Source organism: Bradyrhizobium genomosp. III, from assembly GCF_000261705.1.
Classification (GTDB): domain Bacteria; phylum Pseudomonadota; class Alphaproteobacteria; order Rhizobiales; family Xanthobacteraceae; genus Bradyrhizobium; species Bradyrhizobium ottawaense.
On the sequence record NZ_AJQF01000448.1, the window covers coordinates 1 to 51,062 of the forward strand.

55 protein-coding genes and 5 pseudogenes are annotated in these 51,062 nt (G+C 58.1%); 30 read left to right on the forward strand and 30 right to left on the reverse strand.

The window, feature by feature from the left end; genetic code table 11:
- Positions 1 to 600, forward strand: a 600-nt coding sequence (locus tag IC66_RS43930; protein ID WP_038960164.1) for a LysR substrate-binding domain-containing protein, incomplete at its 5' end; no start/stop codon positions are given.
- Positions 601 to 868: 268 nt separating this feature from the next.
- On the opposite strand, the gene IC66_RS0135420 is transcribed toward IC66_RS43930, so the two are convergent.
- The 3 genes from IC66_RS0135420 to IC66_RS0135425 all read right to left on the reverse strand — a co-directional run bounded on the left by IC66_RS0135420 (position 869) and on the right by IC66_RS0135425 (position 2,080).
- Entirely contained in the window at positions 869 to 1,402 is a 534-nt protein-coding gene (locus tag IC66_RS0135420) for a DUF2285 domain-containing protein (protein ID WP_038950805.1), read from the reverse strand.
- Between the two features lie 46 nt (positions 1,403 to 1,448).
- On the reverse strand, positions 1,449 to 1,643 hold the full coding sequence (locus tag IC66_RS48575) for a transcriptional regulator domain-containing protein (RefSeq protein WP_071916574.1): 195 nt from the start codon (positions 1,641 to 1,643) through the stop codon (positions 1,449 to 1,451).
- A 164-nt stretch (positions 1,644 to 1,807) separates the two neighbouring features.
- Complete coding sequence (locus tag IC66_RS0135425; protein WP_038950806.1) at positions 1,808 to 2,080, reverse strand: DNA -binding domain-containing protein; 273 nt, start codon at positions 2,078 to 2,080, stop codon at positions 1,808 to 1,810.
- 617 nt (positions 2,081 to 2,697) lie between these two features.
- Between IC66_RS0135425 and IC66_RS0135430 the strand changes: the two genes are divergently transcribed.
- Positions 2,698 to 2,979: a helix-turn-helix domain-containing protein gene (locus tag IC66_RS0135430; protein ID WP_028143513.1), complete on the forward strand. Its 282-nt coding sequence runs from the start codon at positions 2,698 to 2,700 to the stop codon at positions 2,977 to 2,979.
- Between the two features lie 245 nt (positions 2,980 to 3,224).
- On the opposite strand, the gene IC66_RS0135435 is transcribed toward IC66_RS0135430, so the two are convergent.
- The 3 genes from IC66_RS0135435 to IC66_RS0135445 form a co-directional block, all read right to left on the reverse strand.
- A complete protein-coding gene (locus IC66_RS0135435) occupies positions 3,225 to 3,548 on the reverse strand; it encodes a hypothetical protein (RefSeq protein ID WP_157158146.1) in 324 nt (107 codons plus the stop codon).
- 361 nt (positions 3,549 to 3,909) lie between these two features.
- Complete coding sequence (locus IC66_RS0135440) at positions 3,910 to 4,797, reverse strand: TauD/TfdA dioxygenase family protein (RefSeq protein ID WP_244429217.1); 888 nt, start codon at positions 4,795 to 4,797, stop codon at positions 3,910 to 3,912.
- Between the two features lie 2,112 nt (positions 4,798 to 6,909).
- Positions 6,910 to 7,140 (reverse strand): hypothetical protein, encoded by a 231-nt coding sequence (locus IC66_RS0135445; protein WP_157158147.1) that lies wholly within the window; start codon positions 7,138 to 7,140, stop codon positions 6,910 to 6,912.
- Positions 7,141 to 7,299: 159 nt separating this feature from the next.
- On the opposite strand from IC66_RS0135445, the gene IC66_RS0135450 reads away from it, so the two are divergent.
- The 4 genes from IC66_RS0135450 (at position 7,300) to IC66_RS47295 (ending at position 12,253) form a co-directional block, all read left to right on the forward strand.
- A complete protein-coding gene (locus IC66_RS0135450; RefSeq protein ID WP_038950810.1) occupies positions 7,300 to 7,626 on the forward strand; it encodes a hypothetical protein in 327 nt (108 codons plus the stop codon).
- A gap of 211 nt (positions 7,627 to 7,837) precedes the next feature.
- Positions 7,838 to 11,155, forward strand: coding sequence for an HD domain-containing protein (locus IC66_RS0135455; protein ID WP_038936649.1), 3,318 nt, complete (start codon positions 7,838 to 7,840; stop codon positions 11,153 to 11,155).
- A gap of 237 nt (positions 11,156 to 11,392) precedes the next feature.
- On the forward strand, positions 11,393 to 11,686 hold the full coding sequence (locus IC66_RS47290) for a hypothetical protein (RefSeq protein WP_162131354.1): 294 nt from the start codon (positions 11,393 to 11,395) through the stop codon (positions 11,684 to 11,686).
- A gap of 165 nt (positions 11,687 to 11,851) precedes the next feature.
- Positions 11,852 to 12,253 carry a hypothetical protein gene (locus IC66_RS47295; RefSeq protein ID WP_038950812.1) on the forward strand — a complete coding sequence of 134 codons (402 nt, stop codon included), beginning with the start codon at positions 11,852 to 11,854 and terminating at the stop codon, positions 12,251 to 12,253.
- Here IC66_RS47295 and IC66_RS0135470 read toward each other — a convergent pair.
- The 5 genes and pseudogenes from IC66_RS0135470 to IC66_RS0135485 form a co-directional block, all read right to left on the reverse strand.
- Positions 12,250 to 12,450: a hypothetical protein gene (locus IC66_RS0135470; RefSeq protein ID WP_038950813.1), complete on the reverse strand. Its 201-nt coding sequence runs from the start codon at positions 12,448 to 12,450 to the stop codon at positions 12,250 to 12,252. The genes IC66_RS47295 and IC66_RS0135470 overlap by 4 nt on opposite strands.
- A pseudogene (locus tag IC66_RS0135475) lies at positions 12,443 to 13,088 on the reverse strand (type IV toxin-antitoxin system AbiEi family antitoxin domain-containing protein). The gene IC66_RS0135470 and the pseudogene IC66_RS0135475 overlap by 8 nt, the downstream one beginning before the upstream one ends.
- A 152-nt stretch (positions 13,089 to 13,240) precedes the next feature.
- A pseudogene (locus IC66_RS48580) lies at positions 13,241 to 13,496 on the reverse strand (nucleotidyl transferase AbiEii/AbiGii toxin family protein); the annotation flags it as partial.
- On the reverse strand, positions 13,489 to 14,079 hold the full coding sequence (locus IC66_RS43945; RefSeq protein ID WP_083859373.1) for a DUF6088 family protein: 591 nt from the start codon (positions 14,077 to 14,079) through the stop codon (positions 13,489 to 13,491). The pseudogene IC66_RS48580 and the gene IC66_RS43945, both read right to left, overlap by 8 nt.
- Before the next feature lie 229 nt (positions 14,080 to 14,308).
- Positions 14,309 to 14,761 carry a hypothetical protein gene (locus tag IC66_RS0135485; protein ID WP_038950815.1) on the reverse strand — a complete coding sequence of 151 codons (453 nt, stop codon included), beginning with the start codon at positions 14,759 to 14,761 and terminating at the stop codon, positions 14,309 to 14,311.
- An 11-nt stretch (positions 14,762 to 14,772) separates the two neighbouring features.
- Between IC66_RS0135485 and IC66_RS0135490 the strand changes: the two genes are divergently transcribed.
- Entirely contained in the window at positions 14,773 to 15,357 is a 585-nt protein-coding gene (locus tag IC66_RS0135490) for a hypothetical protein (protein WP_028143527.1), read from the forward strand.
- 46 nt (positions 15,358 to 15,403) lie between these two features.
- On the opposite strand, the gene IC66_RS0135495 is transcribed toward IC66_RS0135490, so the two are convergent.
- Positions 15,404 to 16,429, reverse strand: coding sequence for a CBASS cGAMP-activated phospholipase (locus IC66_RS0135495; RefSeq protein ID WP_049806721.1), 1,026 nt, complete (start codon positions 16,427 to 16,429; stop codon positions 15,404 to 15,406).
- A gap of 44 nt (positions 16,430 to 16,473) precedes the next feature.
- On the opposite strand from IC66_RS0135495, the gene IC66_RS0135500 reads away from it, so the two are divergent.
- The gene (locus tag IC66_RS0135500; protein ID WP_049806722.1) at positions 16,474 to 17,709 is read left to right on the forward strand and encodes a CBASS cGAMP synthase; all 1,236 of its coding nucleotides are present in this window, start codon (positions 16,474 to 16,476) and stop codon (positions 17,707 to 17,709) included.
- Entirely contained in the window at positions 17,702 to 19,390 is a 1,689-nt protein-coding gene (locus IC66_RS0135505; RefSeq protein WP_038950818.1) for a ThiF family adenylyltransferase, read from the forward strand. Before IC66_RS0135500 ends, IC66_RS0135505 begins: the two co-directional genes overlap by 8 nt.
- Here the strand turns inward: IC66_RS0135505 and IC66_RS48585 are convergent.
- The gene (locus IC66_RS48585; protein WP_244429218.1) at positions 19,384 to 19,602 is read right to left on the reverse strand and encodes a hypothetical protein; all 219 of its coding nucleotides are present in this window, start codon (positions 19,600 to 19,602) and stop codon (positions 19,384 to 19,386) included. The two genes, IC66_RS0135505 and IC66_RS48585, sit on opposite strands and share 7 nt — an antisense overlap.
- On the opposite strand from IC66_RS48585, the gene IC66_RS49290 reads away from it, so the two are divergent.
- Complete coding sequence (locus IC66_RS49290) at positions 19,522 to 19,851, forward strand: Mov34/MPN/PAD-1 family protein (protein ID WP_390887530.1); 330 nt, start codon at positions 19,522 to 19,524, stop codon at positions 19,849 to 19,851. The genes IC66_RS48585 and IC66_RS49290 overlap by 81 nt on opposite strands.
- Positions 19,852 to 19,881: 30 nt before the next feature.
- Here IC66_RS49290 and IC66_RS0135515 read toward each other — a convergent pair whose 3' ends face one another.
- The 5 genes from IC66_RS0135515 to IC66_RS0135540 form a co-directional block, all read right to left on the reverse strand.
- Entirely contained in the window at positions 19,882 to 20,493 is a 612-nt protein-coding gene (locus IC66_RS0135515) for an RES family NAD+ phosphorylase (protein WP_038950821.1), read from the reverse strand.
- Complete coding sequence (locus IC66_RS0135520) at positions 20,494 to 21,234, reverse strand: XRE family transcriptional regulator (RefSeq protein WP_244429219.1); 741 nt, start codon at positions 21,232 to 21,234, stop codon at positions 20,494 to 20,496.
- A 107-nt stretch (positions 21,235 to 21,341) separates the two neighbouring features.
- Positions 21,342 to 21,758, reverse strand: a complete 417-nt coding sequence (locus IC66_RS0135525) for a hypothetical protein (RefSeq protein ID WP_038950823.1) — start codon at positions 21,756 to 21,758, stop codon at positions 21,342 to 21,344.
- 317 nt (positions 21,759 to 22,075) lie between these two features.
- Positions 22,076 to 22,285 (reverse strand): hypothetical protein, encoded by a 210-nt coding sequence (locus tag IC66_RS0135535; protein ID WP_038950824.1) that lies wholly within the window; start codon positions 22,283 to 22,285, stop codon positions 22,076 to 22,078.
- A gap of 40 nt (positions 22,286 to 22,325) precedes the next feature.
- Positions 22,326 to 23,429, reverse strand: coding sequence for a hypothetical protein (locus IC66_RS0135540; protein ID WP_038950825.1), 1,104 nt, complete (start codon positions 23,427 to 23,429; stop codon positions 22,326 to 22,328).
- 625 nt (positions 23,430 to 24,054) lie between these two features.
- Between IC66_RS0135540 and IC66_RS0135545 the strand changes: the two genes are divergently transcribed.
- From IC66_RS0135545 to IC66_RS46670, 6 genes are all read left to right on the forward strand, one after another.
- Positions 24,055 to 24,426 (forward strand): hypothetical protein, encoded by a 372-nt coding sequence (locus IC66_RS0135545; RefSeq protein ID WP_157158149.1) that lies wholly within the window; start codon positions 24,055 to 24,057, stop codon positions 24,424 to 24,426.
- 2 nt (positions 24,427 to 24,428) lie between these two features.
- Positions 24,429 to 24,833, forward strand: coding sequence for a hypothetical protein (locus tag IC66_RS0135550; protein ID WP_038950827.1), 405 nt, complete (start codon positions 24,429 to 24,431; stop codon positions 24,831 to 24,833).
- Between the two features lie 74 nt (positions 24,834 to 24,907).
- A complete protein-coding gene (locus IC66_RS0135555) occupies positions 24,908 to 25,240 on the forward strand; it encodes a helix-turn-helix domain-containing transcriptional regulator (RefSeq protein ID WP_038950828.1) in 333 nt (110 codons plus the stop codon).
- A gap of 97 nt (positions 25,241 to 25,337) precedes the next feature.
- Positions 25,338 to 28,433: an N-6 DNA methylase gene (locus IC66_RS0135560; RefSeq protein WP_038950829.1), complete on the forward strand. Its 3,096-nt coding sequence runs from the start codon at positions 25,338 to 25,340 to the stop codon at positions 28,431 to 28,433.
- The gene (locus IC66_RS0135565; RefSeq protein ID WP_157158150.1) at positions 28,420 to 29,058 is read left to right on the forward strand and encodes a hypothetical protein; all 639 of its coding nucleotides are present in this window, start codon (positions 28,420 to 28,422) and stop codon (positions 29,056 to 29,058) included. The genes IC66_RS0135560 and IC66_RS0135565 overlap by 14 nt, the downstream gene beginning before the upstream one ends.
- Positions 29,059 to 29,148: 90 nt before the next feature.
- Complete coding sequence (locus IC66_RS46670; protein ID WP_157158151.1) at positions 29,149 to 29,511, forward strand: ParB/RepB/Spo0J family partition protein; 363 nt, start codon at positions 29,149 to 29,151, stop codon at positions 29,509 to 29,511.
- Here IC66_RS46670 and IC66_RS0135575 read toward each other — a convergent pair.
- The 4 genes and pseudogenes from IC66_RS0135575 to IC66_RS0135590 form a co-directional block, all read right to left on the reverse strand.
- Positions 29,420 to 30,448: an ATP-binding protein gene (locus IC66_RS0135575; protein ID WP_038950831.1), complete on the reverse strand. Its 1,029-nt coding sequence runs from the start codon at positions 30,446 to 30,448 to the stop codon at positions 29,420 to 29,422. The two genes, IC66_RS46670 and IC66_RS0135575, sit on opposite strands and share 92 nt — an antisense overlap.
- A complete protein-coding gene (locus IC66_RS0135580) occupies positions 30,445 to 30,948 on the reverse strand; it encodes a hypothetical protein (RefSeq protein ID WP_157158152.1) in 504 nt (167 codons plus the stop codon). Before IC66_RS0135580 ends, IC66_RS0135575 begins: the two co-directional genes overlap by 4 nt.
- A 38-nt stretch (positions 30,949 to 30,986) precedes the next feature.
- Entirely contained in the window at positions 30,987 to 31,187 is a 201-nt protein-coding gene (locus IC66_RS0135585) for a hypothetical protein (RefSeq protein WP_038950833.1), read from the reverse strand.
- Positions 31,188 to 31,197: 10 nt separating this feature from the next.
- Positions 31,198 to 32,273, reverse strand: a pseudogene (locus tag IC66_RS0135590) (type IV secretory system conjugative DNA transfer family protein).
- A gap of 386 nt (positions 32,274 to 32,659) precedes the next feature.
- On the opposite strand from IC66_RS0135590, the gene IC66_RS0135595 reads away from it, so the two are divergent.
- The 3 genes from IC66_RS0135595 to IC66_RS0135605 all read left to right on the forward strand — a co-directional run bounded on the left by IC66_RS0135595 (position 32,660) and on the right by IC66_RS0135605 (position 34,502).
- Positions 32,660 to 33,109, forward strand: a complete 450-nt coding sequence (locus IC66_RS0135595) for a MobC family plasmid mobilization relaxosome protein (RefSeq protein WP_390887531.1) — start codon at positions 32,660 to 32,662, stop codon at positions 33,107 to 33,109.
- A gap of 21 nt (positions 33,110 to 33,130) precedes the next feature.
- The gene (locus IC66_RS0135600) at positions 33,131 to 33,751 is read left to right on the forward strand and encodes a relaxase/mobilization nuclease domain-containing protein (RefSeq protein WP_038950836.1); all 621 of its coding nucleotides are present in this window, start codon (positions 33,131 to 33,133) and stop codon (positions 33,749 to 33,751) included.
- A gap of 133 nt (positions 33,752 to 33,884) precedes the next feature.
- Entirely contained in the window at positions 33,885 to 34,502 is a 618-nt protein-coding gene (locus tag IC66_RS0135605) for a hypothetical protein (protein ID WP_157158155.1), read from the forward strand.
- 8 nt (positions 34,503 to 34,510) lie between these two features.
- Here IC66_RS0135605 and IC66_RS0135610 read toward each other — a convergent pair whose 3' ends face one another.
- From IC66_RS0135610 to IC66_RS0135640, 7 genes and pseudogenes are all read right to left on the reverse strand, one after another.
- Positions 34,511 to 34,879, reverse strand: a complete 369-nt coding sequence (locus IC66_RS0135610; protein ID WP_038950838.1) for a tyrosine-type recombinase/integrase — start codon at positions 34,877 to 34,879, stop codon at positions 34,511 to 34,513.
- 35 nt (positions 34,880 to 34,914) lie between these two features.
- A complete protein-coding gene (locus tag IC66_RS0135615; RefSeq protein ID WP_038950839.1) occupies positions 34,915 to 35,625 on the reverse strand; it encodes an Arm DNA-binding domain-containing protein in 711 nt (236 codons plus the stop codon).
- Between the two features lie 308 nt (positions 35,626 to 35,933).
- Positions 35,934 to 36,349, reverse strand: a pseudogene (locus tag IC66_RS0135620) (pyruvate kinase alpha/beta domain-containing protein).
- 72 nt (positions 36,350 to 36,421) lie between these two features.
- Entirely contained in the window at positions 36,422 to 36,898 is a 477-nt protein-coding gene (locus IC66_RS0135625) for an Lrp/AsnC family transcriptional regulator (protein ID WP_038950841.1), read from the reverse strand.
- A 329-nt stretch (positions 36,899 to 37,227) separates the two neighbouring features.
- Entirely contained in the window at positions 37,228 to 39,006 is a 1,779-nt protein-coding gene (locus IC66_RS0135630) for an FAD-dependent oxidoreductase (RefSeq protein ID WP_038950842.1), read from the reverse strand.
- A gap of 28 nt (positions 39,007 to 39,034) precedes the next feature.
- On the reverse strand, positions 39,035 to 39,859 hold the full coding sequence (locus IC66_RS0135635; RefSeq protein WP_038950843.1) for a phosphoenolpyruvate hydrolase family protein: 825 nt from the start codon (positions 39,857 to 39,859) through the stop codon (positions 39,035 to 39,037).
- Positions 39,852 to 41,105, reverse strand: coding sequence for a Tm-1-like ATP-binding domain-containing protein (locus IC66_RS0135640; RefSeq protein ID WP_038950844.1), 1,254 nt, complete (start codon positions 41,103 to 41,105; stop codon positions 39,852 to 39,854). The genes IC66_RS0135635 and IC66_RS0135640 overlap by 8 nt, the downstream gene beginning before the upstream one ends.
- 139 nt (positions 41,106 to 41,244) lie before the next feature.
- Here IC66_RS0135640 and IC66_RS48595 point away from each other — a divergent pair, with 139 nt between their 5' ends.
- From IC66_RS48595 to IC66_RS0135685, 11 genes and pseudogenes are all read left to right on the forward strand, one after another.
- Positions 41,245 to 41,514 (forward strand): hypothetical protein, encoded by a 270-nt coding sequence (locus IC66_RS48595; RefSeq protein ID WP_244429223.1) that lies wholly within the window; start codon positions 41,245 to 41,247, stop codon positions 41,512 to 41,514.
- Positions 41,511 to 41,810, forward strand: coding sequence for a hypothetical protein (locus IC66_RS48600; RefSeq protein WP_223153739.1), 300 nt, complete (start codon positions 41,511 to 41,513; stop codon positions 41,808 to 41,810). Before IC66_RS48595 ends, IC66_RS48600 begins: the two co-directional genes overlap by 4 nt.
- A 914-nt stretch (positions 41,811 to 42,724) precedes the next feature.
- Positions 42,725 to 43,211, forward strand: a pseudogene (locus IC66_RS0135650) (sugar phosphate isomerase/epimerase); the annotation flags it as partial.
- 34 nt (positions 43,212 to 43,245) lie between these two features.
- Positions 43,246 to 43,476: an FAD-dependent oxidoreductase gene (locus IC66_RS49015; protein WP_245289550.1), complete on the forward strand. Its 231-nt coding sequence runs from the start codon at positions 43,246 to 43,248 to the stop codon at positions 43,474 to 43,476.
- Positions 43,433 to 44,083 (forward strand): NAD(P)/FAD-dependent oxidoreductase, encoded by a 651-nt coding sequence (locus IC66_RS48605; protein ID WP_071916585.1) that lies wholly within the window; start codon positions 43,433 to 43,435, stop codon positions 44,081 to 44,083. Before IC66_RS49015 ends, IC66_RS48605 begins: the two co-directional genes overlap by 44 nt.
- Positions 44,084 to 44,100: 17 nt before the next feature.
- Complete coding sequence (locus tag IC66_RS48610; protein ID WP_232208683.1) at positions 44,101 to 44,337, forward strand: hypothetical protein; 237 nt, start codon at positions 44,101 to 44,103, stop codon at positions 44,335 to 44,337.
- A gap of 1,089 nt (positions 44,338 to 45,426) precedes the next feature.
- A complete protein-coding gene (locus IC66_RS0135660; protein WP_038950845.1) occupies positions 45,427 to 45,801 on the forward strand; it encodes a Nif11-like leader peptide family natural product precursor in 375 nt (124 codons plus the stop codon).
- A gap of 248 nt (positions 45,802 to 46,049) precedes the next feature.
- Positions 46,050 to 47,396, forward strand: coding sequence for a radical SAM family RiPP maturation amino acid epimerase (locus IC66_RS0135665; protein WP_157158157.1), 1,347 nt, complete (start codon positions 46,050 to 46,052; stop codon positions 47,394 to 47,396).
- Positions 47,397 to 47,711: 315 nt separating this feature from the next.
- The gene (locus IC66_RS0135675) at positions 47,712 to 48,110 is read left to right on the forward strand and encodes a hypothetical protein (protein ID WP_157158158.1); all 399 of its coding nucleotides are present in this window, start codon (positions 47,712 to 47,714) and stop codon (positions 48,108 to 48,110) included.
- A 389-nt stretch (positions 48,111 to 48,499) separates the two neighbouring features.
- Positions 48,500 to 48,898, forward strand: coding sequence for a hypothetical protein (locus IC66_RS0135680; RefSeq protein ID WP_028160485.1), 399 nt, complete (start codon positions 48,500 to 48,502; stop codon positions 48,896 to 48,898).
- Positions 48,899 to 48,923: 25 nt separating this feature from the next.
- Complete coding sequence (locus tag IC66_RS0135685; RefSeq protein ID WP_038950847.1) at positions 48,924 to 50,339, forward strand: hypothetical protein; 1,416 nt, start codon at positions 48,924 to 48,926, stop codon at positions 50,337 to 50,339.
- Positions 50,340 to 50,658: 319 nt separating this feature from the next.
- Here IC66_RS0135685 and IC66_RS49140 read toward each other — a convergent pair.
- Positions 50,659 to 51,062, reverse strand: a 404-nt coding sequence (locus IC66_RS49140; RefSeq protein ID WP_210161487.1) for a hypothetical protein, incomplete at its 5' end; no start/stop codon positions are given.

The following is a 51,062-nucleotide window of genomic DNA, read 5'->3' on the forward strand; positions in this document are numbered from 1 at the left end:
ACATCGCTATCGACTTTTGCTTCCTCGCTTCTGATTCCAAATCTGCAAGCGTTCTCTGCTGAAGCTGGCGGCGTTATCGTGGACGTCATCAGCTCGCTATCGCTGCCTTCATCTTCGGATGACTTCGACATATTGATTACACGTGACCTTTCCGTCATCGAACCCGCCGACAGTTGGGAGATCTACAATGAGGAGCTGGTATGCGTCGGGCCGCCAAACCTGGTCGCGGGCAGAGAGCTCTCGATCGTTCGCTCAATCCCGATACTGAACATCACATCACGACCCGACATCTTGCCAACATGGCTGAGGGCCATGAACCTGTCCTCAAACGACATACGAGCGGGCGCGCGGTACGATCATAATTATCTTGCTCTGCCGGCAGTCATGACAGGAAAATGCCTTCTTGTCGCACCGGAAATCATCGTCAGTGATCTAGTGCGAGGGGGCGCCTTGCAAATCATCCCCGGCTCACGCGCTCCAAGTGGCATGCAATATCGCGCCTTTGCGGTGGATCGCAGCGAGCACCCCGAAATCGCTCGTTCTTTTTGCCGGTGGGTCGCTCGTCTTTGCAAGAGGGCGACGCTAGCGCAGGCTACCTGAAATGCCTCTCGAGGTCTCTTCAATGACTCTGCGGGAGATCGATGTACCGGCCCCATTCACGTCCAGGGCACTCAACTTCAGAGACAATCCGAACAAGACCGCCGGTGTCTTCGTCCGACGAAGATTACGTTTCTTTTGCAGCAGTCCGAAAACAAAGGACGGCGCGAGAGATCGGAACGCAAAGACCTCATCTTATCGCCGATCGAGCGACGCCAGCAAATGAATTGGTTGCACGGAATCGAGGCCATGCCATTTAACGCCCGAGAGCTCATGAACTGTCATCCTTGCCTTTGTCGAGCAATGCGCGGCAGCGAAGGCGCATGAGACGCCGCCCCAGCTTAACAAGCCGAATGGTTCGGCTGCGCAAGTCGTCTGTTTTCCAGCCCCGCTCGCCAATACGATGGCTTCCAAACAGACCTTGCGCGATTTGGCGATAGCTATTTCCTTGCTGCCATCCATCCAGTGCGCGCAGCGCGAGGATAAGCCGACGCCGCTTCAAAGCTGGCAAAGCAAGAGGAGGCGTTCCGAGCGGCCGATGCTCAAGGGCGAGCCAAAATCGACGTGCGGCCTGCAAGCGAAGCTCGAAATTCGCGTCGAGCGGCAGGTCGAGCACGACAGCAGACCCGCTCGCCGGAAGGCTCTTCAGCCAAAGGCGATGCTTCGCGCCTCCGAGCGGCACGATGGCATGCCAGCCATCCGGCGCGCGACCAACCTCGCTGCCAAGCAGATTGGTGAAATCGAGCTGGTAGCTTTTGGGCGCCACGCAATTGGCCGCCCGCATAGGCAGTACGGTCGACAGCACTTCGGGTGCCCAGAAGACTGCTTGCTTGTCGAATGTCTTTTGCGGATCAGCTGGAAAACGAAAGCCCCCACTTCCGTCGCAAGTGGCTCGTTGTTGCGCTGGATCGTTGGCGGCGAGACAACCGCCTATAATCCTCTTGGTAATCGGGATCCCGGCGCAGCCACTCCCAGGCCACGTCGGCAGCTTCTGCCTTCTTGAGGTCGCTGTATGCTTCCTCAGATCTCCAGTCAGTACCCGGCATCGCACCATTTCCCCGCAGGCTTTCACACGAGGCGAAATGCAGCTGAAGATTGTGGCCGTTTCCGGTTATGTGCTTACGCGTGCGAGCCTCGCACGCACTTAATCGATGGAATAATCGTCTTTTGCGATTGCGAGGAATTCCCTCGATGCTGGGATCGGCCGTGTTTACTGCTTTGGCCAACCGCCACGCAGCAGATCACGATAGCCATGGCCTGCTAGCCACTTGGCCCGCGTCAGATGACTTTCGAACGTGCGTCGCGTACGATCGGGTTCAACGGTCGGCTCAAGCCCAAGCACAATGCGCGCGATTTCGCGCCAATCTGCCTTGTCAGCGTCGGCATCGAGAAGTCGCATGTAGGTGACAGCGTGCTCCTTGTCATATGACGTGAGCTCGTGCGCGCTGGGCGCCAATTCTGCGATCTTCGGGTCGGCCGGCACTGACTGAAACTCCTACCGAACTGAAAAATCTATCGAATTCCGTGCAACGATAACCAATTTGGGGGCGTAGTGGTACCGCCCGAATCGTCGCAGCGCCAAACTCATTTCGCACCAAGACCGCGATCGCATATCGGCTCACAATGACCTGGTGGCTCCATCCTGCGCATTTCCTCTTTCATCGCAGTACATACCGGAACTGATCGGAGATTTGCCTTGTAACTAGGCTGTTCTTGCTCTTTCATGCCGGGAGGGTGCCCGTGGTGACCGGCCCGCGCGCACTGGTGAAATGCCCTGGCCAGACCCAGCGCCTGGAGAAAATTCGTTTCCCTTTTCGAGCTCCAGTTCGACGATTGTCCTATCTGGTCGCGGTGCCCGGAAAACGCCGCAATACCTCTGAGCCGCCATTACTGCTCTCCGGCGAGAAGCGGGCTATCGCACCGCGAGAACGCTTGTGATGATCGACGACATTGACAAGGGTTACGGCGTCTGCGTCTCACCGTTGACCTGCCTCCTTGAAGCAATTGGGCGAGGGCAGCCAACTGCTTAGGCGTGAGCTTATCGTAATACTCTGGCTATAACCAGTGGTTTCATAATCGTCGGAATGGCTGCCTTTGCGCATGAACGCTCGTGCGCTTGTGGCCTGGAATGTGCGCCGGATCCGCGTAGAGCGCGGCATTCCGCAAGAGCAATTGGCCTATGATGCCGGGATCGACCGCTCGTATATGGGGCGCATTGAGCAGAAGAAAGAGAACCCGACCATTGATCTCCTGGATCGTATCGCCGCGACCTTGCGTATTCACTTGTCCGAATTGTTCGCTGAGCCGGCGAAGGGCGCGGTGCCACCCAAGCCGATGTCCAGAGGACGCAAGCCGGCACGCCCGTGTCGGAACAGGACGTAATTATGGAGAGAGCTATGTTTGTAGCTAACCACGGGAGCGAAACGAGCCGGAGCGGCGCCCGTGCTCCCTTCGAATCTGTGGCGGCCGAATCCGATCTCCTGCTCCATCGGATGTTGCGCCAGCACGATTCGGCTTAAAGAGCGGCCCGTAAAAAGCCGCGCATCTTCGGTGATCCTCACAGGCCAGAAGAACGAAGAGGCCGCCTGCCTCATCGCAGATGCCGGCGCGCCTACTATTCGTGCCGCCTACAGCCCCGATCTCAAGCCGATCGGGATGAATTCGCCAAGCCAAAGAACTGTTGCGGCGAGCCCCCGAACCGTCGACGCCTCCGGGATCTCGTGGGACGCACACTGAACATGTTCAGTCCTGAAGAATGCGCCAACTAGTCCGTCATTGCGGATAGAAACCGCTTTGATCGCGACCGGCTCCAGCGAACCGCCCAGCATGCCTAAGGTATGCGACAAGCGCGCCCACGCCTTTCTGTCCGAACAAACACGCGACCCCGCCTCCTCATAAGCGAGCGTGAGCGCCATCCCCAATTGCGAAGGACACTCTTGAAAGGCCTTCATCGATGATCAGGACCCTGGTGTGCCCGGGCCCACATTCATGAGTTATTTCCGCAGTGCGCGAGGCCGCTTTTAAGTTGAATAGCGCCTCGACCATCGCCGAGCTCGATCCGCTCCAGCTTTTCAATGCCGGGCCCCGATAGCCAAGAGCCGGCTCGCATTCTACCCGGCTCTCACCCGAGAATGACACCGCCTGCTCGCGCTTCTCAGCAATTCTTATGGACAAGAAAAGACGCAGGTTGCCGGCGCCGGTTAGCCGGTCCTGGAGGGATAAGCTCGAAGGCCCGGCTCCACTCGACATCGCAGAGCCACAACTTAGCCTTGAACCGCCAGCGTCTTACCAAAACCCACCGTGCCGACACTGCTAGGCAGCCTCAGCGGCCCGTGATTTCAGCCTCCTCATGTGCGGTACGCCGGCGTCAATCGCAAGCTGGTCCATGGCCAAATGTGGACTGCCAATTTTGTTCACGGGGTACGCCTCGGTCGCGCGATTGTCCCAGATTGCGACGTCGCCTGATTTCCAGTTCCAGCACAGGGTGTTCTGCGGCGCGGTGAGATAGGATTGCAGCAGTCCGAACAGTCTTTGGCTCGGATAGCGCTGCAGGCCGACAAAGTTCTGCACAGAACGACCGAGCGAGAGCATGCGTTCGCCGGTCTCGGGATGAACACGAACGATCGGATGTGTCGCTTCGTAGATCGTTCCGGTGGATACGTCGTCCAATGCCCTCTTGTCGGCTTCGGTGGCCCCCTCCGCCGCAGTGTGATCGAATGCGGCGCAGCGCACAGCCCAAAGGTTATCGGCGAGCATCCGCAGGGGATCGGGAAGATCAAGATAAGCGGCCGCCGTGTTCGACCAAGCGATGTCCCCGCTAAAACGCGGGACCGCTGCCTCCCGCAGCACTGAAATTGTTGGGCGGCGGGCACTGACGACGTCGTCATCGGTCATCTGGTCGACTTGACTGCAGGCGCGATCAGGGAGCGTCTTCCGGTTTGTTAGGTCTCCCCTTGCGTCCAGCATTGTGGGATTCGGTATCAGCGAGCCGAGCCGGAGCACCAAACGCTGTTGCTGGGCATCATCGAGATGTCTCTGATCACGGAAGAGGATGACCTTACGCTCTAGCAGCAGCCGGTTAATGGCTATGATGACCTCGTCAGACAAATCGTCCGACAGCGTAATGTTCTTGATTTCGACACCAAGCCGGTCCGCATGTTCGACGATGTCTGCACGCGGGATGACGTTATCAATGATCATTGTGCCACTCATGACGGTGCCTCTCTCTGTGAATGTCTAAACAAAGCTCCGCGATTTGTGGTGACGCGTGGCAACGAACGCGACAAGGCCGTCTTGATGACACGCATCCGAATTGTCTGACCGGTGACCACACCGCAAAATTCGCCGACTGATTCATACAGACCACCATCATCTTAGGATCTGACTCCCTCTGCGGTGCGGGCACAGCCAGTGCGGTTCGAATCAACTCGCGTATAACGCGAACAGATCGATCTGCAGCCTGATCAACAGTACAAATTATAGAGCCCGTCTATGTCCAGTCCATGAAACGAAACCAGCTTTCTTTTCGATCTCGAGTAACGTTCGCCTCGTCTGCGAACTCGTTCTTGGAAAATCCTCGAACAACGATTGCATCGTCACCGCATGCGACTGGCATGGCCTCATCCGCACGACAAGAATCGAACTCGTTAGCGGCCTGCGCTCGCGAAGTGGATGTGACAGGACGCCTCGCTTCGGTAAGCTGACTCTATCTTAAGCTGTACATTATATCTACAGCTACCTGCACGATCTGCAATCACTTCCTCGCGACTTGGAGTTGTCCAATGCGGATCGTCTTTCGTCGGCTGATTTATTGTGTTGTTCTTCTTGCCGAGCAGGAAAGCCGCGCAAAGTTCGAAGGCTGCAACTCCCATTGCAGCTAAACAACGGACTCAATCCCTCGATTTGCGAAATCTGCGCTCGTCGCCGAATGCAGGTCTTCAGGGCTGTGACCTACGTTCTTGGCTCTGTCCGGAGGCGTAAATTTTCCTTACGGAGCCCGGCTTGTTTTAGCGCAGTTGACCGCACAAAATAGAGACAGAGCGCGGCCCCCGCAGGAATCAGGAATACCGTGCGCCCCCGAGACAATGCAGCGACTTCGCGCTCTCACATTGCTAGCCGCAAATTCTGGCAGGCTATTTTCGCCTCCTATTGGCAGCACGAGGCTGAAGGCAGCGTCCGATCTAAGATCATGGGCCAGGATCCATCTTCCTGAGATCGCCCTGTTCCTTGCCTAATAACCTTAAGGCGTGTGAACATGATCACACACGCACCAAAAGTGCGGGATTTCAGAGAAGACGATGAAAGAATGCACCTTCTGCGCAACAACGCGCCCACGCGACCGAGCCATCATGCAAGATGCGCATCGCCGCAACAAAGATCCTTTTCAAAAACCTGAGATAGCGGGCGGCCCGCAACAAATTGACGAGAGATCCCCTATCGGGTACCGCGTTGAAAATTGAGAACGTAACCTACCTCCATCCGCAACCTTGCGCACTTTTTCTTCACTCATTCGCTTAGAGCGCAATAAAGCCGTGCCCGCAGCTCGCTTTGCGACTCACGCGAGCTCGCCGAACTGCAACCTGCTTATCCAGCCACTGGCGACATGTGATCTCGGCTCCTCTCGTTCGTGGCGGCGACATCAGCACACCAGCAGTGCCAGATGTCGGATATGTCTCGGCAACTGCGCGACTGAACGTTCGAGACTGTTCTTGACGTGCCGGTCGTAGGCTGCCGAGTCGTCGATCCAGCTCTCCTGCGAAACGAGATTGCGGCCGGACGAAGTCGGCTGGCCTCAGCGCACGATAGAGTCGATTCGCCCGATGCCGGGGACCACATCGCCCCGTGCTGCGATTCGGAATCCCACCGGGCCCTTCGAGCACAGCCGTTCCGCCGCGAACTTCGAGGACTGCCCCACCCAGACTAGTCGTCGGCCCTGTTTCGGGGACCGACAGGAGCAGCCCCGCAGGCTGGACCGAGCCCGTCACAGAGATGTCCGCCTCGACAGCCTAGGAAGCGTTCGAAGCTTCAGCCGAATGCGCCCCACTCGACGCTTTGGCTGGAGGCTTCGGAGCGAGGCTCGCGCTGACTGTGAAGGGTTGACCTAAAGCAGGCGGGATTTGCGAGCCTGATGCTGATGCTATCTTTCGCGCCTTACCCCTAACTTTGTGTCCGGCATGCGGCGCGAATCCGTGTCTACCTGAGCAATTGGGCTCAGGGACTGAACGGTTAGATCTGTGAGTCCAAGAATTGGCAGCAGGCAGGCGATCGGATCAACGTCCTTGAACACCGGCCTTTTTCGCTCTTAGGCACCGGCTAATTGCGCCATGTCTGCTTCGTAAGCCTATCGAACCACATCTCTGCGACATAGCGAGCGTTCGGTACGGCCCGAAATTGCGTATACTGATGGTAGTTGTCTTGGAGCCAAGTCCAGAACGTGCCGAAGCTGTAGTGATGCAGGCCATCGGGCGGCCACGGCTCCTTTGCCTGCTCCACCCACTTATCAACCAAGTGCGAAATGGCCGCTTCCGCTTCACCCTTCTTCACGGTTACCTTCCTAAGGTCTGGTTGGTTTCTCACTCCACGCCCGCGCCCTGTCCACTTCCTTCAGCGTCGGCATGCTTTCCGGTCGATCGCGATGTGACAACTCCTCACCCCGGCCCACCGGCCCTGAAAGGCGATCCCACACCATCAGGCGCCGAGCAGTTGCTCAAATTCGTGGACACATCACAAACCATCATGCAGGATCTTCTCGCCCGTCCAATCGAGAGAATACCGTTAAGCTCGCACAGTCCGTTGATGAGCGCCAGTGCGCCTCGGATAGCCGACGAGCTTCGGGCGCGACGCGCCGAGCTTTCCATGATGAAGTCAGCGGAGGCTACCTCGCTGGTGACCGAAATCGAGGACGCCCTCGCCTCCCCATTGCCCAGCAAGGGACAAGAACTCGTCGAGCGCGCAGACCTGCTCATCGAGGAAGAATTCAAGGCGATGGCGGCCGAGGAGCGCAGGCGTGCGGTGCTCCTGTCCAGGTGAGATTGGATGATGTGCTGTGCGGCGGTCTTCCTAACCCTATGGAGTTGCGCCAATCTTCGAAAGACGGCTGCGTCGTTCCAGTTGATTGAATCAATCAACACACGTAAGCTCTCAAGCTGCAAATAGTCATCGCCAATAGTTTTCAATGCTCATAGCCGAGGTGGCGCCTTCAATCGGCGATCCCTGCCCAATTTCCCGTCGAGACCTTTTCATGACTTCACCAGAAGCCCTAGACGTACTGATTCTAATCGCCCTGACGGAAGAAGCAGAGACGTTTCACGATTTGCCGTTTCATAACCTGAAAGAGGCGCCTCGACTGGGCATTTTTCCGTATCACTCCTTTGAATACGAAGACGCGAACGGCACCTCCCGGCGTGGCGCGTTGGTGAGCGTGGGCGAAATCGGCCTGCGAATCCGGGATGCGGCGCTTCGCTTTTCGGAGAAATTCTCACCCAAGCTGGTGTTGAACGTCGGCATTTCGGGCCGAATAAAGGACGCTCGGGTTGGTGACGTCGTCGTCCCCACTCACATCAATGTCATTGATTACCGAGCGGCTGCGCAGGACGACGAAAAGAATGGGTATGAAATACTTCCCGGCGGCAAACCGGCTCCCGTGAGCATCAGTGCCGGATACGTCGTAAATTCTGTCCCATTCAAGAAGAAGAACAAGCTTCCCAGCATTGACAATTTCGCCAAACGAATGGGTTACACCCTCACCCCAAATGAGCGACGGAAGCTGAAAGAATGGGAGGGCGTCAAGGACCTCGCCAAGACGCCGACCGTGGTGAGCGGGCCTTTTGCAGTCAGCAATCTGCTGATCAAATCAGCGCGCTTCAAAGAACACGTATTGAAGAACGCGGATCGCAACTATGTTGCCGCCGATATGGAAAGCGGGCTTATTGCGGATGGGCTACTTACATTGACACCGGCGCCGCCATTTTATGCAGTCAGAGCTATCAGTGACCCGGCCACAACACAGAAGCCGGAATACGATGCGATCGGCAACGGACTTATCCGCCGCTGGGCGATGTCGAATGCACTGGATACGGTCAAATTACTCATCGCTGAGCCTAGTCTCTTTGGAGACGAGCGAAAGCTGAGCGGAGTTAGTGGCGTCCCGGAAGACTACAGTCCAGAGTATCCAGGACAACGAATACTAGGCGCCCCCTCCACTTCAGATTTCGACGATCGTTTTTCGAATATGCGCATTACCGTCTCGAAAAGAGATCATGGTGAGACCGTTCTTCCAATTCGGTTTTCGAAGCTCTTGAGCGAAATATTGGAAAAGCCCAGAGCCGGGTCGTTCCTGGTCCAGGGGCGCGGCGGCGGCGGAAAGACGGCACTCCTGCGAGCCCTCCAGCTTTCAGTTAATGATGCGCACGAAGCACCCAAAACAGTGTTCCTCGACGCCCGCAAAATAATCAAGGAAGCCGGATCGGCCGATGCCGTTTCGGTTCTTCGAAGACGTGTCGATCGGGATGCTCCCGGCCTGATCGACACGAAGGACAACGTTATCGTTTTTCTGGATGGGTTGATCGGAACGGACAGCGAGCGCCCGATCATCGAGGCGCTTTCCCAGCTGCTCGCGCGCAACGAGCCAACGCTGGTGCTCGCGTTCGGAATTGATCATTATGAACTCCAAGCGGACTCAAATGATTACCCTCCGACGCCTTACCTTCACAACAGAAAGCACGACCGTACGGTCGACTTGAAAGCGATCTCAGTAAACGATGACGCTTTAGCAACGGCGGTTATTGGCGGTATCGTCCGAACGAGCGGAACGAGCACGAGCGAGTCACCCGAGGCGATCATTGCTGCGCTTCGAACGCTCGGGTTTCTTTATCTCAATCATTTCGTGGTATCCATATATCTACACAATGCCGGGAAGATGGCGTTCGAAGGCAAGAACAGCTCGGCCTTTGTGATCCAATCGATGCAAAACCTCTACGGCGACCTCTACGGCCGCTTCACGAGCCGGCAGTTCAATCTGCTTTGCGTAGCAGCTCTGCGGTCTTACTGCCGGATCCTGGTGAAAAGTGCCGGATCTCCAGAGCTTGCGACCGCGCATGACCGATACGAGAGCGACTTCGCGCTTTTTCCACGCATTGTCCAAACCGCACTGATCGCCAAGGCTGTCGTCTATATCCTCGGTGAATTCAACAATCCCAAGAGTAGCAGCGCGATCTTCAAGTCTACGGGTATTAACGAGGAGCTTTTTCTATCATTGGTGTTTGGCAACGACGTCAACAGCGCTGTCAAGGATCTCATGGCCGACCAGCGCGTCGAGGACGCAGTGCTCTCCGCAGCGCACAAGATCTCGGACACCCTTGAGCCCGCTTCACTTTCCTATGCTTTGTATCTTTTCGGACGTGCGCGCTCCGAACGGGGCAGGCTTCGGGCCGAAAAAGCTTTCGACACAGCCGCTCAAGTGTTGCTGGATCCAGGCACAATATCGCCGAGCGAACAGACCAAATTCTGGCGGCTCGCAAGACGCTCGCTCTATATCAGCCGCTCGCTAAATGGCGACAAGAAAGCAACCGACTCTTACATCGCCGCCGTCATCAGCGATCCCTATGAAGATCGCTTGAACCGGAGCTTTCATCTCGAATACTACCGTGATCACAATGCCACAGGCGTCACAGTGGCGCTCGACCATGAAGACAGAGGAGGTAATTGGCGTCGTACTCGCCAGTTGCTTGGACGACGGATAGAGGCCGCGATAAGCAGCGGAACGACGGGCGAATACGATCGAATCTGCATTCTGACGTATTTTTCGCTGGTTCGGTATCGTCATGAACTCGCGAAATTATCAACAGAACAACGCGAACAAGAGGCGGGTCTCATAAAGAGGCTCATGGCCAGCAACGTGACGTTGGGCCCAGAGCTTTCAGCCTTTCTAATCATGGTTGAACACGCACTTTCGCGCGAACTCTACTCAAGCCTTGATGCGGTGGTTGAGCTATTTGCCACGAAAGCAATACCGCGGATCGGGTGGGTTGATCGCCAGATGACGGCCGAAAAGCAGGTCGTGGAAAGTGTCGCTTCGCATGCCTATGGTGCGATGCTTCTCGTCGACCTTCTGAGCGAACGACTGACGCCGAAACTCGATCCAAAAGAAACAACCCAGATCATCCGAATCCTTCTGTATCACGATATCGCAGAGGCCTACATCGGCGACTACCGCCCTACCGACGGCGAGACGAAGTCAAAGGAGATACCAACGATGCATCGCATCGCCGCGCTAGCTACCTATCAGCATTTACCTGGCCTAGCCGCCTCGTTCAGTCACTTTCAAAGGTTTGAGACAGGGGCCGATCGGTGCGCGAGCTTGGCTCGCGATTTTGACAAGTTGGACGCCGTTTTCCAGGCGCTAGTCTATGCCAACCATTTTCCAACGCTCGATAATCGACGACAGTTCGTCACTGGCAATAAGGAGCGGATCTCAGATCCAGTCCTTCGCGAGATCGCGGATGAGATCTGGCGCCGCATTGAAAAAATGCCATTGAAGTCCACAACCGCCGCCTCCTGATGAACCTTGCATGATCCAACGACATCGCTGTGCCCTTCGAACCCAGGAAGAGGGACTAGCTGCGGCCGGCCAACACCTCTCGCGGATCCGACACCTGATCGCTCCGGCTCCCTTTTTCAGTCCGATTGGCTGCAGAACGCGTGAACTCGTTCGATAACGCCCGCGACGTCATCCAGGCCAAGCAAGTTCTTTACCTAATTCAACTCAACGTTTAGCTGGAGTATTGGGGGCTGATACATGCATTGCGATAAAGTCTTTTCGCTATTGCTAGCATTTTCACTTGCGGCCTGCGGAACTCAACTGCCTGACTTGACCAGCCAGCAGGCACTTCCTCGGGACCGATTGATCGGCGCAATACACTGCGAACTCGCCGACGCCAGCCGGGAACAGCTTTTTCACAGGACCGATCGCCGTTTCCTGATCGACTGGGAAGCTGCTTACACAATTACACTCAAAGGCAACGAGACCGGCACACTCGCAGCAGATGCCAACAAAATTCCGATTCCCTTCGATAGGGTCGATTCAGCCTGAACGTCTCCGACATCGATTTTCGTGCTGCCCCTTGCGCCGATACTTATGCAACTGGAACTCATCCTTTTCTGCGCGGCAACATCGGCTTTGGTCAATGGCTGAACGAGGCGCTCGATACGAGCATCTCGGATGGCTTGATCGCAAACCGTCCGGACCGCCTCACCAGTGTCGGCATTTGTCGTGCTCGCGACGGCCGGCGTTAATCCGGCGTTCACGATCGCCCCACGGCCGATAACGATTAACCCGTCTGTCGGCGTGTCGCGGGAGGAAGACAACAGTGTCGACGTCGTGCTGGCCAAGAAGTCGTCCGGGGGTAGCGGTACCACGACTGTTTCAAAGGTGAAAACGCCCGATCAGGTGAGGAAGGTCGAACAGTACAGAAGGGAAAATGAGAACGCCCGAGAGACGATCGCTCAGGCGGATGCCTATTTCGATACGGCGGACGGCCGTCGGCTCGCGCAGCTTCAGGCACAGATAGAAGGCAAGGAAGCAGCGATCACCAGTCTCGGTGTTGCTTTACCGAGCGGGCTGGCGGCACCCAATAATCTGGAGGTGCCGAACGACTAGCCGCTCCGCTGGCGGAGAAGCAGCATCGCGCCCTTAAGGACGAAGCGGTTACGGTAATCCGTCGAGCCAAGGCGATATAGCAGCCGTTCAAGCGCATAGCGGGTAAGGAGAAGGTCGAACGGCTGGTTACGCTCCTTGGAAAGCGTGAGCAGCCGCGCACGAACCGAGGCCGCGACATTCTTGGGTGGGTTAGCCATTGGCGATCATCGCGTCCATATAAGGCTGCATGGCCTTCCAGACCCCGGCCTTGCGCGCGAAATCCGCTATCTCCGAAGGCTTCGCCTTGCGGGTTCGCAGGGCCTCACGCATGCCTTCGAGCGCGAGGTCGAGGCCGGTACTATGACGATAGCGTGTCCCGGCGCTGCGTCGGTAGCGAAAAACATCGACGACGGTCTTGGCGGGGCTGAAGATCTTCACCGCGCAACCTTCGATCGTATGCGTCTCGACACCCTCCTGAAGGCGTTCCGAGCTGAAGCGAACGAACTGCATGGGCGGATTGGTTGGACGGGGCTGGCGGTCTTTGGGACCGATGGCGAGCCAGACCATCGAAGATAATGGTGTCGGTCAGCTCATGGAAGGCGAGGGCGGAGGTTAGCGCGACGACCCCTTTGGGCACGCGCTTGGCGGCTTCTGCGAGGGAATGATGCGTGTCGATGGGCGCATCGGGCAGTTGGTAGAGGCCGCGTCCGAGCTGGACAACGAGGCCCTTTTCCTTCATGCGGGCGATAGTCGCGGCGGTGACGCCAGCCGTGGCAAGCTCGGAGGGTCGCGCGATGCCGCGCGCCTTGAGGAGTTCGATGGCACGGTCCTGTTGTGTCGAAATTGACTTGGCCACGGCTTTGATCTTATTTGTCGGATATACTTGCTATATATCATACACTTCATATCATTCCCGCCCCTCGCTAGTAACAGGTAAACAACCCAGTTCCCAGGTATGTATTCAATTCGACCTCGCATCTGAGGGACAGGATTGCTCTCGCTTGTTTTCACGAGATCAGGGGTTATTGCCCGAATATCGTAGGTAAGGTCGACGTCCTCCGAGAAGCGGCGGATTGCGCCGGAAAGGGACTTCCGCCCTTGAAAACGAGGTGCTCTCCCAGTGGAGAGGAAAAGAGTGCGTTCAAGCCCCAAACAACGCAGACATCTTCTCAAGGAGATGTGCCGGACGTCCTGAATTGGAAGCAGCAACGCCGAGCGCGTCTCGGCGCTCGGCGTCAGACAGGTTTAGGAACCTGTCAGACATGTAGTTCGCTTACCGGCCTGGCAAGCCAAGTCGGCAATGAAGACGCCGCGGACTTAAGTTCCCTCACTTCGGTCGGTGTCAGTTTCTGACTGACCGACCGCAATGCTCGTTCTGCCATCTTGGGACCAAGCCAGGCAAGCGCACGCACCACCTCACCAGCACGACGGTTCGCCAGCGTAAGCTGCCAAAGCGGCGCATGCTTGAGCTGGACAACTTGCTTGCCAAGGTGGAGCTCGCGAGAAGGACCAGAGGTCAGGTAAACCTGACGGACAGGTACCTGCGTTGTCAAACCAAGATGGTTGGCCGCCGCCGCGCCGCTAGAAACAATGGTCTCACCGCTGCGAGCCTTGGTTTCCTCAACGACTTTTTCGACCGACGGAGCTCTAACCCCGAAACGGCTTTCGACCGGACGCAGATACACCCCTCGCCTCGCGCGCAGGAGCTTTCCTCGCTCGGCAAGACGCGAAAGGGCCTGATCGACAGCAGCACGCTTTCCAAGGTGCAAAAGCGCCTTGGCAGCAATCGGTGCGCCTTCGGGCAGTTCTTTGGTGACTTCCAAAATCCGGGTGCTAAGGGCGGTCATGGCTCTCACTCCAGTGTCAGAAACATAGGAGAACTTCTGACACGCCCAAGAGCTAGATTTCAAAAAGGTCTCAAATCAAGGATTTACCCTAATTGAGACCGATTCGGCCTTTTTTGGAGGCAAAAAGGCGGTTCCTGCCCTCCCCGTCCCAACGTGCTGGGGCCGGGACCGGTATTCAGACGGCCTGGTTATCGGCGGAGCAACCGCAATCGCTTCCCTATGATAGGAACTACCGACCTTCAACGAGGATTGCCCGCCTCCCACCCACGAAGATCTCCAGATCCCGGGAAAACAGGCAGACGAGATCGACACGGCGGCTCAGCGACAACGAAATTGCGCTGTTGTAAGCCGCGCCCCTGTTTGCCTCTGCCGCACCGGATGCTGTTGTCGCGACAATGCGGTAAGACCAGCCCGCGCACTTATAGGAGCTGGACGTCCTCGATCGGCCGAACGCAACCGCTCCATCGTGGGCGCTCTCGTTATCCGCCATCGCTTGCCGAACCCGGCTGCCAAAGTCCTCGCCAAAGACAAAGCCTCCACTCAGCATCGGAACGCGAAGCATCGAAACACAGTCCGGCGGCTCTTCGCTTCCGGTGAAGAACACGACCAGCAAAGGGTAGCGAGGAAGACCTTCAGAATGTACTTTCCGAAGCAGCGCTTCGATATCCATTTCCTCAGACATTTGCTTCGGACATGCCTTCAGGCTTTTCGATCTCAGTTATCATCATCGTTGCGGCCGCGGTCTGGGCAATTTCACTCCTGTACTTCGGAGTAGACCTATCCTGGGATTACGCCAAGCCATTTTCGGTCACGGTCGCGGTCGTTACCGGCCTCTTGACGGCCTTCGACCGGGTACTGTGGCGGCACTGGCCGTTCCGGCTTTTTCACAAGACACCCGACCTCTCCGGCGAGTGGGGCGCTGAATTATTGTCCTCCTACGCCGAACAGGGTGGCCGAGAGAACAAGACGATCACCGGCACCGCCACGATTACGCAAACCTACACATCGTTATCGGTTCGATTGGTGACAGGCGAAGAGCCCAACACAAACAGATCCTTTCAGCTTGCTGGACGGCTGATCCGTCACAATGACGGTGTCTATGAAGTGATTGGCGTTTACCAGAGCGACCCCGACATTCTCGCTCGCGGCACGCAGACCGAAATCCACTATGGCGCATTCCGCTACCGCGTCATCGGTACGCCGCCGAAGAAGATGAGCGGCCATTACTGGACCGATCGCAATACCAAGGGATCGATCCAACTCAAGAAACGCCTATGAGAACTTGGTCTTCCGGGTACCGACTTTAGAGCGCTCGCCGTTCAATCTAAGCCGAGGTCACGCCGGGAAAGTCGGGCGGATCGGGCTTGTGAGTCAGAAATTTTTGAAGTGCATTATCAGCAGCAACCTTCTGGAAGCTACCTTCCGCCAAGCCAAGCAACGTGCCTTGAGCGTTCGCGTCAGCAACATCCAGGGCCAAATCTGCCTGCTGCTCTTCCGATTGGGTGGCATCGATTCGCAGATAGCGTTCGCCCAGTTGGTGGCGCAGCATGTAATCGACGAGCTGCTGCTGTGAGGAAACGATCGTTCTCAAGAGCCGGCCTCGCATCATCCATTTCGCGCTGCCGAGATCGCGACCGAGGGATCGCTTGAGGGAAAATCCGGTCGAAGTGGTGCCGATGCTGAGGATCGAGATCTGACACACATCTTGCTTCAGAAAGTGCGTTGCCTCGTGCAGGGCACATTGGTCAGGGGCATTGGCGACGAGACCGCCGTCGGCATAGTGCGCAGCGCCAACCTCCGCCAGTGGGAAGTAGGTCGGCGCGGCGCTGGTCGCCATGACCACGTCGACCAATCGCCGCTTGGGATCCAGCGTGAAATCCGGGTGATGACCCGTCTTGAACATCTGGACGCTCCCCTTCGTCATGTTGACCGCGGGGATGATCAGGCGGTGCTTGCAGGCAGCTAGCATCGTTTGGTCGCCAATAATTTCGGAAACAACGCTCCGCAAGGCTTGGCCATCGTATTTCGGACCAAGCACTGACCGCCCCGCGTCGATCCAGCCGAACTTCGGCCGCGGCCGGCCCGAAAAGATGTCCCGCCCCCGTTCGATGAAGAGGTCTCGCATCCGGGCAGCCGGCACATCCAGCGAAACGCCCGCTGCAAGGATCCCACCGACGGAAGTGCCAGCGATCAAATCAAAACAGCTGCCAATGGGTCTGCCAGCCCTTTCCTCTAGGCGGGCAAGGATCTCGGCAGCGTACAGCCCGAGGTACCCGCCCCCGCTGAGCGCAAGTATCTGAAACGGCTTCTTTTTTGTGGATTCGGTTGCCAATTCGTTCTCCAGAGCCATGAAAAGCGCTATTCCATACTGTAACCATCGATTCGTGCCGCTGGATGCAAGCCGTCCCCGACGCCCGGATCGCCGAACCGTCGGTGGCGAGCGACTGCAACCAGGAAGGTACCACTGTGGCAAACGTCGATAAGCTGCTTCACGGCGCCCAAGGGGGCGTCGATCTTCTTGCCAAGCTCGAGCTGCTAGCTGACGAACAGGACAAGCTACAAAACGCCAAGCGAAAGATCCGCGACCATCTCAGGGCGGTGATCGGGAGCGAGACCAAACGTCAGCTCGGAAGACAGATCACGCCGCGCTTCTTCACGCAGGGCAGCGAGGCGTACAAACTGCTCAATCGGCGCGCATGGATGCCGCCGCAGCAGGTTGACGTTGACGACGGCCTCTACCTGCCGATGACATTCGTCAAGGGCAACGGCCCCGCCGAAGCGGCGAAACTCTACTTCGACATTATCGACGCCGCCCTGAAGGTACTGATCAAGCGCGAGAAGTGGAAGGGCTTCGAGGAGAAGGACACCTGCGCGCGGGTCATCATCGACGATTGCCTCCACGTTGACGTGCCCTTGTATGCCATTCCCGACGACCAGTTTGCCAGGCTGACTAAGGCTGCGATGGACCGGGCTATTGCCGACTCCGAAGACAACATCGACTTTATGGGTTCGCGGAAGATGCGGATCGACCGCTGGGATCAGGTCGATTCCGACAAGGTTCTGCTCGCCCACCGCAAGGACAACTGGAAGCCGTCCGACCCGCGAAAGATTCATGACTGGTTTCTCAATGCCGTCGACTTCTATGGCGAACTCTTGCGGCGCGAATGCCGCTACCTGAAGGCCTGGCGGGATTATCACAAACTTGAACATATCTCGTCGATCATACTGATGGCCTGCGCCTTCTACGCATTCGAGGACGTTGGTCATCTGAGTGTCCCTCGCCGCGATGATCTCGCGCTCCTCGAGGTGACTTCGCGCCTGGCCGATATGTTCGCCGGTGAGATTCTCAATCCGGCCGACACCGCTGAAGTTCTCGGGTCATCCTGGACCCGCGAGCAACGTCAGCTGGCCATCAAGGCTGCCAACGCGATGCACGAGCAGCTGGATGACGCGATCAATCATTGCTACCTGCCAGAGGTCGCCGTGGACCATCTGAAAGCCATCTTTGGCGAGCGAATTCCCAATCGGCCTGATCTTGTCAAGGCTCACGCCGCTGCGGCTGCGGCTGTTGTAGCTGCACCGGCCATCATCTCGCCGGCGCCGTCTGTGGGACGGTCGACCAGTGGATGAGCAGGAGGTTCTCCGAACCATCGATGCGGCGCTAAGACAGGAGGGCTTCAAGAAGGATTGGAGCCAGAGCGCGCATCCATACTACGTCGGCCGGATCGAACGGCATGGTCTCGAGGCCGAGGTATCGATCGAGGTGCCTGACCTTGATTTCGTCGATCCGCCGGTCATCAAACTGCTCTCGCGCGGCAAAGCGGAAGGTAAGCGAACGCCACACTTGCTCGGGCCGGACGACATGGTCTGCTATGTCGCAAAAGGTGCCATGGTGTTGGATCGGTACGATCCCGGCGGGACCGTTCTGCAATGTCTAAAGCTGGCGGAGAAGGTTCTGGGCGACGGGCTTCGTGGCCGCTCCGATCTCGACTACGCCGACGAATTCAGCCAGTACTGGGCCGCCGGCCCTTCAATCCTGGTGGATCTGCCAGAGGGTTTTCGAGGCGACGGTGAGATATTCTATGTCGGGCTGTCGCGGAGGGCTAAAGACAAGCTGGTGCTGGCACCGAAGGATGGCCTCCCCCCTTCCCTCAAGGCACTACATGCGGCTAACCGCGGCATTAAGGCCACTCCGGAAATAGCCCCCTGCCGGATCGTGCGCGTGGACCGCGATCTTGGCGCAGATCGAGGCGGAGCCCTGCCCCGCAATCTTCGAGGCTTTGCCGCATTCCTCGACAGGATTGGCGTAGCACACGAATTGAAGCTCGCGCTGGAGGTGGGCACCGGTCTGACGCGTTGGATCGCGATCTGCGCACCAAATGCCATCTGTCTCGCCGAGATCAAGATCCCCAAACGATTTGATCGCCCCGAATTCATGAAATCCCGGAAGTCGGCGCTGCCCAAGCTCCTGCTCGACCGCACCGAGGATGTGGCGGTCGAACGCCATCTGGGTTCTCCAATCGATGAACGCTTCCTCTACCAGCGCAATCTTGGGACTGTGCCGAGCCTCGCCGGAAAGAACATTATTCTGATCGGTTGCGGGACCATCGGCGGCTTTCTCGCCTACAATCTCGCGCAAAGCGGCGCCGGGTCGCTGGGAGGGTGTCTCACGCTGATTGACTCCGACAGATTATCGCCCGCCAATCTAGGGCGGCATATTCTCGGAATGTCATTTCTCGGCCAGAACAAGGCGGACGGTTGTGCCGAGTACATTCGCGAACAGCTTCCGCACCTTGCGGTCGACGGCCGTCCTGTGGACGCGACAGCGATCCTGAAGTCATTGTCGGGCGACCTGGTCATCGACGCAACGGGTGAGGAACCGTTCTCCATCGCCTTGAACCATCATGCCGTGTCGCAGCGACCGAACTATCCGCCAGTTCTTCACGCCTGGATCGTCGGCAACGGTGGTGCGGCTCAGGTTTTGCTCTGCGACGGACCGGAGCACGGGTGCTTCAAATGCCAAAAGCCCAAGCTTGCTGGCGAGCCGCGCTACCGGGTCATGCGTCCAGACTCCGATAACGAGCTGCTACGCAATCCGGCTTGCGGAGACGGGCTCTATGCACCGTTCCCGGTCTCGGCATCGATGTCGGCGGCGGCCTTCGCGCTCGACCTCGTTCTCGCATGGAATAGCGGCGATCCAAGGCATCGCTACCGAACACGTGTGCTCGATCCCGACCGCAGCTTCCAGATTAAAGATATGAACCTCACACCCGCTCCAGAGTGCCCAGCTTGCCAAACACGGGCTCAATGATCTTCCGCGCTGGCATGCGGCTCGTCGTCGTCCACAACCAGGTGATGATGAGGATCGAACGCTACTTGCGCGCTCCCGAGAATGCGACAGAGGCTGGAGGGATCCTGATCGGCTGCTACAGAGGTCCCCACATCGAAATCACCGAATGTTCGGAGCCTCTGCGGCGCGACCGCCGTGCACAACTTCGGTTTGATCGAGACGATCCCGGGCATCAGGGCCTCGCCAAGAGGCGATGGACCGAGAGCGGGCGCACTCATACGTTCGTTGGTGAGTGGCATACGCATCCCCGATTTTCGTCGACGCCATCCGGGATAGATCTCAAGACGTGGCGAGAGGTCACGCGGAACAACGTCGCCGGGAGCTCGGTCTTTCTCATCAGTGGCGGCGATGGCTGGTGGGCGGGCCTTGGCGTCGGAAGAATATTGACAAGGATGTCGATCGTTCCGCCCGACGACGAATGACTACCACTGCCGTCTTGATTGTTGATCGGCTCAAGGGGCCAACTCGACCATAAGGTCGTCCAGCACAGTCGCCAGGCCGGCCACGCCGATCAGAGGCTGCACTCCGATAGCTTTCAATTTTGGCACCGCCCGGTCGAAGATTGCGAGGTTCGTTTGGCCGTTTAACCGTGACGGAGAGACGATGCCGTCTGGCCCAGACGGATGTTCGTGCCAGGCGAGCGACCAATGTCGCGCCAGCGTTTGCCTTAAGGCCCGCGCAACATCGGTCGGAACTCCCATACGGATAGCGCGGTCGCCACGCAAGTCAACCATAGTCAAGGGAGAAGCAATCTCGATCGTGGCGTAGTGTCTGTCTTGAAGCTCGTCTTCGCTCAAGAGCAGAGAGCCGTCTGCACCATCGCGCCGATCGCGCAGGACTGCCTCTAGAAAGCAGACCTTGAGTGTGTCGCCCAAATACAGCACGCCAAAACGGTTGGCCGCGATCCTTCGCCGAGGATCGCTGAACCGACTGGGCGACTTGCCATATCCCAATGGATGGGGATACCGCGACAAATAAATTCGGCCAAACCTCACACCTGCGGGCACGGTATGCAGATCGAGGCGCGACTTGGCAAAGGTCGCAGTCGGCCCCCTTGCAGTCACTTAGCGAAAATCCCCTCGTCCAACGCTTTCCGCTGCTGCAAGTACGGCTTCCCCGCGGCCAAGTTCCAAGGCTTCACGCCCCGTCAGGCCATCGAGCTCATCGTGAGGCTGTACAAGAAAGCGGAAGACGGCCCAGGGACCGCCAAGCCGCTCACGAAGGCCCGGCAATTCGGGATACGGTTTTCCATCGCGATCAAGTTGCCAGACAGGAAAGCGAAACCCCCGCTTGGCTCCGTCCAATCCAACAAGTTGTCCATTTTGTCGCTTGGCGTTGATCGTCACGCGCGTCGTGTGCAGTAGGTTAGCAAGCTCGTCCGCGCTCAGCATGTCTTCGCCCGAGAGGATTTCTGCAGCCCGCACGCGGCCCCGTTCCCGCGCCGCAGCCAGCGCCGCCTCGAGTCCGGCATTGCGAGTGTCAGCCGTTCGTGTTTGGGCGACTCCTCTCGCAGCAGTTCCCGATTGCTCGATGGGCGTGGCGACAGCACAACCATCAGGATCGACGTTAACGAGAAAGCTGTGCACACGACCTGCCCTGTTGCTCTTTTCGAAGGCTTCGCCGTACCGCTTGATCAGCAAACCGACACTTTTCTTCGCCGCGCCAGGGGTTTTGAGCTTGACGCCTCGCACACCCTTGGTCGCCAGTGTCTTGAAATTCGCCTTGAGGAACATCGTCAAACCAGGCTTCGACTTGCGGGCCCTGGAAATCGACCTTCCGCCAGTTGATTTTTTGGCGTTCGCCATCGCCAACTCCTGATCCTGAGCCTGCCCTCAAAACGACCGTCGAGTACCATTACCGAAGCCCCCTGGATAAAATGGGAGCTTTCGTTAAGTTCGTCAAGTCCGTAAACCTATGGTGAATCGCACCAATTTATTGTCCATTTGTCACCCGAACGGCCCAACGCCTTCACGGAATCGCCGATACTCTCGATCTGACGAACACCGAACTTATAGACCGTCTCGCCCGCCTTCCCCGTGTCCTGAACAGCCTTTTCGATCGTTTTACCGCTATCCTGCGCGGCCTTCTCGATCGTCTTACCACCACCATCTTGGGCGGCCTTTTCGAGCGTGTGACCACCGTCATGGGCCGACTTCTCGACCGTCTTGCCCGTGTCGTCCACCGCCTTGACAGTGGTGGCGGCGGCATCCTGCACGACCTTCGCCGTCTGTTTCGCGACGTTGTCTGGACTGAGGCCGCCATGGGCGGTGTTGCAGGCTGCATCAAAGATCCCTCCGCAGGCGAACGCCGAAGGGCTGTTGAGCGCCAACCCAAAGATCGCTGCCGAGGTTAGATAGAGCTATGCAATGCGCTTGTTCATAGTTTCATCCCGTTGCTTGCTGAGGCCCACCACATGGTCGGGACATCAGGTCCTCCGGTTCGGACGGAGCCGCGGAGTATTCGGGAACATTTCTGAACGGCGAGCGCTTCAGTCGTTCAGACTCCATTCATTGCAAAGACAAAATTGTGGTTGCCCACGAAGACACCACCGATTTATGAGCAGCTTCAACGATCGGTGGCCGGCGGCCTGCCGCCGTCATTACGAAGAATTCATCGAGGCCTTCTCCCTGATCCGACTCCGCTAGCTCAATTGGCGTCGCAGATGCTGTGAACAGGGTGTACCGCGAGGGCCGAAACAAGCTTGCTCACGGCGAGATGGCGGGCCTTTTCGAGGATGTTTCCGAGATTCGGATGATAGGCGATGCGTTTCTCGCCAACTTGTTCGATGCCGTCACATTCGAGCTCGCGGCAATCATCGATCAGCGGCCCGCAATCTTGACCGTGCCGGAAGATCACGCTTATCGCGCCCTCAAAGAGAGGTTGAAACAACGGGTCGTCAACCCTTCGAGTTCTTAGAGGCTGGTTTGGGTTGAAAAAGGATCCTGTTGTTCTCTCGCTTGATATCGAGGAAGTCGAAGGGAGATGCGGAGCTTTCGTTCAGTATCCGCTCTGGATAGCCGTCGACGGCGAGCTTCATGACGTACGAAACGGTATTATCCGGAAGCACGACAAGTTCGTCTGCATTCCACGACAAATCGCGCGTGACCGGACTGGCTTCGTCCTGGCGTTCGATCGTCCTAATGAGCGGCACGGCGTTGAGATTGCAGTACTGATCGGCGTCCCACTCGTGAAACATGTCCTTGTTGCGTCCAAGCTGAATATTGAATGTGAACTCGGTGTCCTTGATCGTGTTGCGGTCGACACCCGTGCAACTGCTACCCCCCTCGCCCCTGTCTTGTGTCCACCAATCGCGATTGGCCACCAGTTTCTCGACATCGATCTTCCATCCCTGTTTGGCCAGGTCGGGAGCGATGGCGAAGTGCGCGGGATAAGTCGAATTCTTACCCTTGCCGCTCACCTGAACGCGGGGGTGGGTCGAGGTCTCCTGGGACTTCGCCAGGATTTTGGGGGTGATAGTGACCGTTCCGAGGTGCTGCAATTTGGGGCTGGGTGACGGCGACGGCCCCGAACCTCCGCCCTTACCGGAAATGAACTCCCTGATCGCGGTGGCAATCTCCGGGTTGGAATAGGCGCCGTAGGTAACAGTGCTCAATGCGATCAGGAAGAAGAACGGCGCTGCACTGACGGTCAGACGCCGAATATGTGTGAAACGTTGCTTTTCGAGCTCGGTAACGCTGATCTGGCTCTTGATCTTGCTGTAAACCCGCGACGCGCCGTCGGCCGAGTGCTTCTGGACTTTGGCGAGTTCTTTGAGCGCAGCGAGCCTTGCGCTATCGCTACCGAACGTCTGGAGGATCTCGATCACCTGGTCGGCGTTGAAGATGCCGTCGCCTTCCACGACCTGTCGGACAGACCTGAATTCCGACCCCTCTAGCGCACGCACCTTCTGATAAAGATAAAAATACGCAACGAGCGCGAGCACTCCCAACACAGACGTCGCGCCGGCAATGACCGTAACCACTTCGACTGTCAATTGCATTATTCCCCTCCGACGTCTGCACTCTGGCAAATTGCCGGATTGTTGTCACCGTCACATTTGGCGACGCGACTCCTTGAGGGCCAGGCCTCGCGACGGCCTGACGCCATCTGCGGGACGCCCAGACCAGAATGCGCAGCGCAGGTCGGTTTCGTCAAAAACGCCGTACTGCTCTCTATCCCGGTTAGATCAATCTCGCGACTTGATGAGCCGAGCAACGAGTGGCAGGACGGCACCGAGGGCGATCAAGCTGAAGATCGGCCGCAACGTTATCGCGTTCGCGTATTGCAACGCAACGATGCCGGGAGGATGAGTACTGCGAGAAGCGCCTCATAGGCCCCGAGCGCGCCCGCCATTTCACTGATGCGCTCCAAGATACCCTTGACCAGCTGAGCCAATGGTCCGGTTGGGAAATGTTGCGCGGGGCCAGCGTGGCGATGGAGGGCTCGATGGAGGCAAGCCACTGTCGGCGCCGTTTTGCAGAAGGGCGCGAAGAACCTTTATCCGCCTTCTTGGGTCTCGTTTTTGCAGACATGTCTTCAGCTACGGCGAGCCACGCAGAGTTCTGCGTTGAGAGGAGTGTCCAGCTGTCAACGGCGAAATCGGCGACTAACCGCGGGGGTTAATCTTGGCTTTAGTGGTCCGCGCCGGGCAGGCATCTGAACCCGATCTGCGGGAAGCTTTGGTCGTTGTCGGCGACATCCGCGATGTCGGCGAAACAACGAACCGCCAGATCCCGTACCGTCTGCTGCTTACGAAAATCTATCCCTTGCGTACGCGCGTGACCGACTTTGCCTATCGCGAGCTAGAACGCCACGGCCTGCCGCTGTTCCGTACCGCCCTGGTCGAGCGTTCTGCTTACCGCGAAATGTTTCTCAACGGCTCGCCTCCGACGGTGAGCGAACCCGAGAAGGGGGCTGGCGTCGAGATCAAGGCTTTGGTCGCGGAAATGCGTGCCATCGTTGAAAGCGACAGCAACGAACTGAGAAAGGCAGGCTGAACGTGAAGACGAACCGCCCGCCTTTCCGGCCGCTCGATCCCGATGTGACCGATGAACATCTCGAAAACCTGGCACGTGAGAAGGGGGTCGGCACTCTGCAGAAACCGGAAGCGCCGCGTGAGCAGGGACCAAAGATCGTGGTCCAGGCGCCCGCCACTGCCGCAGTTCCAGAGCTACCGGCCAAAGGCGCGACACCACGTTCCCGCATGAAGCCGATCAACATCGAGGCGCCCGACTACCTCCAGGTCGAACTCAAAGTCCGCGCTGCACACCGGCAAACGAGCGTACGCCATGTGATCCTGAGCGCGCTTGTCAAAGACGGTTTCACCATTGCCGAGGCCGATATGATTGAGGACGGCCGTCGCGCTCGCGGGCGAGCCTTAACCGAGCCGGCATCACCGCAGTAGCGGTACCTTAAAAACTTGGTAACATCAGTGCTACTACAATCGGTGCAGTCGCCCCGCCCCCTCCTGAGCCTTTCATGCCTCTGTCGCGTTCCTTCAAGCGTACCGTCAAAGACCGCGCCGCAAGCGATGCGACATTTCGTGCTGCCCTCTTATCCGAAGGCGTCGAGACGCTGATCGCAGGCGACGTTCAGACGGCGAAAGCTCTCCTGCGAGATTACATCAACGCGACCGTCGGCTTTGAGGACCTTGCTCGCAGGACGGGCACGCCGCCGAAAAGCCTGATGCGCATGTTTTCAAAGGGCGGCAATCCGAGCACGCGCAAATTATCCGCTGTGCTGAAACAGCTGCAGCGCAATTCCGGCTTAAGTCTCCGGGTGCAGGCAGAGGACGAGCGGAGGGCCGGATGACGGACCTTCGCGACTTAGGCCATACTGCATGTTTGTTCTTGATTTGTTCTCATGTTCGGGTTAGCATACCGACTCATGAGGACGAAAGCATTGCAACGTGAGCGGGGGTCTCGCACCACAGTGGACGCAGGCACTCTCGCTTTCACGGCGGGAGGCGCCCGAGTTTTATCAAACCGAAGCCGAAATCGGCCCGGGACCGCACGCTGATGCCATCCGTTTTGCTCTCAGCGAGCTGAAGCTTTCGGCCGTCTTTTGCATCGAGGGCGTTCCGACAATCGCTTTTCTGAGCGATCCGAACGTTGCGCCCGATGAAATCGACCGCGTCCATCGCATCCTCTGGAACCAGGGACTCATGAGTTTGCTGCTCGTGATCCGGGATGACGAGCTGACCGCCTATTCCCTTGTACAGCGACCGTTCAAGCGTGAGCAGGGAGGTGGCCCGGATCCTCGCCTCGTATCCACGCTTTTCCTTCTCAAGGATGCGCTTCGCCTGCGCGACCTCATTGGTTCGGCAGAGTCAGGCCGGTTCTGGTTCGAACACGATCAGTTTTTCGATCCCGCCGATCGCGTTGACAGCGTACTTCTCTCGAACCTCCTGCAATCGTTTAGGGAGATGAAGGAGGAGTTGGGCCCTGATGCAGCCCAGGCGTTGCTGATGCAGGCGATGTTCATCGCCTATCTGGAAGACCGCGAGATCATCAAGCCGGAAGATTTCAAAGCTGCATCCAAGGACGCGCACGCGACCTTCCGGGAAATGCTTGAAGCCAAAAGCCCCGCTCCTCTTGAAGCTTTGTTCGTATGGCTCAAGGACGCATTCAACGGCAATGTCTTCAATGCACCATGCGCATTCGAGTTGGGCGATCGCAAGCCGCCCAAGCTGAAAGTCGCCCATCTCCGCGTGCTCGCCCGTTTCCGCCACGGCCGCGAAGAAATGAGCTCCGGTCAGCTGCGACTGTGGGGCTATGATTTCAAATACATGCCGATCGCTCTGATCAGCGCTGTCTATGACCGCTTTCTGAAAGAAGAAGAAGGTAAGAAGAACGCCGAAGGCGCGTACTACACGCCGATGTTCTTGGCAGACGTTGTTGTCAACCACGTCTGGGATGAACTCAGCGACGAGCAGCGTGCATCCGGTCTTTTTTGCGATCCTGCTTGTGGCTCAGGGATTTTCCTCGTTCGTATGTTTCAGCGTCTTGTGGCACATCACTGCCGCGTCAAGAACAAACCTCACGCTACCTGGCGCGAGCTCACGATGATCGTTCGCCGGCTGCACGGTGCCGACATCAATCCCGCAGCAGTCCGGGTAGCGGCATTCTCACTCTATATCGCGCTCCTCGAGCAATCGAACCCGCCCGAACTTTCGACGCTGATCGCAGCCAAAAAACTCCTTCCCTCGCTCTACGGCGACACGCTGCGAGCTGAGGACTTCTTTACGACGCCCGACAAGCCTCGATACGACGCGATCATTGGCAACCCGCCGTGGAAGGGCCGCGCCAACCAGGAAACGAGGGCACAGAAATGGGCGAAGGCGAACGGCCGTCCTGCCCCCGCCAAGGATATTGCATGGGGCTTTATCTGGAAGTCGCTCCCTGTCCTGAAGCCCGGAGGCATGTGCGGATTGTTGCTGCCGGCGATGGGCGTGTTGCACAATGTGTCAGGCGAAGCGCAGGAGGCGAGACGCCTTCTCATGCGCGCCACCCGCGTAAAGCGGATCATCAATTTTTCCGATCTCGTCTTCCAGCTATTCGACGGCGCAAAGCGGCCGACAGCCTTTGCTCTGTACGAGCACGCGCCGGCGGATGGCCTACCCTATCGATTTGAGTACTGGGCACCTAAGTCCGACCTCAATCTGCGTCTCAAGCGCATTTTGACCCTGACGCGTTCGGACAGGATGCGTCTCCGGTCCGACCACGTCGAAACCGACCCTTCACTGTTCAAGCGCCGCCTGTGGACTCGATCCCCGGACGAGAAGCTGCTGCAGTACATCCGCAGCCTCCCCGCCTTGAATTCGTTCATTCGGGAGTTCAAGGAACTTCGGGGCGAAAAGCACAATCGCGACACCGATTGGGTCATTGGGCAAGGATTCAAACCGGCTCAGGCCAACCGCATCGATGATCCGGATTACGATACGACAACAGCCCCTGTCGTCACACGATACCCTTATCTGGACGCTGGCGCATTTCAGACCCTTGTGCTGCCACGGATCAAAGCGAAGCCTTGGCCAGAAAGCATCGTGCACCGCGCAGGCTTTACTGGAGGGTTTACTGGACCTCACATCATCATCCCGCAGGGTGTCGAGCGCGCTGCGCCGCGAGTCCGCGCGGCCTATACCGAACAGAACCTGGTCTTTGAGCACTCCTTGCAGGCAATCGCATTCCCCGAAAGCAAGCGCAACACGGCCAAGATTCTCACGGCCGTCCTCAACAGCCGCCTGGCCGCTTGGTTCTATTTCCACGAAACGGCCAATCTCGGCACTGACCGTGCCAAGGTGGTGCAAACCGACCTTCTGAAATTTCCATTCGCCGAACCCCGGCATATGCCGGATGCAGAACGTGCCGTGCCAGCTGCGCAAAAGCTTGTGCGCCTCATGGACCGTTTCATCAAGGGCGCGGACGATCTGTTGCGCGCGCAGGATGATCCGCTCCGGGAGATCGATGAGCTGGTCTATGAATATTATGGCCTCGACGTTCATGAGATCGCGCTGATCGAGGACACGTTCAATTTCATCATTCCGGCGATGCAGCCGCGCCGCAATGCGGGACTCCAGGCCATCTGGAACAACAGCAAGCCCCAACAGCGCAAAGACTACGCCGCGATGCTGTGTGGCGCGCTCAAGCCCTGGTTCAGGCACTCTCTGAGCGCGACGCTCGCCGCAAAATCGTCCGATAGCGCCATCGTAAAGGTGTCACTCTCTGCGGGACCAAAAACCGCTTACAGCGAAGAAACGCCAGCCGATGTCGACCAGTTCCTCGCCCAAATCAGCACGCAGTTGCCGCAACCACTTCCAGGCAACGTCCAGCTGGTGCCGGATCTGCGCTTCGTGATCGGCACTGATATGTATCTCGTCAAACCGCTGCAGTTGCGGCACTGGCTGCGTTCGGTCGCACTCGCCGATGCAGAACAGATTGCTGCGGAGCTATCGGCTGCCGCCGCGCGGAATGGGGGCCAGGAAAGCGCGCATGCTGGCCGGTGATCCCTCACAATGGCTGTCTCACTTGCGCTCCCTGGAAGAGCGCATGGCCGAGGCTGTCGAAGCCGTATGGCCCATCTGCATCAAGCCGTTGCAGGCCAAAAAGAATGCCATGACGCACGAGGATCACATCACCAATCATCTTGTGCATGCGCTTCGCCGGACGAAACTTGTTCCGGGGCTGATCGTCCCGCAGTACAAGCTTATGACCATCGCCGCAGATGGAATCGTATCACTCACAAGCAGCATCGACTTCGTGTTGACCATCGGCGACAACGAGGACATTTACCTTGCCTGCGAATGCAAGCGCCTCAACGTGCCCTATAAATCCGGGGTCAAGGGCTTGGTTGGCGAGTACGTCGATGACGGGCTGATGCGTTTCGTAAGCGGCCAGTATTCGAACGGCCTGCCGCTCGCGATGATGCTGGGCTACGTCATGAACGCCCGCGCTGATCGTGCACGCCGCGGACTGGCGCGCGCCATGAAATACCGGGCCAAGACCATCAATCTTCAATCGACCGCCGATGCGCCCGTGAAGAACGGCAAACCCATTCGCTTTGTGACAGCCCATCTTTGCACTGCCGGAAAGCCGATCGAGGTTTCGCACACGCTTCTTGCGTGGCCGTGATCGCGTCGCACGTATTCCATTGCCGGACGTCGCCGCTATCTCACGCTCAAGTCGCTCGTCGAAGCCAAAGTCATCGCGAAGGACCACGACGTGTCGTGCACCGTGGTCGATGCCAGGGCGCAGGCGACCGAGCTTAGCCTGGTCGAGAACATCATTCGTGCACCCATGCACCCAGCAGATCAGTTCGAGGCCTTCCGCGACGTGATCGATGCAGGCGCAACCATCACCGACGTGGCGGCACGGCTCGGCATCGCCGAAAACCTCGTCACGAGGCGCCTCAAGATGGGCCGTCTCAGCCCGGTGATTCTGGATTCATATCGCAACGGCGATATCGATCTTGAGCAAGCCGAGGCGTTTACGCTCAGCGATGACCGTGAGGCGCAGGAGCGCGTGTTTGCCGAACAGCCCGAATGGCAACGCAGCCCGGCGAGCATCCGCCGTCGTCATAGTTGATAAACAGATCATCAGCGATGAACGGCACTGGCCCGGCATGAGCGAAATATTCTTCGACGGCGGCGACGCGCAGAGCCATAAACAACTGATCGGCAGCCCCCTCACTTAAGCCCGAAACCCCAACCACGCTCCCGTCGCGCCGGACACCTGCGAGATGAGGAACGTCCTTCTCATCGTATTCGAGCGCGAGCCTCTCAAAGGATCCGCCGGTGAGAATCGAGAACAACTCCCCCGCCCGTTTAAGCAGCGGCGCCTGCTTTTCGCGGCGGAAACGTTCGATCGCCCATTGCAGGATCAGGGATGCCGAGCGCACGCGGGCATATTGGCTGGCGGCGTCTCTCATATCCGCGAGCGCTGCCTGACGGTCAGACGCAGCCTTTGCGGCAGCAGCGTCGCCGCCTAGTGCTTCGAAAACGCGCGCCGCGTCGTTGCGCTGCTGGATGGCCTCAAGCTGGCGTTGTCTTTGACCCTTCAGGGATTGCATTAGCGTCTGTTCGCGTGCCGCCGCCTGATCCAGGTCGCTGTTGCGACACTCCTCGACAAGGGTGTCAATGCCAAGACCATCACCGTCCGCCTCGAGCGTCAGACGCAGGCTTGCTTGTTCATCCTTAAGCCCGCGCAGCAAATCGGATTGCCTTATAGCTGCGCGCAATGCATCGAGCGTCACGCAAGCCGCCTGTTGCAGCTTCAGGATAATTTCCTGCGCGGCTTCTCTCGACTTGTCGCATTCCTCTAATTTCTTTTGAAGGCCCTTTATGGCCGCCTTCTTTTCGCCAAGCGTTGCCTGGCTTTGCTTCGCGTCATTCAGCCGCGCCTGCATTTTGATAACAACGTCATCAGCATCTGCGCCCGCCATATCCGTTGCTACGGACGCGGCGAGCTTTGCGACCTCGCTTTCAAAGGCTGTAATATCACGCTCGATCTTGTCAACGCTCACGCTGCAGGTCGGCAATTTTTGCAGCGACGTCGCGCATCTGTTCCAGTGCTTCGATCTGCCCCTGAATGGTCTCGCCCCCCCGCCTCGCCCGATAAGTTCAGCGCGGCCAAGGCTTCCTTCCATTCGTTTTCCCACTCGCGATGCTCTTTCTTGGCGCTTTCGAGGGCATTGCTCTTGCGCTCCGCGTCAGCCTTGATCTTGCGTTCCTCAAGCTCGAACTCGGCGCGCTTTTGCGCAATCGCTTCCTGCGTCCGGATGCGCAGCTCTGCCGTCGCCAGAATACCGTTGAGCGGCAGACTTTCTGCGGCGGCGGTAACCGCAGGATCCTGCAGTATGCCAACAAGCTGCTTCCTGGCGTCCGCAATCTCCTGCTGCAGCGATGCCGACGACCGGAGGGCAGCGTCGCGCTTGGCTATCTGGCCAAGCAACACTGTTCTTGCATCGATCCATTCGAGCATTTCATCCGGGGTCGATGGCGTGTCCGTAACACCGGTCCACATGCCCACCCATGCAGCGGCCAGTTCAGATTGCTCCAGGGTTAGTGCTTCCAGCTCTTCTTTTGCGCGTGTAGTCCGTCTTCCTGTTCAGCAATCTGCCGGGCCAGCACCATCGCTTCGGCCGTCGATTGCGCATTCTCAAAACGCTGATCGGCAGCTCCGTCGGCATGACCGATGCTCGCCTCAAATGCGCTCAGCAGGGAAGCGCCCTTCGTGAAAGCCTGTTCGTCGACATCCGGCACGGCGACGTTCTCAATGTGCTTCCGCTTTATGATGGACGGACCACAGCTTTACCCCGAAGCCAGCCATCAGCTCGGCTGCCGTCTCAAGGCTGCGCATGTGGCCAAGCGTCGGAAACTCCTCCAACACGAACCGCACCGGCAGCTCGCCGCGCGGCACAGGCGCCCGTTCCAAGACAGAGAGTGCCTGCTGCACGATCAGGCGCAGCCACCTGAAATGCGTCCCCATCCGCATGCCGGGCAGCACCATGAAGATCGACAACTTTCCTGTGTTGAGGTCCGCGAGCCGGAAATCGCTGCGCTCGGTGATGTGCAACACATCATCGAGCGGTGCTGTTTCCTCCTGCACCGTCGAGAGGATGCTCTGCATCTCTCGTGGACTCCCGGTAAGCTTTCCCAGAAAGGTCGAGCCGATATTACTGATGATGCCGTCGAAGTCGGGAGTATTTGCCATGGCGGTGAGACGGCGCTCCATCTCAGGCGGCGTCGAACACAAGAATCGCCTCAATCCGCGCAAGGTTGGAAGACGTCGCTCGGCGAGCGTCAGCAGCACGTCGCCGCGGGTGAGATTCTTCCCGGCGTCGGTCCAATGCGGATCACGTGCATTGTTGATTATGAGCGCATCAGAACATTGAGATACGTCGGGGGCAATGTGCCGGAACCGTCCAAGTCCGAGCTCCGAGAAAGGTTTATAAGAGGCCGACTCCTGTCCGAGCTCTTCGAATGGGTCGAGAATGTAGACGTGCTGACCCATCGCCCGACGATACTCCGCACATGCCGCAGCCAGCTCGCCCTAGGGTCAAGCACGACCACAGAACCCGGATAGCGGCGCAAGTTCGGGATAAGTACGCTTGATGATTTCCCCGCCTGCGTACCCGCGATTGTCATGACGTGCCGGCCGTCCTTGCGGCCGAGCCAACGATCGCCCCAACGTCCAAGCAGAACGCGGCCCGGCGACCACGTCCAGGTCTCATCCAGATCTGCGGGGTTGTACCAGATTTGCGACGGGGGTGATTCGCTCGCGCCGCGGATACCGGACCCACGCGGTGGAAAGTGATGATGCATCGATTGCTCCCGTATGCAGCGCATGCTCCCCCACCCACGCGCGGCTGCGTCATGGTCTCGAATTGCGAACGAGAGAAGCGCAACACAAGAGATCAAAATAAAAATCAAAACGTTAGGCGACACAGCGAGACAAGATAATGCACGAAGAGACTTGGCGAGTGCGGAAGTTACGAAAAGTGAAATGATTGCGCGCGGCAAAGTTGGGAATAACTGAAGGGGGAGAGATTCAGTGATGAAGCAAATACCCTTAGAACGTTTTGGGGTAGCGAGATGTGGATTTGATTTCGAAATCCAAAAAACTTGGTTTCGAAATCAAATCCCTCTCGCCCTGGGGAGCCGCTCCGCTCTTCCCCGGGACCCCTTCCTGTCAGGGCTCACGCCCCGAACCCCATCCTCTCGGAGGCCACCTCGTGCCAAGACCCCGTACTCACCAGCTTGCTGCCCGCACCCGAGCGATCACAGTGCGCGTGATGCCGTCCGAATTTGCGAGGCTGCAGGCCGAAGCCGCGCAGGCGGGCGCAAGCGTGTCGGGATTAGCCGAGCGTTACATCACGCGCGGCACGGTACGGGTGGAAGCCTCGCGGATGCCGGCGCCTCTGGATCCGGCGCTGATCGCGGAGCTGAAACGCATCGGCAACAATCTGAACCAGATCGCCCACGCGCTGAATTCGAACCTGCCGCCGGACACGCTGTCCACGGCAGGTAACCTGCGCGATCTGATCCACACATTGATGCGCGATGAGCTGCTGTTGCAGCGGCTCCGCGATGCGAAGGAGAGAGGTGATGATTCCGCGCCTGCAAGCCCGCGGCAAGAGTTTCAAAGGGTCGTGTCGGTACGTCCTTCACGATCCCAAGGCTGAAACTCGAGACCGCGTCGCCTGATGATGACGCAGAATCTCACGAGCGAACCAGAGCATGCCTGGTTCGAAATGCATGAGACGTGCCAGAACCAGGCCAAGCTAAAGGCGAATGCCGGGTTTTCGGCGCGCGGGCGGAAGAACACCACCCCGGTGCTGCATTACACGCTTTCCTGGCATGCGGACGATGCGCCGACGCCAGAGCAGATGAAAGCGGCAGCGATCGCGAGCCTCAAACAACTTGGCCTTGAGGGGCACGAAGCCCTGATCGTGGGGCACCACGACAAGAAACACCCGCACCTGCATATCGTAGCCAACACCGTGCATCCCTACACGGGTCGAACGGCCGCGCTGAAATTCACCAAGGAGCGGCTATCCGAATGGGCCCTCGCCTATGAACAGGAAATTGGGCGGGTGCATTGCAACGAGCGCCTTCGCAATGCCGATGAACGCAAGCGCGTCCGGCGCCGCCTACGCAAGGAAGAGCGGTTGGCCAAAGCCTTCGCCCCGGCGGCAGGCAAGCCCTACGTGAAGATCAAGGACATGTCGCCAAAGCGCCGCGAGTGGTTGGAAAAGAAGGCCGAAAAAAGACCGCCGATGGGCCCTGCGCAAGGAAGCGGCCAAGACGACCAAGACAGAACGTGACGCGACGTGGGAGCGGCACAAGCGAGCGCGCGACGAGCTCGATGACAAGAGTCAGGCGGCGCATGATCATGTTCGGGGGCGTATGCGGGAGGAGGCGCGGCCAAAATGGCGGGAGCTCTCCCGCCAACAAGCCGTGGAGAAACGTCTGATTACCCGCCGTGCAACGCACTCATTCGAGCGCGCCGTCTTCGTCTTCCGAAACCGGGAACGGCTCGGCAGCGGAAAACTCCTTACATTCCGGCAGATGGTACGTCACATCCTGTCCCCTAACGCACTTTCGAAAACACTTGACCGTGTGCATGAGCGAGAACGGCAATCGCTTGCGCGCGACGTAAAGACAAAGACACGAGCGCTCACAGACAATATCTGGCAGCGGCACAGGGCGGCGTTCGCAAAACTCAAGGAGACACAGGCGGCAGAGCGTGATGCGCAACGGGAGCGTCAGGACGCCGGCATTGAGACGATCATGGACGGCAAAGTCCAAAGCCTTGCCGATCTTAAGCCCCTTGGTGGTAACCGTCCCCCGATGAGCGAGTTCGACCGCCTCATGAATGACCCGAACTGGACCTGGACCAGACGGACGGACTCTTCATCGTCACCGGTAAGAAATCTCGCTGACACCTTCGATGACGCAGCATGGCGATCGATTATTCTGCCTGAAAGCGGTCCTTCACGAGCCGAGCAGATCAAGCGCGATATGGAGGCGTGGCGGCGGGGCCATCCCGATCATGACTTTGGGCATGAACTGTGAGCGGATGCTTATTCAGCAGCCATGAGACTGTTTGTGGCGCCTTCGGCGAGGATCGATTCGAGGTGCCCTTCCCAAGTGACGAGCGCTTCCCGCATCTCCGCATCATACTTGGCCTTGTTGTAACGCAGTGCAATCGGCGAGAGCGACCCGCTGATGTGATTAAGCAGGCGCTCGATCACATGCGGGGCGACGCCAAGCGAGGCGAGACCGGTCGCGAAGGTCCGTCGAAGGTCGTGAAGGGTCCAGTCCGTCACTCCCGTTCCCTCATCCAGAATGGCCTTGCAGGGCGAGAAGCCAGTGAAAGGCGTTTCCCGCCGCCGTGCCGGAAACAGGTACTCGCCCGTTTGGGGAACGCTCTGAAGGATCTCTTTCGCCATTGCACCAATCGGGAAAGTGTGGCGGCGGCCGTTTTTCACACCTTCTGGCGGCAGGGATATCTCGTCCTTCGAAGTCGATGTAGTCCCATTTCAGAGTGCTGATTTCGGAACGGCGTTGCCCGGTCAGTATCAGCAGCCGGACGATCTGGCCGAACTGACCGGTCCCCTGCAGGTACACCTTTCGGAGCTCGGCATCGGTCAAAACCCGTTCCCGGGAAACGTCCTTGGACGGTGCCGGCATCGTGCACGGGTTCTTGCAGTAGCCCCTCGCCTCCGCCCACCGGAAAGGTGCGCGCTACCTTGTAGGCGTGCTGTGCTTCCAAGGGTGTCTCAAGCAGACCGTCCAGAATGACCGAAACCTGCGCAGTGGTGATCGCAGGAAGCTTTTTACGGTCCAGGGACACGAAATGCTTGGTCAGCAGGCGCTCGGTTTCCTTGCGCGTGCGCTCCCTTTGTTTCTGCGCGCAGTGAGTGCAGAGAAACAATTCGCGGGCGTCAGAGAAGGTCGAAACCGGGATTTGTTCGAGCGGCGTGCCAAGCAGCACGAGGGCCTTCTTGCGCGCCTCAGCAAGCGCGAGCGCGGGGTAGTGACCGACGCGTGTACGGATGCGCTCACGCCCGCGAATGACGATCCATGTCTTCCGATTCTTGCCGACGCGAATGCCGAACGCTGGAGTCTTTTCGTCGAAGTACGAGCCCGGTTTGAGATTACGGATCGTCAAATCAGTAAACGCCACCCTCGCCATTCTTGGCTCCGTTTTGGCTCCGGAATGTCGAGGAGACGGCCTGTGACGCAGCGCGACGCCATGCGTCATCCTCAAAGCCATTATATAGAAAAATGGCTTAATATAGAAAAATGGCTTATTTTTCAATGGTGAAGCGGCGATTTCGGCGGAGAAGAATGGAGCGGGTGAAGGGAATCGAACCCTCGTATTCAGCTTGGAAGGTTGATGCTGCCTCGAACTCAAGCAATATCGGGCCCGGTCACAGCTGAATCCTGAGGTGGTCCATATGACGATCGGGTGGCCTTCTGCAGCGCGATAAGGGCATCGTCTTAACAAGCGACAACGCGAAGATTGTTTGTCGCGCCTCTAAGTCCAAACGGCACTCCAGAGACAATCAAAGCCAAGTCGCCCAATCGAATATAGCCTTCGTGGTGCGCGGCCGCCGAGGCGATCCGCGTCATCTCCTCATAACCAGAAGGATCGCTAGACACGGCATTGTGCACCCCCACAACAAGCACATGCGCCGAGCCACTTTCTCGTCCGGGGTAAGGGCAAGGATCGGCACCGGCGGCCGGCTGCGCGAGATCCGAGCAGCCGTCGTCCCGCCTGCCGTGAACCCGATGATGACCTTGGCGCCAATTTTAGCGGCAAGATCTGCCCCCGCGGCCGCGACGGCATGCGAAGGGGTACTTTCCACGTCAGCTCGAGAAGCCTCAATCAGCGACCGATACATCGATCTAGTCATAAAGACCAAGCCGCCCCTTACGGACTGCGGTCGACGGTAGTTGAGCAAGCCAATGTCCTCTTCGTCAGTCGCTTAACACCATGCGATGGAGGCTATTGGCAAAGTAAATCCTGCTTTGAACCGATCCATGACAACCATTGTTTCAATGCGCTTTATGTCTGAACTTTCGTCTGTAAGGCGCCGGGCAAACCGCTCGTAATCTTCCATATCGTTTACGGTAACGAGCAAGACGAGGTCAGCCAGACCTGTAACGCAGAATGCGCTCATCACTTCAGGCATGTTGCGAATTTGCCTCTTTAGACGATCAACGGTATCGGCACGCGCGCGCTCCAAGGAAATGAGAACCACTGCGGTCACATTACGGCCAATTGCTTTTGGAGAAATGATGGAAACGTCGGCCTCTATGACACCCGTCGATCGAAGGCGTTTCAACCGACGTTGAACTCCGGATGCGGATAGGCCGACCTTCCCTCCAAGTTGTTCACTACAGAGGCGATTGTCTCGTTGGACAAGATCAAGAAGACGAAAATCGATCTTGTCGAGTTGCATCACTGCCTCGCGGCCAGCGGATTGCGATCGCGTCGGGGAAGCAGACGCCTGCGCTGCTTGTCCTGACATTTTCGACTCCTCACTACGCCGCCTAGCTGTTGAACGATCGATTTCTCGCGCTGTCATATGTCTTGGAACACCTGTTGGGAGCCCAGCTCTTTGCGATACATCGTAGACAGTTGGTGCGGCGATCTCCCCCTCCGCCGGGGCTCACCAAACTCGAACCCGGCCGCCCCTCGAGGATGTCGCGGGTCGGGGCCGACGTTTCTATCGATGCGCGCCCCGGACCCGAGCACATATTCCCCGCCACAGACGAGTGTGGTAGATGGTCAAGCTCTGGAGGCGACGGCTTTTTGCTCCTGATCAGCGGAAAGCACTATTGCGTTGACGGTGCGATATGCGAATACGATGGCGGGACCGATTGTTATGCCTGCCCCGGGATAAATCCCGCGCATCGGCGACGTCATGTCGTTGCCGCAAGCATAAAGACCCTGGATTGCATTGCCTTGTGCATCCAGGACGTTTCCGTAACTGTCCGTCGCCAATCCGGTCGCCGTGCCAAGCGTTGCCGGAACGATCGGCAGCGCGACAAATGGTCCGTTCTTGATTGGTCCAAGATTTGGATTTTTTCCGACGGTCGGATCGCCGAGCGTGCGATTGAAAGCCGATTCCCCACGCTTAAAGAGGGGATCCCGTCCTTGGGCAGCGTGCGCGTTGTGTTCCTCGATCGTCTTTTGAAGCACAGCGGGATCTAGTCCCAGCTGCTTTGCGAGCTCAGAAATCGTTTCACCTGCCTTGACGTAGCCAAGGCGGACATATTTACCGATACTCAACGTCCAGGGCCATGGCAGTAGGTGCCCCATGCCCCTCAATCGAACGAACTGGTGATCGCAGATGAAGTAGAATCGCTTATCTGGTGGATAGCCGTTTTCAAACATTGCCAGGCAAATATCGTGATACGAATTCGATTCGTTGACGAAGCGTCTGGCGTTTGGACCGACAGCAATGACCCCAGGACGGCCCCGGTCGAGCCAGCCGTATGGCACAACCTGCGAGCCGCTGCCGCGTTTCAGAATTGAAACCGGCGTCCAGAAGCCTGCCGATGCGACATCTTTGTCGATGGCGGCCCCGAGCGTAGTTGCAAGCCCAATGCCATCACCGTTAACATCGGCGTGGGCCAACGTAACATCATGCTGGTGTGCACCACTGACGTCCGCTCTCAGCTGCGCGTTCCGGGCAAAGCCGCCAGTTGCGAGAACAACACCACGTGAGGCGCGCACGCGGATGCCAACGTCGATCCGCTTGATAATGGCACCCGTGACGCGCCCGCCTTCCTGCGTGAATTCGACCGCTGGAGAAGATGGCCAAATTTCTACGCCGTACTCGTGCAGGCTCACCAGCAGCCGCGCGATCAAGGCATTCCCACCGCTGAGCTCAGTACCACGCCTGAAGCTGAGCCGGTCCCGCGCATAGCGGCTCAGGCGAGTTACGACGTGTTTGAGCGACGCAACAGATTGGAGTGGGTTGAGAAAGCTTCTCACCTCGCTCGATGAGATCATCATGCCCCCGAGCACAACCCGAATGGGATCACCAATCAAATCGAAGTCCTTGCCGAGAAGCCGCCCATCATAGGGGGCCGGGCTCAGTGCCCGTCCCTTATCAGCGCCGCCAAGTTGGCTCGAGTGATAATCGGGCGTAGTGGCCAGGGTAAACTTGACACTCGTGCCGTTCTCGAGCGCAGTTAGCGCCGCCGGGCCGTCTTCAAGATAAGCATCAATGAATTGCGCACGATAATGAACGCCGAGTTCGTGCTGCAGGTATGTCCTCGCATTGGCGATGGTGTCATCGATGTTAGCCGCGCGCGCCTGTGCAGAACAAGGAACCCAGATCATGCCATTCGAAAGGGCCGTCGTTCCGCCAAGTCGCGGAGATTTCTCGCATACAATGACGCGCAGTCCGGCCTTTGCCGCATAGAGCGCCGCCGACAGCCCGGCCGCACCGCTTCCGATCACGAGGACATCTGTCTCCCAGTCCTGATCCGCCCTCGTCCCTCCTTTTGAGGCGAAAGCGATCGTGTCCGGCTTAGCTCGGTCATTTGGTGCGTTCATACGGCCTCGCTGCACGTTGCAGTGAACATCAATGAGTTTGCGGAAGCGGGACAGCTTTGAATTCCGCCGCCGCTGTTTTCACTGCCTGCTCAATTGGAATTCTTTCAATCGAGGATGCGCCAACAAAGCCAACACACTCGGTCGTCCGATAGACCTCGATCGTATCTTCAGGCTCGGCAATTGCCCCACCATGGCAAAGCGAGAGCACGTCCGACCGGATGCTTCGCGACGCCGCGTTGATCTCGTTGATGCGCCGGATCGCCTCCTTAAGGGATTGCCCCTCCTCATGACCGACAAGGCCACCGCGCGTTGCGCCGACATGTGGGACGATGCAGTCGGCCCCTGCACTTGCCATCGCTTTGGCGTCTTGAGGGCTTGCGACATAGGCGAGCGAAAAGATATTCTTCTTTCGCGCGAGAGCGATCAGTTCGACCTCACGTTCAAAGCCAAGGCCGACGCGGCCGCGGCGGTCACGCCAGTTGTCGCCCATGGTTGAGATCGTCGGATAGTTGATGACGCCGGAGAACCCAGCAGCCCAGAACTTGTCCAAGAGAGCATCGAGGTCGAGCCGGAGAGGATCCCAAGCCTCGATACCGCCAACTACCGGCACGGAACACACCACGTTACGAATTTCCGCCGCAAGCTCCAGCGTGCGTGCGTTGGAATCGCCAATCCGGCTCGTGGGAAGCCCCATCAGACGCGACAGGCCGGTCGAGTAGACCACCAGCATGTCGGCACCTCCAAGAACGGCACATTTCGCGACCAGGCCGCAGCTACTTCCTGCCGCGAGAATTGCTTTTCGCTCCGTCACCTGTCCTTCGATCCTGGAAATAATTTCGGTTCGGTCAAACATCCGCAGGGGATGCACCTTCTTGCGTGAGTTGTTCCAGGATCCATGCCGCGGCAGCCTCGGCGAACTCGCCATCGTTAATGTGACAGTTCAGGTCGCGGACCATGACGTGCGCGGAGAGATGTCCCTTGACCGCATCCAGCCAAGCCTTGTCGGCGTCGGGATCGTAGAAGATGCCTCCTTGGCGGTCGTAATCGGATACGCCTTTCGCCGGCCAAAGGACCATCGTGGGTCCTTTGGCACGCGATAGCCGTTTTGCCGTAAGCCGGCCAATGCTCGCGTTCTCAGACGCAGTTGTGCGCATGAGCGTCATGTAAGGCGTATGGGCGTAGAACTGGCGACCCCGAAACTGATCAGGAACGCTCGATGGCAGGCCAAAATTGACCATATCGATCGCACCGGGCGCGATCACTTGCGGAATCTGTTGCCGCGACGCTGCCTTGAGCCGATCCGGACCGGCGCTTGCGGTGCCTCCAACGATTTCGTCTGCGAGCTCCGTTATGGTCAAATCAATGACGGCGTCGAATTCACCAGCCGCGATCAGCTGCTCCATTTTATGGCCGCCCGCCCCGTTAGCCGGAAAGACGATCGCGTCTACACCGGCGTCGGCAAGCCGCGCTACGCATTGATTCGCGGCCGGCGTGGTCACGCCGAAGGCCGTTATCGCAACGATCTTCTTGTCTCGTCCAAGCTTGACGGGAGCATAGTGCGTGGCCGCAATTGCCCGCCCCGCGTTCTTGAGCACCCTACTGGTAAAGACATTGATGCCGAACAGATCGACCAGCGTCGGATAGAGGATGATGTCGCTGTGAGTGGCCAATTCGGCGAGTAGCGCAGGCCTTGCGCTGCTCACCAGAAATTTCGGAAAGCCATAAGGCAGCTCAGACACAACTTCGCCGAAAACCGCGCTTGCCCTACCCCCCGCAACCCCGACAATCGCGCTGATCGTTCCTGCCCCCAGGAGGTCACCAACCTTACTGCGCGTCCTTTCAGCAATCTGCTTCAAGAGTTCCGTGGGGGTCTTCGCATCGGCTGGTTTGTCGCCGCCATCCCTCCCAGTGCCGACGTCGATCAGGATGGTCTTGCGGCCGCACGCCTCGATAATGTCCGCAAGGTAAGACGCCTCGCGGCCCTTGGTATCCAGCGTGGCCACGATCGCGACCGCATCCGTAGTCGCGGATCCAGTCGCTAGTTCGGACAGGTTACCATCACGGGCCGACCTCTGGTCGTCCGTACAATGGTGAGACACGATCTTCCTCCCAGATCATACCTAACTATAGGTGGTCTAGACCCGGCTCTACCCGGGTATAAGATTGGTGAGGCGGCCAAATGGGTAATATTGGGTAGAAACGTTGAGAGCGAGAGTTCGCGGCAAACTTGCTACACAGATGTCGGACATAGCTAAAGGCGCACAATTGCAAGTCTACGCGCCCTCCTTGCGCAGCCTTCCAAAAGGCTTCCTGCTGGTCATGACGACTCTGCCAATCCTGGACTGGAACGACTGTCTTTTGCGAGACTTGCTAACCCTCGACCAGGCAACGACGGCTCTCTATGCGGCGATAATCATGATCGACCCGTTCGCCTGCTGGGAGGATAGGGCCGAATCGTTGAAGGATGCCGGCATCACCGGCGTCGCCAATTTCCGCGCGCATCTATGATCGAGCGGTCGGCGGCGGGCGTACCTGTTGATGCCGGACAGGAGCTCGAACTTCGGCGGAAGGAATGGTTCATAAGCCTTGGCTTCAAGGCGTTGTTTGCCGTCGCGAGCGATTCTGAAATTACTGCAGCGGAGAAGCGATTTGGCTCCCATCTGGACGGACTCATCCATCTACCAGCAGAGGCTCTTACACGGACGATGAGCGAGGAGATGGAGCTGGTAAGTCTTGGCCAGCACGGATCGTCATTTCCAATGGCCGCGCTTTTGGATGGGACGACTTCGAAGCGGCCAACTTGAGCAAAGTGACGCGCGGGACTGTCTGTGATCCGCAGCTTCCCGAGCATGGGTTTGTCTTGACGACCCCAGAAGACTGGCCGCCTTTCCGCGATGAAGTCTGTGCGGGTTCAAGCCTTCGGTGAATCGTTGTCGCTCGAGAGAATGCATTTTTCCGTTTGGCTGGTGAGGACGCGCTCAACGGCGGTCTCAGGACGACCTGATATGCGTATCTGGGAGCGTCAACAGCAGGTTCACGATCTAGGGGGAATTCAGCGCAGTTTGTGCATTTCCTGCTCGGGACTGGCAATGCTGGGCTGCCTCGCGAGGTGATCTCGTCGCTATCGCCGGAATCAATCGCAGCTGGCGTTGCAATAGGCATTAGCTAAAAGTTGGATGCGGCCCCGTCGCTAATTGCTATTCTATGGAGGCGATCGTGGTGACGCCGCTGAAGAACCCCACGGGATTACAGATTTCCGAGCGATTTGCAGCGGGGGTGCACGGCATCGGGAGGCCGCGACAGCGCGCGCTTCCAGCTCGATGAACTCGCCGTTCGGGCCTCGGATGAGCCTGAACCACTAATCACATCGTTTCCGGTGCTGCTCCGTCCCATGATCTACTTCGTAGCCCGTCTTTTTCGTTACATGAGACGGCGCAACGGGCGGGATGTGTCAGGCACGACTATCGTTACGCTATCCGTCCATCGGACCGGCTGCAATCACCTCGATATCTCGACTGCCAAGTGGGCATGATGACGCCCCAAAAAAGACCGCCGCCGGATTTCTCCGGCAGCGGCTCAAGTCTTGGGAGAAAGCAGACGAACCGGTCTGCCAGCGGAGAAGAGATAAGAACGGAATTCTGGCCCCCGGGTCGCTATTATTCAAAAGATGTCGGATTGGTCACAGCGCCCGAACTCAGCATCCGGGTAAAGTTGGGTAATCTACTTCGAAACGCATCGCAACAGGATGACGACGGATCTCCTCTTCACGCTCGACCTGATGGATCAGGTTCCGGAGATGCGCCTGCTTGCCGATCTCTCGCACTTCTTGGTGAGCTGCGAATTCTGGTATCCGATCTCGGACGAGGACGAAGCGCTGGTGCGGCGAGTGCTCGATCGCACTTGGGCATTTCATGGCCGTGTTGCGTCTCGCGAGCAGATACAGGTCGAGATCACGTTCCCTCAACACAAGATCTGGCTGGACCTATTTCTTGGATGGTCGAAATACGGATTCAAGAGCTGGAAGACGCGCTGCTGCGGATGCCCGCCTCACCTTCGCATGCGAACTTGGCCCACAGCCTTACGCAATTAGCGATCGGCTGGGCAACGACACCACGGACCGCTGGCAGGAAGCTGTCCTGCTCAAATCCCTGGTGCGCGCAATCTGTTTGAGGAGGCGGCGAACGATGAGCAGTCGTCACCCGTAAATCGTTTAGTCGCGTGAGTAACCAATCCACGATAGTGATCGTTGGGGCGGGCGAAGCTGGTAACGCCGCTGCCGTCGCTCTGCGGGAGGCTGCTGGCATGGTGGTCATCGGCAATGAAAGTACGCTGCCGTATGAGCGCCCACCTCTGTCGAAGGCGGTCCTGAGCGACGAGGTCAACCCTGGACCAAAATTGATTGTCACGTCGGAACGCCTTGCCGAGCTTGGGGATCGATTATCGCCAGGGCAGCGAAGTGATTTCAATTGATCGCGCGGCCAGTATTGTCACGCTCTCAAACGGATCAGCAATAGCGTATCACCGGCTCATGCTGGCGACGGGAGCCCGACCTCGGAAATTGAGCATCCCGATCGCCGAAGGAGCCAATGCGGCGACACTGCGGACATCTGTCGTCTCATGCTCCAGAGCGGCTGCTGCTGACTGCCATGATTCGGGCATCGATACCTTGGGCCCGCAGGCTACGCTCCTACAAACAGATGCGAACGGACAGATAGCATTGATCAATTCCCGAGCGAGCGAATTCATCGGCTGCTCCTCGCAGCTTATCCATTCCGATCTTTTGCGAGCCGACCAGGTACCGAGCGATGAATCAACCGCAGCTGAAATTACCCAACGTGAGGTCTTTGACGACGTCGAAGGATTGGCGAGCGAGGCTCAACTCCCAGATGGACGGTGGCTACGAGTCAGCCGCAGTCCGACCCAAGAGGGGCGCGTTATCCTCGTTTATAGCGATATCACCAGTTTGAAGCATCAGAAAGCCGAGTTGCATGCGACGAACCTGAGACTGGATGCGGCGCTGACGCACATGTCTCAGGGTCTCTGCCTCTACGATAGTGGGGGCGGCTGCGAGTTGTAAACCGGCGCTTCCGTGAGATCTTTGATCTTTCGCCTGAGCTCGTTGTTCCGGGCACGACTTTCGAAGAGGTGCTCGGTCTGAGTGTTGCCGCTGGAAATCATGGCTGTCAGACGGTGCCCGATCTGCTGGCGGAGCCGGAGAACTGTTTGCTCCACAACGAGAGCGGCAACTATCTTCAGTCCCGGCAAATGAGACATCTACCGCTTCCTCAGGTGCGGCAGATGATGATCGGTCCAGCTTCATTTATGATCTGACTGAACAAATCATGATCTTCCTGTGTCCAGACGTGCGCCGTTGGTGATTCTGGTGAACGGGCATTATCGATCGGGTTCGGATCCATAAAGCTCCCCTTTCTATTATGAGAACAAAGGCCACTTGAAGATCTCCCCCAGGGAGTGAGCTGAAGTTCGTCACGAATTCAGACATGGGTGGCTTCGTCATCGAGAGGCCAAGTTCGAGTGTTAAAGAGGCTGGCTTTCGAGAAGCTGACAAAGGTCAAGCAAGGGAGATAAACCGGCGGCCGCATCTGCCACGTCTGATGCGATCATCTCCGAGCAACGTCTCATTCCGCCCGACCTCGCAGTCGGCGCGCAGATTTGCGTCGTGCATCGCATTCATCTGGCGGTAAAGCTGGTTAGGAGGTCCAGGCGATGCGGACCGCGGCCAGACCCAGTCTTGCACCGAACATGTGAATTTCGATCTCTACTCGCGACCAGTCGTTCTGCCTTACAATTTGAGCCATGCTCGGGCCGCTAATCATAGTCGCGCCAGCGCGAGAACAGACGAGAGCGCGACCTACGTGAGAGTTCCGGCAAGCGCGGAGCGAACTGTTCACCTAATTAGATGAAGAACGAAATCGCTCAGACGCAAAGCGGCCGAGCCGATCATCCCGCGTACGGCTAAAGGAGCGGCCGTGCCGGTGATCCCGGGACTGCGGCTGCCACTGCGTGTAATGGGCACTTCGCGACGTCCCCGGCGCCTCCGATCCTGCGCGTCATGATGCAACCTCCGACTGACAACCGGAGCTACATCGATCAAGCGGCGTGTTTCATCTCAGGCGAGGCAATACGAACGGCCAACTTTGTCCCGGCTGCTATTGACGCTCAGCGTGATGCAGATGGCGCTCGTGTCAGGGCGAGCTTGGAGGAAGCGGACATTTCAGCGGCGACTTCGACACTGAGCGCTTGTTAGGTTCGAGACCAATGTCGGCAAGTTGACGATACGCACGGTCGGACAAAGCGCAAAAGCGGCAACTTCAGTTTGGTATGCGGATTGCTTTGTTACGGCATGATCACCGATCGCTTCCAAGGCGACGGATAGGTAGCAACAGCAGAGGCCCGGCTATGTCGCAGGCTGAGGTAGAACGGTTTGTCAAGAATCTAACGAAAGAGGGTAGTCTGCTCGAAAACCTTAAGCAGAGTGCTACAGGTCTTGCACCGATTGTAGCGGTCGGAAGAAGTCACGGCTACGATTTCACGGTTGACGAGATTAGGAGCAGCATCCGAGCGCCAGGCCGACACGAGTTGATGCAGGTCGACGCGATTGTCGGCGGCAGGCAGGATTTAAGCGGTGCGGGCTTGAGCGGGATTGTGCATACCACTGCGTTGGCTAGTTCCACGTCGGAGGCACCCACGAGCGCCGTGCAAGCCGCGGAAGCCGGCCGTGACCTGGTCGCTATCGTTTTGCTTATTGTAGTTGTTGTCGCGGTCGCGGCCTGACATGTTTTCAGCTCTGATCGCATTGGCTCGTCCTCAAGGAGACGAACCGGTGCGAAGAGAACTGAAATCACGCCTCGTCAGGCGTGAGATCATTGCTTTCAGGCCTAGAGATGCGGCTTTAGGGCGCACCCGCACCGTATGACGCACACTGCCACCGAACACTGCCGACAGATCTTTGACCGGCGTACCCCCGAGCAACTGCGCACGTTGTCACACATCAAGCGCTTCATGGAGCGGCTGGCTGTGACTTGGAGTTCCGCAGGGCGCTTTCGGAGAACGTTGATTCTCCTCGCGCGGTAACAGAGCGCTACGGCATCGAAGTTGACCCAATGAAGATGCTGCCGCTCTGGCGCGGCGGCTACCTGAAACACCGCTTCAAGCCGGAGTCTACGCCCTGGCCCCTGGCTATGATGTGGGACGAGTTTATCTGCGAGATGTTGCGCCATCGCGGCATCCTGCGCGAAGAGGGCGAAATGTCGACGATCAACTCTCGCTTTCATGCTTGGCGCGAGCGCCAAATCCGGCGCTGCAACGACGAATTGGGCGTAACGGCGGCGTCGGTCACGTACCCGATCATCGCTTTCGAGCTGAGCGACGGCTGCTCCGTCGGTTGTTGGTTCTGCGGCCTCTCGGCCGACCGCTTCAAAGGCTATTACGAATATAGCGAAGAGCATGCAGCGCTTTGGCGCGGTGTGGTCGGTATCGCGAGCGAGATGTTTGGTTCGGCTGCCCGTACTGGTTTCTGCTACTGGGCCACAGAGCCTATGGACAACCCACACTACGACCGCTTTCTATTCGACTACTATCAGATCACGGGCGCATTGCCACAAACAACGACGGCGGCCCCGATCAGGGATCGCGCGCTCACCACGCGCGTGCTCGAACTGTTCAAGCGCTATCGCACCGTGACAAATCGTTTCTCCGCGCTGAGCACAACACATCTCGACCAGATTCACATGGCGTTTTCGCCTGAGGAGCTGATCGGTGTCGAACTCGTCCTGCAGGGCAAGGAGGCGCTGACTGCAAAGGCTTTTGCTGGGCGCGCGCGCGAGCGGAGCGAGAAACTTAGGGTCGCCAACAAAGATGATGCAATCGCCTTGCTGGAGGGCGATCACACGACCATCGCCTGTGTTTCCGGCTTTCTCGTAAATATGCTGCAGGGGCGTTTACAATTGGTGACGCCGGTGCCGGGTAGCAAACGCTGGCCTCTCGGCTACCGCGTCTTGAGTGAACGCTTCTTCAGGACGCCTGACGAGTTCCGCGAGGGGCTGCAGCGCATGATTGACCAGCATATGCTCGAGAGCCCAGCTCCCAAATTGCCGATCCGCTTCCGCAGGGACCTGCAATACAGGGCCGAGAACCGATGCTTTCATCTCCGGTCACGCAACATGGAACACCGGGTGCTCGACGACATCGCTCCGACTTCCGTTGGCCATCTAATCGCCTGCGGCAACTGCACAGCGTCGGAGCTGGTTAGGCAGGTCACAACTGACGGAGCGAGCGTGCTCGCAGTAGCCGACCTGCTCGATCAGTTATACGCGGCCGGGGTGATTGAAGAGGACTTAGACGACAGCTTCGCCTGGCAGACCAGCTGACCTGCTACTGCGCTTTCATCCGGCAGCGGTTAGAGTTTCGGATTTTGTACGCCAGTGGGTCCGCCGGAAGAATTTCATTGTCGAGTTGCCCAGGCGAACGGTGCATGATGCCCCTGCAGTTCCACCGCGCTGTCAAAAACATGGAAATTTGGAGTGCACGCAGCGGCGGCTACTCGTTCGTTATAAGCTTGCAGGGCCCGACCGGTCCTGGTTTTCGCGGAAGGTTCGGCTACGTCGCTTCGTGGCGTCCGCTTGACCAGAGCCGTGGCGCGATCAGGGTGCTCGGCTCGCCGCTGCAGAGCTTCGCTGAGGCCGATGACGCCTGCAATAGTATGCTCAATTACCAGAGAGACTGAACTGATTCCTGGTCGCGGAAAATGGAAGCATCTTAAAGATGCTGCAGTCGTGCCGGGTGCTACCCAGGATGTTCACCGGGTCGAGACGTACTTTGTAGCGATTGAGATTATCGCGGCCGATTTCAGCGGGCGCTACACGTTCTATCCGTCGGACGGGCTTGCTCCAAATCGAGCTCATGTGGATTATCTTGAAGATCATCTGCCGTCCCTGACGCCGCTCGGAGCAAACATGTTCGTCGAAGGCTCGACAGATTTGTTCGCATTTCCCAATCCGGTAGCTAAGCCGTACCACAGGATCGTGATCCACGAGACGCCCCTAGCGAACGGCTGGGCCCTACCGGATCTATTCACGAAATGATCAGCACGATCCGTACACGGTTGCGAGCCAGAACAGCTTGATGACAAGGGCGGGACAGGTCGTAACGCCGTAGTCCCAATGACTTCACTGATTTTGCCGTCCTGCCACGCCTGTTTGCGGCGCCCGCCGTAGTAATGCTGCCAGATCTCGCCGAAGCGACCGGCCGGGGAGCGGGCTTGGGCCTTGACGGGCAGCGACCAGAGCCGCGCTCTGGAGCTATCCGGTTGGCATAGCCCTTTTTCGTCAACGATTCAGCCTGCGCGTTATTTCTTTCGACTATTCGTGCCGACCGGGGGACTAACCTACGAGAGTGGCTAGACGATCATTGATACCGGTTACTGCCTAACCCGGCGCGCCCCTGCTCCAACCTGAATACGGAGTACAGACAAATGCAAAATGCTAAGACGGCACAATTTGAGCAAGAGGTACTTAACTCGCTTCAGTCCATGGAGCTCGAGCTGGCGCTCCGGGGCAGCATGAACGCGCTACCTGAACAGCCAGTCGACACGAACCCGGAGAGAGCCGAACAGCAATCTGCGTTGAACGAGGCTGTGTCTCTCGTAAAGAGACGAGATGTGCTGGAGAGGATTTGCCCCGGCCTTCAGTCCGTCGCAGGCGACGCGCAAGCTCTCGCCAAATGGATTACGCCGGTTCTCCTTCCGATGGCGATTGCAGGCACTGTCCCCCTGAGTCCGCTAGTCTTTGCGGGCGTCGCGGTACTCTTCTTCCGGGTAGGCGTGGCGACGCTCTGCAAAGGGTGCGTTCCAGCCAAGGACAAAAGCGACTGATCTGCCCGGGACCGGAAAGAAAGTGATGACGCCACAACAACTCCTAGCCGAGCTGCAGAAAACGACCGAGTTGCTGGACTGGATACTGAAGCTCGTGCCGCCGTGCGGCGGTGGGTCGAATCTATTGTGGGCGCCGCCGGATCTGGAAGCACAATTCAAGGTCCTAGGCATCGCGGATGGGACGTTTATCGATCGCTACTCCTCGTTTCTGAAGCGGACAGACTGGGTGCACAACGCCTTCGAGGACTTGATTTCGAAGTCTCCGGCTCTCCGCCAAATCTGCCGAGCGGACGCGGGGATCGCGTCCGGAACCGTCAACGACGCAGAATTCAACGGACACGTCTACTCCTTCAGGTCATCACAAGGACTCGGCTACGTGATCGCGTTGCCGATGGGTGCGATGCCGTTAATCTCGAGCGGTGCCGAAATGCTCATGCTGCCCGCGGACACAAGTCTATGCGAGACGCTCGGAAACGCATTGACCAAAAAGGGGCTTGGAAAGGATTCAGAGCCGTGGCTGCTGCGGCTAAGGCGTCGGCTGGTCCGCTTCTCCAGCCGGCCCTACCTCGCCAAGTGGTGTTCTAAGCAGATCGGCTGGCAGTTCGGAATGATGATCCACCGGTACGTTCACCTCGGAACAGCTGACACGCCGGACGTGATCAGGGAACTTGGAGCAATTCCACTTGTCACCGACGTCCGGCGTTGGGGGCACCCACTTGAGGCTGGGAGCAACCTTAGATTTTTCGCAATCCAGTTCCTTCTCCTGCATGAGTGCGGGCATGTGGCGGCTGGAGACCTGTCCACAACAGATACAAGTCACTTCGAGATGGAATTCGCTGCTGATGGTTTCGCGTTTCGGGAATTGATCGGCTCTGCCGATGGAGATGATGTGGCTATATCGGGCACTCTGGGGGCGTGGCTGATCCTGACGTTGGCTGCATGGATTGAGGATCTGTCCCAAGAGACCGCGCCTCGATCACATCCACCGGCAAGGGAACGCCTCGAACGTCTCCGCGCCTACTTGCGGTCTCGAGAGCAGGAACAGCCGTCGATGACGCGCGCCCTGGAAGTTTTCGACGCCATGGCGAGTATGCAGAAACGGCTTTTTGAGGAAGCGAAGTCAGCTGGCGTCCTCACCATGGAGTTTCCGCTGTCGCGGTTTCTAAGCATGTGCGCACAGACCGGCCGGCATGAGATGTTCTACGACCAGCTGCCGCGATGGCTACTATTTGGCGCGCCTTCACGCCTCTGCCGGGAGTTGGCCCGCCTGCGCGTCTGCATGGAGCGAAGGATTGAGAGCGATCAGCAGGATGGCCGCGCAAAAGAGCAGTTGGGGCTAATAAACTGGGTGTTCGATGCGGCTCTGGCCGCGCCGAGCAACTTCTTGTCCAGAAAACTTCAGGCCTTTTATGCGAGAGCGCGAGCGGCGACCGATAGTTGACTGTCTGCTTTTCGGCGCTTGTCGGGATGCTCGATACCTGATACCGGAGGACGCCTGCGTTCAACGCGCGGCTGGCGCTCTACTTCCAGCCTTCTCGATCACGTCGCAGTGGCGGTGCTGTTTGGATGATACCGCCTCCTGACTTCGAAATCGCAGTTGAGGTCGAGGACGTCAAAAGCAACGCGGTCGGTGCGGCCTGCGTAACAACCGCGAACGACCCCACGTCTTAAAGAACTCACGCTCTTGTCCGGCCTTTGACGCTGCAGCACCGAAGCGTTCGAGCAACAGTCTCAGAGCACTTTGCTCCAGCGCACGATTGCTAATTTGCGTCGCCTGCACGATTCAGGCCTGCTCTCTCCAAGCCAAACAGAATATAGAGGGAGGGTGAGGATCGTACGGCGGGGGTCACTGTTGCGTTGCTGCTGATTGCCCTAGGATCCGAAGCCTTCGCTTCGGGGCCGTGTTCGAGCACAAGGCATGGGGTTGCTCGGCCACCGAGGTGGAACGGCGCCACCATGGATTCGCGGGAGCCCAACTCGGATCCCTGTTGAACGGTGCCGGCTTCTTTCACCATGCGCACAGGGCCGACGACTGTCACGCCCTCATCAAGATCCTGACTACCATCCGCAGGCGCGCCGGCGCTTGCGGTGCTGCTAGAGCAAGCCCGAAAGAGAACGGTAAGGCTGTGGTATAGCGCGACGATCTGGGTCGGAAGAGCGCGGC

Bases quoted from the DNA above. Each gene is read 5' to 3' on its own strand.
- IC66_RS0135580 (WP_157158152.1), bottom strand. From the start codon at position 30,948: ATGTGGACCGGTGTTACGGACACGCCATCGACCCCGGATGAAATGCTC.
- IC66_RS0135680 (WP_028160485.1), top strand. From the start codon at position 48,500: ATGCAAAATGCTAAGACGGCACAATTTGAGCAAGAGGTACTTAACTCG.
- IC66_RS48585 (WP_244429218.1), bottom strand. From the start codon at position 19,602: ATGCCCGGGATCGTCTCGATCAAACCGAAGTTGTGCACGGCGGTCGCG.
- IC66_RS0135630 (WP_038950842.1), bottom strand. From the start codon at position 39,006: ATGAACGCACCAAATGACCGAGCTAAGCCGGACACGATCGCTTTCGCC.
- IC66_RS0135610 (WP_038950838.1), bottom strand. From the start codon at position 34,879: ATGGCGAAAGAGATCCTTCAGAGCGTTCCCCAAACGGGCGAGTACCTG.
- IC66_RS0135440 (WP_244429217.1), bottom strand. From the start codon at position 4,797: ATGATCATTGATAACGTCATCCCGCGTGCAGACATCGTCGAACATGCG.
- IC66_RS0135565 (WP_157158150.1), top strand. From the start codon at position 28,420: ATGCTGGCCGGTGATCCCTCACAATGGCTGTCTCACTTGCGCTCCCTG.
- IC66_RS0135540 (WP_038950825.1), bottom strand. From the start codon at position 23,429: ATGCAATTGACAGTCGAAGTGGTTACGGTCATTGCCGGCGCGACGTCT.
- IC66_RS48600 (WP_223153739.1), top strand. From the start codon at position 41,511: ATGATCGAGCGGTCGGCGGCGGGCGTACCTGTTGATGCCGGACAGGAG.
- IC66_RS0135635 (WP_038950843.1), bottom strand. From the start codon at position 39,859: ATGTTTGACCGAACCGAAATTATTTCCAGGATCGAAGGACAGGTGACG.
- IC66_RS0135555 (WP_038950828.1), top strand. From the start codon at position 24,908: ATGCCTCTGTCGCGTTCCTTCAAGCGTACCGTCAAAGACCGCGCCGCA.
- IC66_RS0135485 (WP_038950815.1), bottom strand. From the start codon at position 14,761: ATGTCTGAGGAAATGGATATCGAAGCGCTGCTTCGGAAAGTACATTCT.
- IC66_RS43945 (WP_083859373.1), bottom strand. From the start codon at position 14,079: ATGACCGCCCTTAGCACCCGGATTTTGGAAGTCACCAAAGAACTGCCC.
- IC66_RS0135455 (WP_038936649.1), top strand. From the start codon at position 7,838: ATGACTTCACCAGAAGCCCTAGACGTACTGATTCTAATCGCCCTGACG.
- IC66_RS0135500 (WP_049806722.1), top strand. From the start codon at position 16,474: ATGCAAGCCGTCCCCGACGCCCGGATCGCCGAACCGTCGGTGGCGAGC.
- IC66_RS47290 (WP_162131354.1), top strand. From the start codon at position 11,393: ATGCATTGCGATAAAGTCTTTTCGCTATTGCTAGCATTTTCACTTGCG.
- IC66_RS48575 (WP_071916574.1), bottom strand. From the start codon at position 1,643: ATGCCGGGTACTGACTGGAGATCTGAGGAAGCATACAGCGACCTCAAG.
- IC66_RS0135495 (WP_049806721.1), bottom strand. From the start codon at position 16,429: ATGGCTCTGGAGAACGAATTGGCAACCGAATCCACAAAAAAGAAGCCG.
- IC66_RS0135490 (WP_028143527.1), top strand. From the start codon at position 14,773: ATGCCTTCAGGCTTTTCGATCTCAGTTATCATCATCGTTGCGGCCGCG.
- IC66_RS0135520 (WP_244429219.1), bottom strand. From the start codon at position 21,234: ATGGCGAACGCCAAAAAATCAACTGGCGGAAGGTCGATTTCCAGGGCC.
- IC66_RS0135685 (WP_038950847.1), top strand. From the start codon at position 48,924: ATGACGCCACAACAACTCCTAGCCGAGCTGCAGAAAACGACCGAGTTG.
- IC66_RS0135675 (WP_157158158.1), top strand. From the start codon at position 47,712: ATGACGCCTGCAATAGTATGCTCAATTACCAGAGAGACTGAACTGATT.
- IC66_RS0135435 (WP_157158146.1), bottom strand. From the start codon at position 3,548: ATGAAGGCCTTTCAAGAGTGTCCTTCGCAATTGGGGATGGCGCTCACG.
- IC66_RS0135430 (WP_028143513.1), top strand. From the start codon at position 2,698: ATGAACGCTCGTGCGCTTGTGGCCTGGAATGTGCGCCGGATCCGCGTA.
- IC66_RS48595 (WP_244429223.1), top strand. From the start codon at position 41,245: ATGTCGGACATAGCTAAAGGCGCACAATTGCAAGTCTACGCGCCCTCC.
- IC66_RS0135625 (WP_038950841.1), bottom strand. From the start codon at position 36,898: ATGCAACTCGACAAGATCGATTTTCGTCTTCTTGATCTTGTCCAACGA.
- IC66_RS0135615 (WP_038950839.1), bottom strand. From the start codon at position 35,625: ATGGCGAGGGTGGCGTTTACTGATTTGACGATCCGTAATCTCAAACCG.
- IC66_RS0135660 (WP_038950845.1), top strand. From the start codon at position 45,427: ATGTCGCAGGCTGAGGTAGAACGGTTTGTCAAGAATCTAACGAAAGAG.
- IC66_RS0135600 (WP_038950836.1), top strand. From the start codon at position 33,131: ATGATGACGCAGAATCTCACGAGCGAACCAGAGCATGCCTGGTTCGAA.
- IC66_RS0135470 (WP_038950813.1), bottom strand. From the start codon at position 12,450: ATGGCTAACCCACCCAAGAATGTCGCGGCCTCGGTTCGTGCGCGGCTG.